The organism is Nostoc sp. (assembly GCF_036917975.1).
Taxonomy (GTDB): Bacteria; Cyanobacteriota; Cyanobacteriia; order Cyanobacteriales; family Nostocaceae; genus Nostoc.
This window is the reverse complement of record NZ_JBALEJ010000071.1, coordinates 1-57,671: the sequence shown is the minus strand read 5'-3', so window position 1 is coordinate 57,671 and position 57,671 is coordinate 1. Positions and strand designations below refer to the sequence as shown.

Sequence of the window (57,671 nt, the reverse complement as noted above, 5' to 3'; positions counted from 1 at the left end):
GGCTGCTGAAGTAATAACCTGTTGAGCTGAAGATTTGATGAATCGGTCATAGCTTTGTTGATACATTTTACGCGATCGCCCTGCATTCCGCTTTAGTCCTGCCCAAAGAATCCTGCCTGCAAAGCAACAGTCCAAGATCATTAACAGATGACGGCAGTCTAAGCCAGTGAGCGCATCATGTAACGACTGCATCGACACCCAGGTACTTTTATCATTTTGCTGACTGTCTTGTGACATCAGATAACCTGCGGGTTTACGATCTTCACTATCTTCTGTCTCTTCAGGGAAGCCGTGACCAGCAAAGTAGAACAAAACGCGATCGCTCTCTTCTACCTTGATTAGCTCATCACCAATCTGGATAATTCTATTATCAAGATTTTTTAAGAGATTACTAAGTTTTTCGCTAGTTGCATCTCCATCTTCTACCAAACGTAAGACCTTGTACTTGTATCTTTTTTCGAGAACATCAGCGAGTTCCTTCGCATCATTGACAGCACTTTTGAGTTTTGGAATATGGGTGTATTCGTTAATGCCAATGACAATCCCTAAACTTCGGTTAATCTTTGCCACAATAGACACCCTGTTTGGTAGATAAGGTTACGTAATTTTCATTTTTCCTGATGGTTGATGCCCTTCTTATCCGGTTTTAGGAATCAGAAGGGCAATTGTAACTATGGATGGAGAGCATCTGCTAATGCTTTTAAACCCGCTTCTATACTGAAATAGGTCAGATGATCGCAAGCAACATTTGGTAGAACTTTTGGCTGAGGTGAGCGATCGCCACTCACACTTTTAATGCTGGCTAGGTAAACTGCAATATCGTTAGGTTCTCCCCCAAACACCAAACCATCAACCACCTTATTAATAGCTGGAGTAAAGAGTTTTGCCATTAATCGCTTCAAGCGATCTGGAGACTTTAATGTTGGCAGCGACCTGTCTCCTGCAATAATGGTGTAAGGAATCTGGGGGTCTGGGTTATTAACGATCGCCTGGAAAAATTCTGAGTCAGGTTGCATTTGGTCGAGAGCATTATCATTCGCTTCCACAAACTTTAGTGACTTAGCCGCTAAATCAGCTACGACTTTGGCAGGCCAAACCATCTCAGGAATTTGATTAAGACCCCACCCTAAAAGGGCAAAAGCCATATCCTGAACAGCTGGCCAAGGAGAACCAGCATTGGGAGTTCCCAACATCACTAAATGTTGAACGATTTGATTTCCGCCTTCCCGTTCGATAAACCAGCGAGAAACTAATCCCCCCATTGAGTGGGCGACTATATGCAATTCTTTGCCGTGATTTGCTCCTAAACCTACAGCTTCCAACCGTTGTTTGAGCGATCGCGCATTGTCTTCAATGGTGGTGCTAAGATTTTCGTAATCGAAAGTTAAAACTAGGTCATAAAGTTCCTGTAGCGGATGTAGTTGACCATTCACCTCTAATTTTGCCTGTTGAACGCTACCAACTATACTTGCGGTATCGCCGATAATACCGTGAATATAGAGGACAATTTTCTGAGCGGAAGCAACTAGGTTTTTTACTTCTTTTGAATCTTTGTTGTAAATAACCTCTATCTTATTGTCTTGTTCCCTCACCTTAGCAGCAGCTAAAATAGGATACTCATAAGAATTTCCTAGCTTTGAGGTGCGGAGCTTTTTAAAGAAAATTTTGATCGAACCACCCAAGCTGCGGCTACTTGTAGTCGGTTGAGGTAGGCGTTCCAGCTTGATTTCTATTTGCTTTCCTTTCTTGACTCCAGCACCGAGAGGTAGGAAAAACTCTCCGTCATAGCTTACAGGTAAGAGATATTCCCCTGACTCTAAGGCTTGGTTAACCAGTAAAGTTAGAGGTGCATTTTTGGTGACTGAGTTAACATCATTGACAGCAAATAACTCCACAGCACTCAGTCCTGAATTGCTACCGCGACTGGTAGTAAATTGAAATGATTCAATAACACCTTGTTCGTCCCACAGAATGGGTGGTGCAATTAGATTGCCGATATCTCGTGTTGTTTGGGAAATAGTGGTCAAGGTTACTTGTGCCTGTAAACTAGGATGGGGTTGCACTTCAACCAAACCATTGAGTAGTTTTGCGCCTTTACCCGGTTGAAGCTGTTCGGCATCCCGTGGCTTGACAATAGTAACTGCCACTTCTTTGGCGATCCAATCGTCATATTTTCTCCCAGCGCGAACAGCATTACGGCTATAAACTCGATCCATTAAACGGTCGAGACTACTTTCGGATTCTGCTCCTCGCGTTCCTCTCATTGGAGGCTTTAGTCCTTCTTGCTCCAGTAAACTAGCATTAAAGTCTGTCTTACTGACAATCAGCTTAAAAATATCTTTGTATTCAGTAATGCCTTGTTCTAAAAATTCATCTGGGATGGAGAGGCTAATATCATCAAATCCGGCAACAATTCCTGCTCCCTCTGCTGTTTGCGCTGGAAGCACTACACTACTTCTCTCGTCAAAAAAAGGAACTGCTACAGAATAATCTTCTGCTAAATCGATAACATTAGCATACAATTTCTGGTTGCTGTGATTGAGCAGTTTGACTTGGATGATGGGCTTTTTCCACTCCCCATCTTCATACTTGTATTCTAGGCGCAGTTCTGAAGCTGTAGTTAGGGATTTGTCCGAGTCTCGATTAGGTTTAATCTCTCCATCTTTTCCTTCATAACCGATAATATTAATTTCCATCTCCACATCTTTGGACTTAATCTCGCTGCTTTGAGGACTCTTCAAGTTAAGAATATTGCGCCAACGGGCGATCGCTTCTAAAGCTTGAATTGCTTCTAAAGCAGCATCTTTGCTATAACCAGGTTGTTGGGGAATGGGAGCAACAACTGGACGTTCATCTTGAGTAATCCAGTATTGCCCCTTGCTGACTATCAGGTTAAAATCAGCATCTGTGAGGTTTTTAACTTGCTTCACGTATAGCGACTTTTGACCAGAATTAGCTTCTTCTAAAGCTTTTTTTGCCAAGATTATGCCTGTTTCTTCTGCCAAATTCTCTTGAATGTAAACCTTTAAAGGTTCTAGAGGCAAACTGCTGACGACTGCCCAATAACTTTTATTTTTGTCTAAACCCTCTTGATCCTGGGTAATTTCGACCTTGCTTTTTTGGGTTAATGCCTGAGTCACTCGTGCTTGTGAAGCATTTGAGACTTGCCTTAACTGTTCAGATGTGCTTCCCACTGGGAATATAGCTAATAATGTGGTTTCATCAGCAGAAACTGGCTTGGGAATGCCCTGTAATACCCCACCATCAATTTCCCAACCCTGCTCGTTAGGGCGTGTGCTGTAGCTTAAGGTGAAGTAAAAAGGACGTTCCGGAATCGCGTCTCCTAAAAACGATTGTTTTAAGTCTTCTGGGTTAGTTGCTTCAAGTTGAGGCACTTGATCTTGAAATTTTCCCTTAACTAAAGTTTCTATATTTCTAGCTAAATCCAGGTAAGATAAGCTGCCATTAGTTTGCTCTAAGCTTTTGAGGAAAAAGTAAGAAAAAGCCCCTCTGGTTTTACCATCATCTTCTTGATATTCCTTCGCATATTGCTCATCTCGACAAGCTGCCAACAGAATATGTCTTCCCTTAGGCAAATCTAACCCTGTCTTTTTCTTATTAACTTCTGATGAAGTTAGTAGAAGATTTTTAAAAGTTGCGTCCTCGGCAAAAATGAAGCTAGACAAAGGGCGATCTCTCGTATCTTCTGGGGCTAGACGTACTCCTTGAGGGATATTTCGAGTTCCCGAACCTGAGTGACAGGAATCGAGAATCACAATGACACGGGGATTTTTCTTTGCTACTTGAACCAGCAAATACCTGAGTTCTTTATCGGCTAAATCGTGATTCCCCTCAGTACGGCTATCGTAGCAAACTAAAGTTTCATCTAAACGGTCTGGTTCTAAATGCCAGAACTCTTCGGGAGCTTTTTCTTGACCCCCATGTCCTGAATAGTAGAATAGAGCGATATCGTTGCTACCAGCTTGACAAAGATAATTTTGAAAACCATCAATAATTGCCTGACGAGTAGCCTGTTCATTCGTGAGGATTCTGGGTTCTCTCAGTTTCCATTCTCCAGCAATCTGGTTTTTAAGATAGGTTTCTATTGCTGTAATGTCATTTACACAACCTTTGAGGGACTTAATTGGCTGGGGATAATTATCGATCCCCACAAGCAAAGCGTATAAATTGCGAATCCCAACTTCTGGAGAATTACTAACCATAATGTCACTCTTTCTAATAAAGTCCTATTTTTGAGCGGATTATGAAAACGCGAAATCACAGCATCTCAATCTGACTTTCACGGCAAGTCCTCAAGCCTCGAAAAAGCGTGACTTTTTCCACAGGGTAATTCTCAATAGCCTTAAGTTAATGAAAATAGCTAACGGAAAAATCAGGGCTTGAAAAACCCTCAAATGGTCAATCACAATTTGTAATTTCTAATTATTTTACAGCCATTTTTGTCATAATTTCTAGACACTATGCCTGCATCTACTGTTCTATTTTCAAGTTTTAATATGAATAATACTAACCCAGTCTCCTCCTTCAGAACCATTTCCGCTAAACCGTTCAGGAACACCAGGCCAGATATTATTGGCATCCAATGCCTGAATCTTGCTAACTGTTAATTTATTGTTATCTGTCTTCAGGATGTAAACTTTACCCCCATCGACTAAGCGCCATTTTAAATTTTCTTTTTCTGTAACCAAAATAAGATTTTGAGAAAGTAAAATTTCCTTTGATTGAAACTGCTGACGTAATCCATCAGCAATAATTCCTTTATTTAAATCTCCTGAAAAATTCAAATTTTCTCCTTCAAATAATGGTTTTTCATTCAGAATCCAGTCACCATGCAATAGTACAGTAAACTGATAGATATTACTTTGGTTAAAAACGGCTTTTTGTGACCAATCATCAGGTGTAATCAATCGAACAGCTTCAGTATAGGCATTATTTTGATTTGTGAAAGGTTCAACTTCTGTAATTAGATTGACATTACTATCTAACACATCAGTGCCAATTGCCCAACGGATAGGTTTTGTTTCAACTTTTGTAACTTGAACTGGTTCAACCTTCATAGGCAATATATAAAATACTTCACCTCTAAATACATTGTCTGTATGAGCTAAAACAGATACACTACTCTTATGTAAGCTATCAATCCGTACTGGCTTTTGAAACTGAATTACTAGACCTAGTTTCGTAAATAAATCTTTCAATTCCTGAGATTTTAAATTAAATAATTGATCCTCTGGTATATTGCTAGAATTTTCCTCTTCTTTTCCAAGGGTAGCTTCCAAAACTTGATCGTGATGCCAGCTAGCATTGATTATGCAGTTGAATTCTTTAATTGTTTGTGTAGGTGTTGCTTTAGTAACAATAGACGGTATAGGATTTTGCTGGGTATCAATTGGTGGGGTAAGATCATCTTTTTCACTTGCAGGTAATGTAGTACTTTCGGAACTGCCAATCTTTCTTCGGCAATCATGAACTATGACTTTATTAGAATTACCTAAAACTATCGCTAGAGGTGCATAATAATGAGATATACCATGTGGTAATTGAGGTTGGGGTTCTAATTTCCCTTCTTGGTTTTTTCGTTGGGGCCATTCCACGTTACCAGTAGCTGTCCGCACGGGGATTAGCCAATAATCACCTACTTGATAAAAGCTGTTCTGAGTATCTGCTTGAAATTGAATTTCAATTCCATCTTCAAGGTGAAACCATTTATCATTCATATCAGATAGACTTACCTTGACTTCTCCAGAGTCCCAACGGCGTAAGAGAGGATGCTTTTCTTTAAGCAATGTTTTGGTTTTAGCGTCACTTGATATAAATACTTGATTCTCAATGCGATCCACCTGCTGAACTCTTAGTAGCTGGCGATCGCTATTTTCAAGTACATAATCATCATCGATGATTTCTACCCAATCACCTGCTGATAAACTAGAATTTTTGTCTTTTCCTAAATGTTCTAGTTTCAACACAATAGCTGAAGAGTTGCTATCAATAGACATCACAATAGGAAAAACTATTGAGCTATTTTCGCGTGACCAGACAAATGATAGTTGATTTTTATTGGCAGTGGAAGCTCTAAAAATTTCCGCACGATAAAGATGGTTTTCTGTACCGCGAAATTTAGAATTAAACGGAATAACACATGGATCGTTCATTCCTGTAGAACTAGGCTTTGTAATTCTAGCAATAATTTCGCCTTTTCCAGGCTTCATTAATTCTCGACCTAGCAGACTGCAAAAATAGTTATGATTCTTGGTAACTTGCTTGGCAACTGTTTCAATATCTTTATACTCTGTTAATTGTTTGAGTTTCACTTGCCAAACTAACTTAGAGCGAGTTGCTGTATCCGCTCCCCCTAAAGCAACTTCACGAATATTAATTTTGAAGTCGTCACGATCTTCAATCGGGGTTATATGTCGTTCCCAAACATCAAGATAAGCAAGATATGTCCCATCCTTTAGTTGTAGTTGGTGGGCTTGATAAGGATCTATAAATTCCTCATTTTCACAAAGTATACCATCTACATAATAATTACCTTTGCTAATTAAATAGGTTTGGCATTTGAGCCGTTTTTTTAAGTTCTGTCTTTCTTCATGCTTCAGGTTATTAATATTATTAATCTGCTCTTCAGTGGCGATAAATTCAAAACCACAATTCTGCTCTGGGCCACCTTGTAGTCCAAATATATCTTTGGCCAAAGTTTGCAGGCGATCTAGTAAAATCGATGTCTGTTCGTTGAAGTCTGCATCTAATTGCACTCTACCTTGTTGCATCAATACTCGAAGGAAGTGCTTGCTTTTGTCGTAGGTATCACGAGTAAAATCGCCTCTAAATTCTCCTTGCATAAAATCCTCTTTAGCTAGCGTAAATAATGTCAATTTCAGTATTAGCAGGTGTATATTCATCTAAACGGATGCGTAGGTTAGCCTCTTTTTGAGGCTGATATAGATTGTGAAAAGCACCCATTTCTGATTCATCATCAGCGCCACGTTTGATTTCTTCAGCACAGGTTGACGCTAACTGACAATAAGTAGGTGTGCCATAGCGTGTACTGTTGAATTGAGGTTGTACGCGGTATCTAACGATAAGTTGTTCCGCCTCTATTTGTTCTGGCTGTAGTTCTGTTTCTTGCCTAACTATCTGCTCGACTAAATCCGGCTGGCAATTATACCGACGTGGTGTGCGTGAGTTAGGCATCACGTAGCAGAAACGGATACAACCTTGTTGGCGACGAGCAACGAATATTATGCCCTTAAAAATACTGTTTTCTGCTAAATCAATTGTATGTACTTGAATCTTTCCAAAAACTGTGCAACGTGCAATAGTTAACCGCGCATGGGCTATAGAGTAACCCACTGCACCGATCGCTTCACCTTCTATACTGGTAGCATCTATAATGCTATCGCTAATATGTATAGGCAAAGGATCAGCCTCTACCTCATCTTGGTTAACCTGAATCGAGCCAATGATACTGTGTTTAATCGTTACACACCCATTGATATTAAATAACTCCAAAGTTGGTTCGCTGGAACGTCGAGGTTCGCAGTCACAATGTAATGACCAGCCCGGTACTAATGTAGAATGACGGATAATAACCGCAGTTGGTTGTTGTACGCCAGAGGTAGGATAATCTGCAAATTGAGTAGGATTACTTTCTATATGCACTCCTCGACCAGTAATCAATAAACCATCGAGAACAAAGCAACTTCCTGACTCTACTGTGACATTTAAAGCATCACCCAAAGAAGTTCTCCAATCTAGAATGCGAATCACCGGACGCTTGCGGTTAGCTGCACGTAATTGCAGACTTTGATTTCGTTCCAGTTCAATATTAATTCGTTCTACATAAACACCACTATCAATAATTTCAATCACAGCATTATGGGGTTTGTCTCGCTGCCACTGTGAGATTGCTTCAGTAATAGTTTGATAATACCCTTGTGAAGTTTGACTGACGCTGTAATGAGCATAATGCTTTCTGATTTGAGATGGAAAAGCTTCTTCTAATAACAACCGATTACAGCAAATCAGTTCTTTACCGTAGAGATTTTGCTGAACCAAACGTTTAGTTTCTGCACTCAAGGTGATAGATGCAAAACGCTGTTCATCGTAGAGACTTTCACCCAAAAGTAGTTGATTTAGCTCTCTGAGCAAAGCTGCAATTAAAGCTGGTTCGGGAGTAGGACTGGTGTAGGCATCCAAAAGCCTTTGGGTATCACTGGAAAATTGCGATCGCAAAAACCGGGATAATGCAGAAACATTTTGCGGTTGCAAGATAAAATTTGCTGGTTCTAGTATATCATCAACATCAAGTAAAAAATGTGCCGCCGAATCTAACAAAGTTCGGTCATATTCGCCACCACCAATATCAGCACTAAAACCGTAATGATAAGAAACCCAAACACCGTTTTTTGGTAATTGGCGTATAGGAAAAATCATCCGTCCTAATTCTGGGTCAACTGCTATGTGGTCTTGCTCTGGTTGATAATTCCAATCGCCCAGATCGGCAATAATAATTTGCGCTGGAGAAATTGGTTGCGCTTTTGAGCCAACGCCTTTCCAGACTTGCAAACTTTTGGTAAATTCTTCTGGATTTGGGTTTGAGTCAAAATAATCGCTTTTGTGAGATTGCAAAACTTGTCGTTGAATGGGAAGAGGTAAGTTTAATTCACGCTCAAGTTGGGTTGCATCTGCTGTTAGTTGGGGGCGAGTGTAAAGCGGAGTGTCGTTACCTGTAATGCTAAAGGTGTAGCAGTTAGAGCTAACTTCTTCCAAACAAAAAGCTGGTGTCAGAGTCATGGAATAAGGTTTTAATCGCCAAACAAAAATACCAATATTCGGAGTGTTGTATTTTCCAGGTTGATATTGTGAAGCAATCTGGCGAATATCTACTGTATGAGCTAATTCATCGAATGGGTTATTTAACTTTGTAATTGTATCGACCTGATGCAGATTTACTGTTGTTGAGGTTGATGAATGCAGGTGATTGATATGTTGTGTTTTACTAACTAGCTGATGAAATTCTACAACTCGTGCCGGCCAGCCAGCCACTTTATCAACCAGCGATTCCAATAAAGCTAGCGTCCCTTTGCGCCGTCGGTAGCGAATAGTATTTGCTACTTCACGACGAGGATTTAGAATTTTATTGCTGATCGCATTTGTACCAGAACTCTGAACGCTTTGATAACCAATTAAATCACCAATGTATGGTACTACCCAATCCTGGCAAGTTTCAATAAACCAATTTTCATAGAGTTGAGTAATATCTGCTTCAACAATATCTACCTGTTCGGCAATGACACGTAATAAATCCCGTAGGGGATAGCCAAGTTCTGCATCACGGATGCGGTAAACAGCTGGCAAGAGTTCATAAAGACGGTCTGGGGAATTGCTCATGATTTCAACTCCTTCAGAATTAGTGTGTCTGGCACTTTCGGGCTAAGAATAGCTAATTGAGCCGGAAAAAGTTGGTTTGTTATTGAATCAAAAATAGCCAAGTTTACAGGAATCCATTGTTTTGCTTGTCCATTTCCACGAGTGATACTTACTTTTGCCAGTTCTTGAAGTTTTGCATTTAAAATTTCTGAATTTTGGGCTTCAGTTTCGGAAACGCTATCTAAAATATCTACATCCACGTAGTCTACCCCAGGTACTTGTTGAATCGTGCTGATAACTCCACTGAGGACAATATTTTCTCCTAGTTCCTGATTTTCAAAGCTAAATTTATCGAACAAAGCAGTGCGAATTTCCTGTGCTACAGATGACCATTGATAATTTGCTAAAATTCGCACATTGGCACTGATAATTAACAGCATTAGTTCCCGCATATCTATTTTTAGTGACTGATAGGGGTCGCCAAACTGGTATAATGCTTGCACAAAACTACGATATAAATCTGAATTTCTATCAATATAAATATCATCAGCCCCAGCGATGGTAATGTGCAGAATTTGCTCCGAACCATTTGAAAGACGTTGAGCATTTGATTTGCCAATTCCAGTAAAAGTACGGGCAAAATTGGCATAGTCCTGCACGGAAACTGCGCGGTTGAGAGATGTTATGCCAACGGGTGCATTGCGGCGAATTTCATAATCGCTTTCTGGGTCTGCGCCTCCTGTTGCTGCTATTGGGTTGAGTACGCCACTCAAACCTAGAGGTTGCATTGCCAGTTGCGTGATTTTTTCTGCTGCAACATTACCACTTTTGCCAATACCACTGCGGTAAACTGCTCTGACATTTTCAATTCCACTAGGCAACCTCGCTCCATGTTCGCCATTGCCAAAGATAATAGTTGTATTGCCATCACTATCAGTGTGGGTGATATAGGCGTGGTCTGTTGGACTTAAGTCAATTAAATTTTCTACTTTTTGCCAACGGACATCATTAACATATACTTCTAAGGTGCTAGCAACGCCACTAGGGATAGGTGCTGGTAGATAGGTAAGGGGCGGTAGTGATAGCTTAAATTGTTGATTTGCTTTAGTACCATCACCACTGCCCAGTATTTCAGTATGAGTCTCGCCATGAGTGGCTTTGACTACGTTGCCATAGATAGTAACAGTCTCTCGTTTGTAAGCATAAGCTAAAGGTCTAGCAAATCTGAGGAATGTATGCGGTTTGTCATTGAGCAAATTCTTACTAACATCCTGTCTCACGCCGGACAGCATGACAACTTCGCTAGCCCACACACCGTTGACATCGGATATATCACTGCGTTCGCCGGAGATAATCAACCAACGTCCAGATTGGAGATTTTCGTAGAGATTGTCTAGTTCAATTTCCATCTGGTTAGATATATAATTTTGATCGCTTGGTGCATCTTTCAGATTGACAGGTTTTTCCACCAAATTCAAATCTTCCCTCTTGAGATACACTGTGGTTTTACGCATGACATCTAAAGATATATCCTGTTCTTTTAACCAAGCTTTATCTAAAGTTAGTTGTGTAATTCTTCCTACTATCCTATAGGCAATTTTCGAGATATTTTCAACTTTTATGACTTGATAAACCCCAATTTCATTAACATCTACACGTTCAATTGCTAGCCAACTACCATGTGTAATTCCATCATATTGGGCATCTAATGCTAAGATATTTCGTAATTCAGATGGTAGTGTGCTAGAGGAACTTGATGTTAGCTCATTTACGTCTACAATTTGCCATTCTTCGTATTTCTCAATTCGCCCTTCCTGGTCAAAAATCGGTTTCAAAGGTACGTCGTGTCCGAAAGGTGCAGCTTTGATTCCTAGAACCTCAACTTGGCTTAACTGCTTAGAATCATTAGCTTTATTAGTGGTTAAGATTTGATATATTGCTGTGTTTGAAGCAGGATTTAAAGTATTATTAATTAATCGTGAATTAATATCAATATTTCCGGGAGCGAAGATTTGTTGTTTTGTCCGCTCCATTTCTAGAGCATTCGCAGGTTGTATTGATGGCGGTTTGATTAATTGTTTTATTCTTTGTTCTTTTGTACTTGCTGAAGAGTCATTTTCTGACGAAACCTCACCAGTTAATTGCTGTGTAAATTTTGGTAATGGTTGTAATATAACTTTTGTCCGGTTTTCCTCTGGTTGAGGCTCAAGAAATTGAACTCTGCGAATGACTGGCTTGGTTTTAGCATCACTAAATATTAGTAAAAGCAGATCGTTAGATTTGAGATTCGTGCTTACGCTATCCACATAAAGTTGGTTAATTTCTTCAGCATTTGTTGAGCTAACCTGTTGCGGTTGGCTCATCCGGGGTTTCATTTGATTTAACTGGGCATAAGCTTGTAGTGTTTCTGATGTTTCAAAAAATTCAGGGGATTCATTAGAATCAGGTATACTCTGGCTACTTAGACCATCTGGAATTTCTAGACTGTAACCATCTTCTATAGTAAAAGCTAAATAAACGCTGGCACTGACACCAGGACTATGTGCATAGTCTACTAATCGAGCTAATTCTACTAAGGAACGTCGCTCAATGGCAGTGCGTAAATAACCTTCATTGGCTATACGTTCCTGATAGAATGTCAGAACGTCTGCGACAGTAGCCCAAGCATCTAGTAGAGCTAGAGACGGGTCTTGAGGATCGCGGGTTTTTAGATGTTTGAGTGACGGAAAGTTGCTATCACCCAAACGCGCTTTCATTGTCTGGTAAAAGCTTGCATGGGTTCCAACTCGATAAGCTAGGGTATACAAACCAGGTTGATTAGCTACCGATCTGGGAGTGAGAATTTCTGCACCTTCACAGCAACCACAGATGGAGCGATCGCTTGGTTTATAGTTATGACAGTTACAGCTACAACTTAATTTCATCTGCCACCTCGCAAATCGAGTGTAAATTTACCGTTTTCGGGAAAGTTGGGGTTGTTGTCGAGTCGGGCAATTTCCGAAGAACCAATGGGTAAAAAACCTGCTACAATCTCGTGATTGTCACCTGCAAAAAGACGTTCTAATTTAGTTATAGAGACACTTTCAACGCCTGGAACACTATAAGCTTGAGCTACAATCTGACTTAATGCAATTCTTTGCCCAAAAGTCAAGTTATCGGGATGGAAAAAACCACGCTGACCATCAGGTAAAATCCGGTTACTGAAAATATCCAGTAAAGCAGCTTTGACATGACCGCGCAAATAGTCAAATTTGACATCAACTCTCATCGCTATATCTAAACAGACGTATGCTGCTCGTTGAACGATGACATCATGACCAATGCGACGATATTTTTCTAGGTCTGTGGTAATATTTTGCAGTAATTTGCGATTTACCGTTTCTTTGTTGAAGGGATCTACTGTCACCCAGACTTCATACCCACTGCCCGTCCAGCGTAAGGTGGCTGTTGCTTGTTGAACTTTTGTTGGGAAATGTTGCATTACTAATTGTGCGTAGTCATCAGCAGTAATGGCACGCTCTAATTTTTTGTGAGATAGGTGCGGTGCATATAATTTCACATGAGATAGAGGTTCGGGTGCTGTCCCACCTTGAGCGGGGAAGGGCTGGTGTGGCTGCAATGTCGAACCACTAATTGGTTCATTGTGAAAAACAATATAAGAAATCGCTTCAGCACTAATATTACCTGCAAGTCCATTACCTACCCGGTAAGTTGCTTGAAAGTGAGTATTGGCCGCTGGTTTGATTCCTAATTCACCGTCTCCAAAACGCAAGTGAGCTTGTCCATCGTTGTCCATTTCCACAACAAAATGTTGATCTTCGTTGTTGCTGTCTATGAGGTCGTATTGGGGAGTCCAAGTAGAGTGATTTCCAGTACTCCTAAGTTGGATTTGGGGTAATGCTTGCTGGGGGTCTTGAATTAAGAGACTTTTAGCATCTTGGGTGAGGTTTTTTCTAGACAGAGGTTGGCTGAAAGTTAAAGGCGTTTTTTGCAAGGTAGGACGGAAGCGATCGCCTACTACTAAAATTTCTATAATAGGTTCGCCTTTTTCTTCGCACTCCTGAATTATCTCTTTTCCTGGTACTGTTTCTAAATCTTCCCGTTCAATAGTGCGTCCATGATCGACTAGAATTACATTGCCTCTGGCAACACTAATATTAACTAGCTGACAGTCTGGTGGTACTATTGCCGAAATGCAAAGGGGAAAAGGCAATGCGTCTTCTTCTCTCCACTCGATTTCCACAATTGGCTGATTGTAAAGTTCGTCTACACTTGCTTTGATATTGGTCAAGCGTACAGCATGGCGATGTTTCATATCCGCATCTTCTGGGATGCCTGTTTTTGGACTTCTAATTTCTTCAAAAATGAGGATGTCACCAATTTTCAGGTGCAATTTTCGCTGATCTTCGGGTAATTGAGAATTAGAAGAATTTGCCTTCTCTGGCTGTATGGGATTTATATACTCATCGACTAATGTAGCGGTTGTAGAACCACGGGGGAGGCAGCAAGAGCGTTGGCAAAGCCCGTCGCAGTCATCGCCCCAAGTATAAAATAGGATTTTGTTGTGAGCATTGTAAAGATGAATCGGTAGTGACGTTAGCGGTTCAAAAACTTCATAACTGCTAGGAGGAACATCATCTAGGTGGCGATGATGTTCCAGGATAGTGCCAAGGTGAGGCGCGTTTTTATAACTAGTAATAAAGTAGAAATTTTTTGGTTCCAGGGAAATATCAATACTTGTCTTCAGCCATAACCAAGTACGTGCATTACAGCCTTCATGCATGGGATAATCGATCAAACGGGCATGACGGCGAACAGAAATCCGTTGACGGGCAGTTTCTAGATAAGCTTCGGTGGCTACAGCATCCTGATAGTAGCTGAGATAATCGCCAACATAAGCGAGGACTTCCACTAAAGTAATTCCTAAATCGGGAACATGACGTTCTTCCCAATCCGGCATCACTAGGGAGAGGCGATCTAAAATCAACTGACAAAAACTAGCATAATCTTTCGCCAAATAGTTGATAGCTGGTTCAACTAGTTGTGTTGGCGGACAAGTTTGCTGTTGCAAGCAATCCATGTCAGTGTTACAGATACCATCTCGGAATTTAAATTCTACTTGGGAGTAGCGCGGGTCAAAATTGGGATATGGTTTTGTGGGTTTGCCCTGTTCATCCAACGACACCAAGCGCAAAGTATACACAGAGAAATCGCCAGTTTGGTCAAGATTAACTGTTAAGTAACTCTCACAATTTTGAGGACTTTCTACCTGTAAATTAGTCACATGAAGATGGCGGATGCGCTGGCCGCCTTTAATCAGGAGATTCTCTTTTTTTAAGTCTTCTGGTACCGAACCTAAAAAATAGACATATAGCGATCGCAAATCATCGCTAACTTCTACATAATCTAGCCCGTTTTTTCTTTGCCTACGAATTTCTTGGCGGCGCTGTTCGTTTTGGTAAGTTAAGGTGTGGCTATTCATGGCACTGTCGTCCTAAAAGTAGCTGTTTGTGTCTCCCCAGAACTTTGCACCAAATACTCCACCACTATGTAAAGACTGGAATCAACGCTTGTTACTTCCAAAGTTTGCAGATCGATTAAATCGCCCAACCATTGCTCAATAGATGCTTGAATAGTAATTTCCATAGCTTTTGCTAGTTCCGGGCTATTGGGTGCAAAAATTAAAGACAATACACCACTGCCGAAATCTGGGCGGTTGACTCGTTCGCCGGGAGTAGTAAACAGTAGTTGTTCAATTAAATCGCGGATGTGTTGATTTTCATCGCTGGTGCTGGCGGTGTGATAGTTTATATCGAAATGGAAGGGAAAATAGATGTTGGTGACATTTCTTTGCCTGGGCAGATTTACGAGATATTCTGGCATTAAGTTACCTCCAAATCAAAGTTGTTAATCGATACCTTATTACCATTCAGATTCACAGTGGCATTGTTTCCGTTGTTGATTTCAATTCCCGAACTATTCATCACTATTGTCATAATTTGCTTGCCGATTTTGGCTTCAATAGTTATGCTTTGCTTACCTTGTTTATCATTGATTTCAATCTTGCCAATATCTGTTTTAAGTACCTTGATTTCTGGGTCATAAGGATTAGTGGGTACTATGTTTGGAACCTTTTCATCTGCCCAAAAGCAGCCACTCCAAATTGGGTAGTCAGGATCTCCGTTTTCAAACTCAATCCACACTAAAGCACCTTTGGGTGGAATGAGGAATAACCCAACTCCTTGTCCAGCATAGGGAACGCAGGGTAATGCCCAACCGCTAGGATTGTTGCCAAAAATTTCTTGCACTTTTGCTTGTACGCGACCAATCTTCCAGGGGTCGTTATTGTCAGATATTACGCCTCGGTATTTGCCGTAAAAAGAAGGTTTTTGTTGATTAATACTTCCACAATTATCAAGTTTTAATTGGTTCATATTTTTAACATCTGAATTGTTGCACCTTGTCCCTCACGTTTCAAGGTAAAACTTTGTTTATATTCGCCACGCTTAATGCGATGCGTTACTTGTTTGACGTAGTAATAACCGCCGTAAGTTTTTCCCACACCCCGCACTCCCACCAATTGACGCACTTCTAAGACATAACCATAGCGAACAGTATCTATTTCCCCACTAGCAGTTACGGCATTTTCCTGCGAACGGCTAGCCAATAATTCGGTTTCCTTTTGAGCCAGGATTTTTTCAAGTTTATTGGTGCAACGTAGCACTTCTGTTCGTAATGATTTAGCAGGCTTGTTAGCTAAAGCTTGACCAGGCGATTTAGGAACCTGAATCGAAATTGATGTTCCAGTTTTTTCATCGCTAATTGATGCTTGAGGTTTAATAGATTCTAGAGCATTAAAGTTGAAACTTATAGATGAATTTACATTGGTAAACGCCCCCATATTCATTGATAATGCTGGTTGACAAGGAGTAATTTTCTTTTTTTCCTCACCCCAATAAGCAATATTTTTTCCAGGAGTTTTATCGGGCTTGATTTCAAAAATAAAACTATTACGTAGAGCTAGTTTCTGAATAAACTGTAAGTCTGTACTTTGCTGAGTGGTAATTTGTTCTTCTTTTTTGGGTGAAAAATCTCTAGTAGTATCTTGTACATCTAATGTCAGCCCATATTTAACTTTATATTTTTGTAAAATTTGCTTAACAATTTGAGAATCAGATAAGTTTAGGTAGGTTTCATTTTTATCTTCCAGATCGAGCATAAGACTAATATCTTCACCAGTAACTATTAGCCTTGATTCCCCTGGTTGATTACTTGGGGCAATTTGATGATCGGTAATAATGCCGTCAATTAATATAGGGCTTTGAAGACTACGGCTTACACCGACTTTTACATTAACTATGATTTGAATAACAACTCGATTGGGAGGATTCAAAATATCTTTTTGAAGTAACCAATAATCTGAAAAGTTTTTTAGTTCTTTACTAAGACTAAAGGTCATTTGAAAGGCACTGCGATCGCGGTCTTGTTGAGTCACTTCTAAGTCTATTAGCGCGTCTATTACTTCATAAGGCGCAGGTATTGGTATGGTGCTACCAATCATGAGTTTTAGACGAATATCTGAGTCAGGCATAAGTTAACCTTTTTAGATCAGAGGAATACGTAGTCGCCGACCAATTTGGGCAGTCAATTCATCAGGGTGCATAGCGTTGTTAGCATCGCATAAATGCCAAAAAACTTCCGGGTCATGCAGATAACTTGCAGTGATATTATCTAGGCGATCGCCTTCGCTGACTTGATGTTCTTGAAGAATTTCAAACCTTTGTGATGAAGGTAAAAATCTGCGTCTGAGGTAACTGATAGTTTGATTTGATGTTGTTTGCCACTTGGCAATTTCTATATCGTAGTAACGACTGCTTTCAGTAAACATTTTACTCTTTTTTATTTTACAACTAAAAACCTATATTTACCGAGATATTTTTAAGAAACTTACAGATGAAATAATTCATGATTAAAGATAGCCAATTTTATAAGAAAGAAGCAACTGTCTTGATAACAATCGCAGCCGTGTTTACTTTAGCTAGAAGCTCTTTTTGCTTGTGATAGACTCTGAACAAGCTGCTGCCTTTATGGTCAAATCTCAAATCATTTGTGCTTAATACTTGCATACCTAAACTGACTTTGGCACGAATGGGATTTAGTTTAGAATCGAATGCTTCTTCGGTAATGCTGAACTCAGAGAGGCGTACTGGCATTACACGATTTAAGCTCCATATAAATACACTTAAATCCGCCTCATTTGGTAAGATTTCTAAAACACCTGTGCGGGCGAGTTGATTGTTTGTCTGAATTTGGCTGCTTTTAGGATAGATCAGGGTTTCTAGGGCTGCTAATTGAGGGTATATGCCAAACAACACTGTATCTGGATTTTTTGTAGGAAACTCCAGTTGATCTGTAGCATCAATTTCTGCGTCTAGTTGAATAGTCTCTAGCGGTGGTGCAACTAGACGCAAAGCTTCTAGGCGATCGCTTCCTTCAGAACCCGCACCTCTTACCTGTAAAGTGCGTCTGAGTGTTTCGGGATTGTATTGCAGTATAATCAATCCTTTGGGGAAAAAGGTAACAGCATCAAGGATGGCAATCGTTCCTTTTAATAAACGTGGCGCACCAGGAAAGTGGGACATAAAAATATTCCTAATTTATTTGTGTTTTCTGGTACTAATTTGGGGAATTGCATAGATTAATGTAAACAATAAGATTGGCGATCGCAATCTAAATAGGAGTACAATACACTGCATATCTACTAAGCTTTGTCAAGTTGCTTTGGCTCTAAAATTATTAGTCATAAAGGTTCCCGTGCCGGAATATTGGAGAGTGGTGTCTGGTTCTGGTGGTATTGTTGGTTGGGTAGCTGGAACCATTACCTGAAATTTTGCTTTGAATGTATTACCTTTGAGCAATACTACTTTTCCCTTAGATTTAACTTTTTTGGATTTTTGATTAGCTGCTAAGGATTGAATAGAAAGTATTCCCATACCTGGGATGACAAAGGGCGGACTTGTGTAAGGACAACCAGGAACAATGACTTTTTTCTCGTCGCCATCGATACAAATAGTCTTTTTGTTAACTGTAGCTCTCCCAGTACCAGTTAAGATACCAGGACGTACTACAACTATTGCTTTGCCAAAGATGAGGTTGAATATGGCTTGATCGCCTGTGATGAGAATAAAGTCTAACATGGGTTTTTGGTGATCAAATAAAAGTCTTTGTAGAATCTGTTACGTACTTTGTAGAACTACTGCGATCGCCCTATTCCCCTGGCGTGACTCTCAATCAATGCTATGATTAGCATAAATTTCTAACTTGAGGAATGCACGTAATCAGCAAAGTAAAATTGCGGGAATTCTGGGTTCAACACGCTGATTCTGAAGATGCTCTTAATGATTGGTACAAGTTTACCTCTAAAGCAAACTGGTCTAATTTAGTGGATGTTCAGAAAAGATATCCAAAGGCAGAAGCGGTTGGTAACTTTACAGTGTTTAACATCAAAGGCAATAACTATCGTTTGATTGTAGACATTAGATATTCCAGCCAGACAGTTTTTATTAAATACGTTCTTACCCATCCTGAATACGATAAAGAAAGGTGGAAAGATGACCCCTACTTCTAGTCAACAAACCTACACTGAGTTACTGATCCAGTATCAGCCTAAGCCAATTAAAACAGAACAGGAGTATAACAGAGCTTTAACATTAGTAGAGAGCATGATGTCTGGTGAGTTGACAGAGGCTGAAACTGCACTTTTTGAATTGTTGGTTCTTCTGATTGAGAATTACGAATCATGTCATTATCCTATGGGTGAATCAAAACCTGTGGCTACTTTGGAATCCCTGATGCATGAGTTTGATGTGGAGCCAACTTCTTTAGTCGGGGTTTTTGGCTCTGTTGATATTGTTAGGAAAGTAGTTAATGGTGAACGGAAAATTAGTCAATCTGAAGCTGAGTCTCTGGCCAGGTTTTTTAATGAGCATTATTCTGGACTTTCACTCACATCTGTTGACTTTTAAACTTTTAAGAATGTCGTTACTAGATGGGGCGATCGCTTTTAAGTCAGGTTGAATGAGTAAATAATGGCGCGATCGCACATTCATCAATATTTATGCGTGGGCGATCGCTTTCAGGTCAGGTTGAACCCGCAATTAATGGCGCGATCGCACGTTTATCAACTTTCATACATGAGCGATCGCATTACCTTTTTACAGTCTCCCTACAAGAGTTTGGAAGATGGGGCGATCGCACTCTTCAATTGCCGTAACTGTTAATTGTGATAGTGGCGGTTAAGCTATTACTTGCGTTCCTTACAAGAGCGATCGCCGTAATTTGCCAGCGTTGTTCATCATTCATCTTGAGGTAATGAATTAGTAGCGATCGTCCCTGGCCTACCCTTCCAATAACATACTTTACATAAAGGTGGTGCCGTACTTTGCGTTAACGCATCCTACAAGAGCAGCGATCGCACTTCGTTAACGCACCCTACAAGATCAGGGGATCGCACTAATATTTATATAATAGTACAGCATGACTCGGTTTCCGTTGAACTCGGCTTTTCCTCTACAACAAATGCGTTTCTAGTCGAGACGTATCCTAGAAATTCCTGTGAAGACATCTTTTGCGTTTTCCCGGTATTTGGATCGTAGACTCGGTATACTCCGGATTTAATTACTACAGCAGCTTCTGCATGAAGATCAGTCCCAAACCAGATGCGTGTATCTTTGGAATATTTATTTGATTTTATCTCTTTTTGTACCGTATTTTTTTCTTTGGCTGTGCCATTGATTTGCTCCTTAGCATAAGTTTGCTGGGCTTTTAATCCTCCAGAAGAACTCCATTTTATTAGAGCATTTACTGCTTTTTGCCGATCGTTAGTGCTAAGGTCGGTAAACCTTAGCCCACCAGATTCATGTCCGCTAGTTAGCCAGTGCGTGGCTAAATAAGAGCAGAATTGCTCTACTCTAAACCACTCATTGCCCGGATTTCCTGTTTTGACTTTGTATTTATAATTTCCATGAGCGTCTATTTGAAAGTATAAAGTTGGATTAGATCCAAGCTCCCCATCGTATTCTGGTGCGGCGTTCTCCGATGGTTGTCGTTGGATTGCTGGCGAACGCCGCACCGATTGACCATTCTGTTGCACCACATGAGTCAACTCATGGGCAATCAACTCCTGCCCCCCTCGACTCCCAGGATTATATTCCCCCTGCCGAAAGAACACATCCTGCCCCGTCGTAAACGCCCTCGCTTGTATCGATTGATTTAACTGGTCAGCCTGTGTATCTGTATGTACTTTCACCCCACTAAAATCCGCCCCCATCGCCTGCCCGATTGACTGTTGCAGACCTGCATCTAAAGGTTGTCCACCACCCCTTGCTCTGTTTATGCCTGATTCCACATCCGTTGAAGCTTCCCCGGCTCCTCTGGCATCCCGACCGTGTAGAATTGACTTAGCTTGTAGTTCCTGATCGCCCGGTATCGCTTCTAGCTGTACCTGGGTAAGTAAAGACGACCTCTGTAGGACAGAAATACTCGGTTTAGTCTGGATTTCCTCTTCCTCTGCATCCTGACGCTGTCGCGACTTTCCTTGAGTTGACTGTGCCACAGATGGTGTATTTATCTGTTGTACCACCTGGGATGCCACGCGATCTGCTTCCTGCTCATACTTGTCCCCTGGCTCCCCAATCGTCAACTTTGCCTGTATTGGCTGTGGTCTAGTCGTGCTGATAGGCACTCGGCTAAAGTCTTTGGAAAAAGCCGAATTACTTAATAATGGCTGTACTTCTAAATCATCTGTTGATTGCACCTCTGCATCCGAAACAGAACGAACAGCAGCACGTTGTAAAATTCCACTCGCCTCGGATGTCTCACTTTTTTGCTGCTGATTAGTTTGGGCAATTCTTTTACTAGTCATGATTTCATTCCTCAATATTCAACATACCCTTCATTGTGCTGCTCAGTCGCTTAAGAAATGTCTCGTCAAGTGTCATGCTATTGTCTCTTTAAACTTTTCAAACGATGCTTCATCAGGCCAAATCCATTTGGGACAATCAGTTCCGCCAGCGATTGTATCTACTGTACGGTGCGTATAAATATGAGACTTTTGAATTTTGTATTTATCCACCAAATATCCAATGAGATTCAACGAACACTGTTGTTGCTCTTGTGTCATACCTAAATTATTTTTGTCAGCAACGTGTTCGATTCCGATAGAACGATGATTCATAGCTCTGTCACCTGCGTGCCAAGCGGTATGATCTTCTAACACCATTTGGATGCATGTACCGTCACGAGCAACAATGTAGTGTGCAGAAACTTGCGCTTTAGGGTCTTGGAATGTGGCTATAGCAGCTTGCAATGAACAGTCGGTGTTGTGACACACAATAGAATCAATTGTCGATTCGCGGTAATCAGTCTGATTTTGAGGGCTTGCAGGAATCCATTTTACGTCTGGTCTACTCATGATTTTTTTCCTAATATTTTGATAACTATTTCTTGTGCAATTTGTTGCCCCATTTGGGTAGAGTTAATTCCAGGCTTTAGCTGAATTTCACCACCAGGTACTACCCCACCTGAGAGCAAGTTGTCTGGTAAACCTTTATTAGCCAGCAACTTCGCCAATTCACTCTCTACCTCTGCTTGCAATAACCGCGCTTGACTGGGAGAAATAGACATCCCCTCTAAAACCAGCTTTTCTATATCAATGTTGATATTCATCCCCTTACCCCCGTAGCTACTAGAATCCGAAAATCCGCCTCATTCACTGGTCGATCCAACTTGCGAAACTCAGTCCGCGCCGCCGTTAACACCAACTGCATCGTCACCGACGTACCAGCCCCAGCAGCCAGAAACGCCGCATTCAAAGCAATATTATGAATACTACCCCCAGCCAAATTCAAACGTGCCAAACGGTTAAAATCTAAATCCTGTGTTGGTGTCTCTGGTGGAAACACCTTTTGCCACATCACCTGACGTTCAGCCACACCCGGAAAGGGAAAATTCACAATAAACCGCAAGCGACGCATAAAAGCATGATCTAAAGAACTCTTGAGATTCGTTGCCAAAATTGCCAAACCGCGATAAGCTTCCAATCGCTGCAACAGGTAATTTACTTCAATATTGGCGTGGCGGTCATGGCTATCCTTCACTTCAGAACGTTTGCCAAACAAAGCATCCGCTTCATCAAAAAACAGAATCGCGCCCCCATCTTCCGCCGCATCAAATAAACGCCGCAAGTTTTTCTCGGTTTCTCCTATATATTTGTTGACCACAGATGAAAGATCAATCCGGTAAAGATTTAGCTGCAAATCATTAGCTATCACCTCCGCCGCCATCGTCTTCCCTGTGCCGCTTTCCCCCGCAAACAAGGTACTGATCCCCATACCCCGATTCATGCGGTTGTGAAAACCCCACTTTTGATAAACTAGACTGCGCTGCCGGATTTGGTCAGTAATTTGATGCAGCAAGTTTGTCTCTTCTGCTGGTAGGACAATATTATCCCAAGTTGCTTTCGGGTCGAGGCGTTGAGCTAAAGTATCTAACTGCGGACGAGTACTAGCAAGACAAGCTGACCACAACCTGTCACGCAAGATTTTTCTCCAAGCCGATTCGTTGAACCTCTCCCCCAACCCCTCTCCTACAAGGAGAGGGGAGTCCTCCTCCCCCCTTCCCTTGTAGGGAAGGGGGGCTGGGGGGGTTAGGTCTTCTTCCTGCGACGGCATTTCCCCCACCACTTGCTGGGCAATCTGCTCAATCTTGACTAAATTGAGGTTAAACTGAGTCGCTAGAAGCTGCGGACTAGTATCTGCTACTCCTCCTAATGCCTCAGTCCAAGTTGCTTTTTGTTCCCTGAGTGTTGGCTTTTCAACATCTACGACAATTGTCGGCAGACCCAATTGCCTAACTTCACGAGTGCTAAGGAAAAGTAGACCACCACTGCGGGTAAGAAACCGATGCAAGGGAAGTGCTTGTCCTTCTGTAGTCGGTTTACCGTCAACCTCTTGGGCATCTAAATACAGCGCCAGCGGCAATAGCAAGCTTTCTCGATGCCACAAACGAGCAATTGTCTCTAATTCTCCCGCCTGAGTGGGCAATAATTCCACTGACAAACGATAGACATATTTATCTAGTTGGGCTGCTACATGTTGGGCTATTAGTTGCTTGCTGAGGGAATCTGCCCCCACCAGCTGAATAATAGGTAAACGTTGTTCTCTATGCGTTTGGTGCAGTTGCTGAATAATTGTTTCGACAACAGCGTTTTGAGATGGGGGTAATTTTACATTCCATTCTGCTGTTTCCATCGGCATCAGTAATGATACCAAGCGATCGTCTAAAGAATTTAATCCTTTAACATAATTTAATATACGTTCATCTACCCGTAAACCACTCGTAGTCAGTGGTTGAACTCCTGACTGATGAATTTCAATTAATCGCCAGTAACGCAAAGGGCGTTCCCAACAAAGGGCATCCCAAGTAGGTTCATCGAATAATGATAAAGCTAAGGCAAAGGTAGGATAAGGCTGGTGAGAATTATCTGAAGCTTTGGCGCAAAGACGCGCTATACCTGGATCTAATTCCATTGCAATGCATAACAGCAAGACCTGTTGTTCAAAGTCAGATAAATCTAACTTTTGGCCTAAGAGAAGCAGCGCTGGGGGTGGATTCATCCCTTCCACTATTGCCATTTCTGTGACTTTAGGCTTTTCAATATCAGGTAACTGTGCAAACTCAGACAAACGCCAGCGTAGCCAAGCCAGTTCATTTGCTAGGTATTCTTCATTGTTTGCTCTCCAAGAATCGAGGTTGTTCATAAAATCACCACCTTCTGATTCTGGTCGAAAACAGGCGGTGTCACTGTGCGATCCACCAGCAAACTATCTACTCCATCAATCCGCACTCGTACAAAATACTCACCCGGTGTAACACCTGCAATCCGAAACTCCAGCCTATCTGTTTGAGTTGGATGTGGTTGAGCCAGCACTTCGCGATCGCCTAATAATAACGCCACTCTCTGTCTTGGTCGCACTTGAGGGCTTAAAATCAGAGTGAGGGTTACTTCGCCATTAGCGTCTGCTGTTGCTTGTCGTGGTATAATATCTAAGATTTTTGGTGCTAAGGCAAAAGATAATTCATTGGTAGTCCGACTTGGTTCGTTAGTCCGCGTTACTTTGACTACCACGGTATAAAAACCCGCCGCCCAGTTTACAGGCTCATCAGGTAATTGAACTGTAATATCCGTTGCCGTCCTCTCTGCTAAAGGTGATAATTCCAGAGAAATTTCTAAACGAATATTTGTCAAAGATATAACTAGATTTTCAGCATCTAAGTGAAAACCATTAAGAATCAGAATATCGCCCAATCTGGCGCTAGCTTGCTGGTTAGGTAATTGCAGAGAAACTAATGTGGGTAAGGGTGACGATAGGTTTGATTGCAGAATTGAGCCGCGATCGCTAGACTGACGCTTGATAATTGGTAGCGGAGTTTTTGCAGGTAAGCTACTCTCAATCAGCACTACTGACACTTCATAAGCAGCAGAAACTCGATAGGGTACTTGAAAAGTTGACCAGAGATTAAACACCTCTTCCACAGATAGCGGTTGATAATCAATTCGCAACTGTTCTTCTTGTAAGTCAAGGTCGTACTCTTGAGGATCGGTAGTAGGCAAAGCTGCCCTAATATCCGCAGAAGTAATCATAGGATGGTCATTAAAAACACTCATCGCCACACCCAACAACCGATGACTAGTAGGTTCTGGAAAGTCATCATTTTGGGCGTAAGCAGTCAGTAGGTAGTAGAGGTTCAACGGCAAAAGCTGGTGTCCTGTTTCACCAGGCTTCACTTGAGAAGGAATATCCATATTCCGCCAAGCTGGGTTTATTTGAGTATCGTAGAGAAATAAATTAACTTGATCGCCACTACTAACAGTATTATCTCGTACTTTATCCAATGGTCGTGTCGTCACAGTGATTCCCCCCGAACTCTCAACATCAAACCTTTGCTGGAGCAAGTGACGCAATGTAATTGTGACAGCCGCAATAGCTAAAGCGTTGCTCATCACTTACCTCCTTCTGGCACGTCGCTGCAAGTATTCATTCAAACTCATCACAGATGATGTTGTCCGGGGCTTTGGTCGAGGCGGAGGTGGTGCTGGGGCTGCGCTGCGAATTTCTAGCCGACCAATTGTGACTTGAATCTTAGGTGGTGTATCCAAACCCACTGGCGATGTCTGCGACGGGCTTCGCCAACGGTTCTGGACTTTTTTGCTACTAGCTGCAATGACTGACAAATTTTTTACAGTGAGGTCATTGATAGGCCCAGATAGCGGTCTGAAATCAGATTCCTCTAATTGCGTAAAGTACAAAGACTTCACTTCATCTTTGCCTCTCTCCGCAGACATAGAGAGGTTAAGGGATGGGTTCTGAGGTAATATTAAGTTTTCAACTGGGCTGGTGAATATACCTTCATTGGGATTAATTTTCTGGCGTTGCATATTTGCGGGATGATAGGCGTAATTAACGTTCATCTCTGCCTCACCTTGTCTCAATTCATCCCACTGTTCGACAACACCAATTTTCTGGATACCAATATGTTGGCGCTTTTTAAATCTATCCGCAGACATAGAGAGGTTAGGGGATGGGTTCTGGGGTAATATTAAGTTTTCAACTGGGCTAATGAATATACCTTCATTGGGATTAATTTTCTGGCGTTGCATATTTGCGGGATGATGGGCGTGATTAACGTTCATCTCTCCCCCAGCTTGCCCCAATTCATCCCACTGTTCGATAACGCCAATTTTCTGGATATTAATATGTTTGCGATCGCTCTTATTATAGTTTTGTAAGCCGACTTCCTGAGCAGAAGCTTTTTCTCTACGGAAATCAGACAAGTGAAAGTCAGAAAAGTTGACTTGTGATTGTATGTCAATTTCTGGGGTTGAAGGATGTAAAGCAGGAATTGGTATTATATCTGAATTAATAGCAGTTAACTGAGTTATCGGTTGTGAAGCGACAAATGATGATAGATTATTTACGAATGGTGCAGTAGAACTGTTTGTCTCAAGCGAAGATAGTTTAGCAGAAGCATCTGCGATAAATGGCTGTATTGATGAAACATTTTTGTGGACAAACCTCTGCTGATTTTCTGGCACATTAGACGTAAGTTTTTCCTGGGGTTCGGCAATTGTTTCTGTAGCAATTGTAGGTGTTAAACTCTGTTTGTGTGAATTCGCTAAGGTACTATCAATAGTAGATGCGTTAGCGGAGCTTACCGTACCCCTACGGGGAAGCAAATTATGCGTAGCGTCTCGTAGAGAAGGTATCGCTCCATGTTGTACTTGAAGTTGAATTACAGGATTTAAGGCGGAAATGCTAGTGTCCATAGTTGGCACAGGTGTTAAAAGTAGTACCCCCTCGCTTGTAGGTGCGTAGGCATTGGCGTAGCCTCTCAAAGAGTTGCCCGTCGTAGACATCGCTGTTGGTTCTTCTATAATCTGACTTGATAATATTTCTGAAGTTGATATATTTCTTGTTTGTAGCGATCGCTTTTGTGGTAATTCAGCTATAGGTTGTTCCTGTAGTTGAATTACAGTAGAAGCAGGAGTGCTAGTTTCCACTGCTAGCACAGGTGTTAAAGGCAAAACTTGAGAAATAGCAGGTGCGTAGACGTTGGTGTAGCCTTTCCAAGAGTTTCCCATCGTAGACATGGCTGTTGATTGTGATTGAAGTTGAGGAGGAAAGTCCTCAGAACTTTCGACTTGTGGTAACTGAGAATGGATAAAGACTGGATTAATTTCTGTAGGTTGCTTATGTAAGTTTTCAGTTGCAGATTTTCCCTGTTTTTGAACACTAGGAATTGATATAATAGTGCTGGTTTCTGCTTGGTTTTGTAGGAGATATTGCTTCAAATACAATACATTTTGTAAAAGATTAGGAGAAACTTCTTGATTAATTTCAATTGATTGGTTTTTTAATAATTCAGTTGTAAGTTCTCCTAATTTTTTACCAACTAAGTTTGAGACAGGAGTATTGTTTTCCTTTGCGATCGCAGTCCTTGAAATTGCGGGATTTAGATTTTGTAAAGAAAATATTTTTTCTTGAGGAGTAAAGGAAAACATTACTGTCTTTGTTGGGTTTTCGGAGAAATATGTTTGCAAATCTGACTTTAAAGGTGATTGCAAAGATAAACCCAGACGATTGATTGTAATTAGTTGCTGGGGGAAAGATTTAAGTGGAATCTGCCTCTTTTCAAAGATGGGGTTAGAGAGAGAAGTATTTGATTCTGTGTTGTGTACAGAAACGAGATGATTCGATAGGGAAGTCTTTGTTTGTGGCACAAGTGCAGACTTCAATAGCTCTGTGTTAAGATTAGGTACTATTTGATTTGTAGTCGATGAAAATCTTTCTAATTCTACAAAACGTTGAGTTATCAATCGTTCCCAGTTTACTATATTTGAAGTTTGGACAGAAGAAACAACAGGATTAATTTTAGTTAGTTGTTTCTGTGATAACTGACCAGGAACCAAATTTAGTGTGGTAGTGCTTGTTTTTTGCTCTGAGTTTGAAGGTTGGACAGAAGAAACAACAGGATTAATTTTACTTACTTGTTTCTGTGATAATTGAGCAGGAGCAAAAGTTGGTGGAGTACTACTTTTTTTTTGCTCTGGGTTTGAAGTCAATTGCTGATTATCAGTACTGATTTGAGTCAGAACTGAATCTGAAAAATTCCAATTGGAGGATAATTCTAAGTCAGGCTTTTGTGTCAAATTAGGAATTGACTTTAGTATTGGTTGGGAAAATGGAACAGGTGTTGAAGTTAAATTACTTAAGAGGGGGTTAGTTATCTCTTCAGATATTTGCCCTATTGTTGTAGGCGTTAGCGAAGCTCGCCGCAGGCATCGCTTCTCCAACAACTGCACAATGTCAAAATTGGGAAATTTTTCCGCTTCTGATGTTGTTTCTAACTCAGTTGATTCTGTGGTAATCGATGGCTCCCAGTCAAGGGTAGACTCTGGTAACGGTTCAAATACTGATAAGACAAGAGGTTGAACTGTATCGATTAAGTTAAAGCTTTTAGCTACTAAATGAAAGAGATAATTGCTCATCAGTCCGTCACCATCTCTAAGTACAATTGTCGCCGCCTGGGACTCATCGCCAAAATATCAGCTTCACGCCAACTGTAAGCAGCAGCCAAAGTATGTACCTCTCGCAACACTCGAAATCCCCAAGCGTTAATCTCAGCCCAGAAAAACGACACAATGTCAAATAATAATTGCCATTGGTGGTTGCAAGCGGAACAGGAAATATCAATTGGCACATTTGCTTGAGGATCTGCTTCAGCCATTTGGGTAATAATTGTATCTCTGGTATGAGATGGTAATTGCTGAAACAGCAGATATTCACCGTTACACACTGCTTGCAAAATACAGCGTTCTAATAAAATCTCTTGAGCAATCTCTGGCTGTTTGTGTTCAGCGATCGCTATCATATCTAAACTGTTTGGTAGACGAAAACTCACCTGATAATCAGCAAGCTCAAGACAATATTTCTCAACTGGTTCAAGTGACAGTGGTGCTACACGAATATCTGCAATATCAAAATTGAGTTCCAAGACTTCACCACAGTTTGGACAGGTGACTTGACTAACCAGTTGTGAACCAAATGTCCACTCCCGCAATGTCAGCAGCATAGCATCACGCTGACCGAGACTGAGTTGAGTAAGCATATCTATGGAGGTTTCAGGACAAGCACTAGCTAGTAGCTTGATTGCTTTAGACCAAGATGGCTGATTAAGTCCCCACTCCCAGATATTTAACAGTTCTGAGGCTGATAGCGATCGCATATAGGAATCGTATAGTTAATTTCCTGCTGGTTAAACAATTAAATCTTGATTAACTAAGCCGAGTTAATCATGAAGCACGTTCCCAACCTTCGTTTTCTATCTTTATGTACTCGATAGCGACAGCATTAGCACTAGCATCCAAGTCTGGTAAAGCTTGATATTCCGAAACCCAGCAACCAAAAACGTTATATGAACCCTTTGGCTGACCAGCTTCATCACGAACCTCAATAGTGATATCTTTACGGAAATCTGCCAGAGACACTTCTGGACTACCACCAAGCGCCCAGACTTTATTTGCCCATTGTTCAAAATCAGTATCTTTGCTAACACCTCGTTCTAAAGTGATGGGATCGTACTTGCTTTGTCCTGGAGACTTATAGACAGTGCTAGGGTCGCCACCTGTACGGTGTTCTATGACCTCAGTGGTTCGCTTCAGACCACTGACTTTACTTACCCCAGCCACGTCCTTACCAGCGAATTTCACAACAAACTTAAAGTTTTTGTAAAGGTCTAAACGTTTACCTGAAATAGAAGGCATATATTTCTCCTTAAACTGCTATTTGTCCGGCTATTTGCTGAATTTTAAGAACGACAAATTCAGCAGGTTTGAGAGGAGCAAAACCAACAATGATATTGACAATTCCTAAGTTAATATCATTTTGGATTGTTGTTTCTTTATCACACTTCACAAAGTAAGCATCTTCCGGCTTACGACCTTGAAAGGCTCCTTGAAGGAAGAGAGTGTGCATAAAAGCTCCAAGATTCAAGCGAATTTGCGCCCACAACGGCTCGTCATTTGGCTCAAAGACAACCCATTGCGTACCGCGATAAAGACTTTCTTCCAAGAAAAGCGCGAAACGGCGAACCGGAATATACTTCCATTCATCCGTAAGACGGTCATCTCCATTCCGCGTCCGCGATCCCCAAATCACACGACCATAAGCTGGTAGAATTCGCAAACAATTAATTCCCAAAGGATTCAATTCCCCATTGTCTGAATCTGTTAGAGGTACACTCAATTGTGGTACACCTGTCAATGTTGCTTCTGTACCTGCTGGAGCCTTCCACACACCGCGTTGAACATCAGTTCGAGCAAATACACCCGCGATCGCACCACAAGGAACAAATTCTTCTATTTGATTTTCCCGTAAAGGATTTGGCTGCTTGATTCTAGGAAAGAAAACAGCAGCATAACTAGTTGGTTCACCAAGGTGGTTCTGAATACCAGCTTTGGCCTTATCCTTATCAGTCCAATCACTAGGCGGATCGATGATGAAAAACGCGCGACGCTCTTTACAAAATTCTGCTGCTGAATCGACTAAAGAGTCATAGTCTATATTGCCATCGTTTTTATAAGGCGGAATACAAAGCATATTAAACAGGTCGGCTTTATTTAAAGCATAAAGACCTTGTTTATTTGCTTCTTTATTTACCCCTGTGAAGTCATTCACATCTAGATCGTCACCATCCGAACCGTTTTCCGCTTTGGTATTTGTCCCTTTGGTATTTGGATTTTTATTATCATCCCACAATCTTTTATCAGGTGTTGGATCGGCATGAGCAGATGGTCTTTCTATTGGCAGAGATTCTTCTCTAAATCGAACCAAATAAGACTCATTCAATAAGACTTTATCTACTCGCCTTGGATGATTTGGTAGCACCGATACGTTGCGAAATAGTTCCAGTTGACTTGTATTTTGATCCAGAACTGTAATGTTGAATAGTTTTTGTGACTCTGCGTCACCTATTACATTAATATCTATCCGCACTTTTAAAGCATTTCCCCAGCTGCCTTCATTTGCTGCTTCTAAGTTGAGTCCAGGAACATTTAGTTGTGCCTTCTTAGCAGTGGCTTCAGTTTGTCTTGGAGCTTCACCGAATGGTGGAGCTTGCCCTTCCGGTAGAGCTTGCCCTTCTGCTTGTTTGAGCTTAGAGTGAATGAGTCGGACAATAATTGCTTGGCTACCACCGTTGAGGTAAAAGTCCCGTACAGCATAGCCAAGGGAACTTTCCAACCACAGCCCCCCAAAAGTGCGTTCAAAGTCGCTGTAGCTGTTGATAGTAATCGGCTCGTTTATAGGTCCTCGCAAGGCACGACCAATAAAAGCAGTAATAGAGGTAGATACGCCTGTAATCGTGCGTACTCCACTCTTGATTTCTTCTACGTAAACGCCTGGATAAGTTGGTTGTATGGGCATTGTTCGTTCTCTGAGTAAGTAAAAGTTGATAAAACTTTTTAACAATAGGTATTCTACAAAACTAAATTGACTTTTTAAGTGTATTCGGTAGGATATTGCTTGCGTAATAAGTAGTAATTTTGGTTGTGTTGTTAAGAACCAAGAAACTTAATTACTTGCAGTAATAATAGCTGCCATCAACTGCTCAATGTTCCAGTGATCGCTATACCGAATTCCATTAATAAACAGTGCTGGGGCAGCCGTCACTCCACTGCATAATCCACTTTCAATATCTTCATTGACTGCATCCATGTAGACTTTTTTAAAAATATCTTGCAGAAATTGGGAAATATCAAGTCCTAGATTATTGGCATACTCTACCAGATAGCCGTTTCCCAACTCCTGTTGATGGCTGAACAGCATCTCATGCATTTGCCAAAATTGCCCCTGTGCTCCTGCTGCGAGTGCTGCTGCTGCTGCTTTTTGCGCTTGAGGATGGATTTGAGGTTGAGGAAACTGTCGAAACACAAAGCAGAGATCGTTTCCCTCAGGGAAGGTTGCATCAGGTTGTCTTTGAATGGTCTTAATTAAGGTATAAAGTTCTCCACAGTTAGGACATTGATAATCCCCATACTCAACCAGCACAACTCTAGCATGAAGTCCTCCTTGTCGATAGTCTCGCTCAGAGGGAGGGACAACCAATCGGTTGCGATCACCAGTTCCTTCAGCAGAAATATTGTGACTCATTCTAAACCTTGACAAAAAAAGCATTCACTGTACAGGTAGTACTGTGAAATCTCTTTTTGTCAATCCTTACTAATCCTTTATATGACTTAATATACGGAGTCAGCTTAAATCTGTCATCAATTCAGAGTCTATATTTTAAGTGGCAAAAAGATCGCCGATTAGCAATCTGAAGTACTAAGATTAAACTGTACTTAAGTTCCGATTTATTCAAACTTAAGTTTGAATCATGAGATTAAAGGCTAGCAATTCCTCGCTTTAAACCAATAATGGTTGCCTGGGTGCGATCTTTAGCCCCCAACTTGCTCAAAATGCGGTTGATATTTGATTTGACAGTGCTTTCGCTAATGTTCAAAGCATTACCAATCTCCAGGTTGCTCATGCCCCGTACCACCAACTGAAGCACCTCTAACTCACGATGACTCAATTCTGGATGATTCATGCGCTCTACTAATTTGGCAGCAACATGCGGTGGAATATAGTGCTGCCCCTCGTAAACAGTACGAATAGCAGTTCGCAGTTCGCTGGGTCTACAGTCTTTGAGCAAGTAGCCCTTTGCCCCTGCCCGTAGCCCTTGATAAATATCCTCATCTCCGTCATAAGTCGTCAACACCATGATGCGAGCCGCTTCAAATTCCGCGCAAATCGTACCAATCGCTTCAACGCCTCCCATCTGGGGCATTCGTAAGTCCATTAGGGTCACATCGGGTTGCGCTTGGCGGAATAATGCGATCGCCTCAATCCCGTCCTTGGCTTGACCCACGACAGCCATATCAGATTCTTGAGTGATGATGGCTGCTAATCCTTGCTGGACGATGGCATTATCATCAACAATTAAAACGCGAATGACTGGAATCATGCAGCCAACTCCCGATTCACAATGACAACAATTTCTGTGCCCTGACCAGGCTGACTTTTGATGATGAGTTCACCGCCAATATACTCAGATCGTTCGCTCATTCCCAATAAACCAAATCCTTGATTCATCGTTATTTGGTTTGTGTCAAATCCCTGCCCGTTGTCTCTAACTCGTAAACAGCACTGCATCTCCTGGTAAACTAATTCAACTTGAATTTCAGTAGCACGGGCATATCTGACGGCGTTGGTGATCGCTTCTTGCCCAATGCGTAATAGGTTATTCTCAATATCAGAGGATAAAGCATAGGCAGCACCGATAATTTCACAGGTGAGATTCGTATTTGTGGAAGGTTTCATCTGGGCAGCGAGATATTTGAGAACATTAGGTAAATCTCTCTCCTCAAGGAGTTTGGGACGCAGCGCCGTCACTGATCGCCGCGCTTCAGTTAGTCCAGTGCGGGCTAATTCATCCACAGTTTCCATATGTGCTAGAGCCGTCTCTGGTTTCTTTGTAATTAACTCGATCGCTGTTCCGTTATGCAGCACAATACCTGTAAAGGCTTGTGCTAACGTATCGTGTATTTCCCGTGCCATGCGGTTACGTTCTTCCAGAATTGAAGCTTGCTCGGCACGTTTGCGATCGCTAATGTCAATGACCAGACCATAGTATCCTTTCACTTGGGCATTGGGACTAAAATCGGGTATGAAGGTTGTACTAATATACTTTTTGCCAAATGGATAAAGAATCTCTGCTTCATAGGTTGTAATTTGACCTGCTTGCACTTGATTGATGTACGGTTCAGTAATTTGATAAGCCGTCTCACCTAAGAGTTCACGAACAGACTTACCTAGAATTTCATCTCGACTACAGAGAAACCAGACCTCATAAGTCTGGTTGATAAACCGATAGTGCCCATTTGCATCTACATAGCTGATCAAAGCAGGTAGAGCATCGGTGATCAACCGTAATTCCTGTTCTCGCTCGCCCAGTGCTGCTTCGCTTTCCTGTAAAGCCGCTGTTCGTTGGGCTACCTGTTGCTCTAATGTGCGGTTATAGTCGGCTAGCAGTCGCTCGGCTTGTCTGCGCTCCGTGATGTCTTGAACGGCTGTAATCGCATAAGCCACGTTGCCCTGCTCATCAAATACTGGAGTTCCCCATCCCTCAACTGGAATTATTGCGTTATTTCGGCGAATTTCTGCATCGTCGAGCCTAGTGCATTCGCCGTTCAACGCCCGCATTACTGGCAGTTTCTCAGTTGGATACTTTTGATCCGTTCCTGCTAAATAAATTTGATAAACCTCTGAGATTTGATCCAGTGTTATGGAAGGATCTATCTCTTTGCCCAATAGCTGAATTGCCTTTTGATTGAAGTAGTAAGGACTACCTACCGCATCCATGATTCCAATTCCTACCGGAACCGCTTCTAGAAACTGAGCCATCTTACTTTCGCTCGAACGGAGCTTTGCATAGAGTTTGGCATTTTCGATGGCAATGGCTGCGTGAGTGGATAGCAGATGCAAAACTTGCGATCGCTCCGGTGTAAATGCTCCAGTTGCTAATTGATTTTCCAGGTACAACACGCCAACAAGTTTATTTTGATTCAACAGTGGCAAACAAAGAAGTGATTTCGTTTGGTTCTGCTGAATATATGGCTCATTAATGAAATTTCCTTCACGAGTTGCATCATTTAAGATGACAGATTCATGAGTACGAATAACATAATTAATAATTGATTCAGGTAGATGATTTGCAGTTGGGATAGATTGCAGCACTTGTGTAGCATAGACATTCTCACCCTCATTAAGTTCACTAGAGGCTTCAATCACCCATTTTCCTAAGTTTTCTAAAATCAGAGAACCTGTTTGTGCGCCAGCATTTTCGATTAAAATCTTCATCAAGGAACTGAGTAGCTTATCCAGTTCAATTTCACTCGAAATCGCAAGGGAAGCTTTCATCACCGCAGCTAAGTCGAAAGCAATGGGTGAGTGATTAGAGGGGGTGACAGAAGTTTTGTGGATTGGCGTGTGAGCCATGCCCGACGGCTGAGGAAAGAACTGTGGGTAGCGAGTTTCTAAATCTTTCACCTTCGCCGTTGCTCCCCAGCGATCGTAGCAGTAGTGTGCCTCTTTCATGTAAGTCTGAGCAAACTTTTCCCTACCACGAGATAGGTAGAACTTGGCAGCCAATTCATAGGCTAAGGCTTCCTCTTGAAGATACTCGTTGTCTCTAGCACCTTGAATCGCTTGTTCGTAGAACTCTTCTGCCTCAAGTAACTGACCCAAAACTCGTGCAGTCTCTGCTTGCAGTAAATAATATTTATGCAAATAATTCATTGGTGCATAATCTGCCCATCGTTTCATTTTCTTACGGCTAACCGCAATTTTTTCTAGAATTTCCCCCTGCGCTTGAGCAGTGCTATCGAGATATATTACAAGTCTCGCTAGAGAATCATAGAGATAGTACAAAGGCTCAAGGGGTGTGCCTGTTAGTCGGATCAAATAACTTCCTGCTAAATCTCCATTTTCAACGGCTTGAGCATATTCAGAAAATAGGTAGCATAGGAAAAGTTTGTTGAAATATATAGCAAAGATGGTGCTTCCATTATTTGCTGCTTCGTACAGTTGCAGTTCATTCTTCTCGTTGTAAGATTCGCCAATGAGATAAGTTGGATTAACCGAGCATCCCATCAAATTTATGATAGCTTGTCGAAATATTCGATTCCAGGTGTGTGCCGTTTCCTGTTTGATTTGATAGATTGCTTCACCATAGATCACCATATCGCGTTCCACCTCTACGAGTTCTTTCCCATTGGCATAGGATTGAAAGCAGTAAGTATAAGCGCAATAGGCGGCAAACTCTAAATCTCCAGTTTCTAGCCCACTTTGATAACCTTCTAGTAATGGCTTCAATAAAACTTTTGCATGTTCTTTCCAGTGGATGATGAAGTTATTGACGATGTTCAAAATCCTAGCTTTGAGTGAATGAGAGTTCGGCTGTGACAACATCTTTAAAGCAAGCTGTCCAAACTGGTAGCCAGACTCTATGTTTCCTACCAGCCCACAAAGAATTAACCCAAAGTTGGCATAGGCAAAGGGAGACATAGACGCATTGCCATACTCAATTGACAAGTTGACCTGTTTAGCCACAAGTAGAGGCATCAAATTAGGAGCAGCAATATAGGCAGTAATCGCTATTTTTGATAGGATTCGCATTGCTGCTAACTTATTTGGCTCGACCATTTCCGACAAATGGATCAAGTCCGCAATCTGTTTCTCACTAAAGAGCGATATGATTGCATCCAGTTCAAGCTGAATATCTAACTGATTAGGCGTTTCGGGAAAACTGATCCCAAGTTGCTGCAACACTTGCAATCCAGTATTAATTGCTTTTAATAGCTGGTTCTGCGCGATGTCGGTTTGAATTTTGACTTCGTAGACTTTCACGATGTCGAGAACCGTTTGGGCTTTTTGTAGAACGATGGCAACCCACCATTCTACCTGCTCAAAATCACCACACAAATACTCGACTTCTGATGTTTCTGAATATAACTCTAATGTCAGGTCATAGTTTGTTTGCCAACTAGACGCTGCCAGCCATGCTCTACTTGTGGCTAAATATTTGTTAGCCATACTATAGGCGGTCGCTGCTTTTGCTTTCTGAGCTGCCAGTAGATTCAGTCTAGCAATTTTATCTCGTTCTTGTTGATCTGCGATCAGCCCAATTCCATGATTGAGATGATCCACAATTTCAAACAATCGCTCTGATCGTTGCTCTGGTGAGGTCTCCTCCAATAGATTGCGACCAATTTGGAGATGAACAACTTGTTTGTGTGACTCATCAATTAAGGCGTATGCTGCTTGCTGCACGCGATCGTGTAAGAACTTATACTCTTGAATTAACAAATTTTCATCTAATTCAGATAGTGGTTGAATTAATCCAAGTTGTATGGCTACTAGTAAATCTTGAAAAACCGTTTCAGGTGGGTTCTCACAAATAATCGATAGATTATCTAAATTAAATTCAGCACCGACGCAAGCAGCTAACCGGAGAATATGCTGTGTGTTCTCTGGTAGTTTCTTCAACTTAATCAACATCAACTCGACAACATTATCAGTGATATCTTGAGCTTGAATCTGAGCTATGTTCCACTGCCAGCTTAAGTGTTCAAAATCAAAGTTCAACAGATTTTCGCTATGTAGCATTCTCAAAAATTCACTGACAAAGAAAGGATTGCCCTCAGTCTTACACAACACTAACTCAGCTAAGGGACGAACGGTGTCTACATTTTGATGTAGCGTCTCGGCAATCAATTGACTCAACGGACCCAGAGTTAATGGTGTCAGGATAATCTCCTGAAGCACTGCCCCTTGTTTTCGCAGTCTCTCTAATGTTAATACCAGTGGATGCGTTGGATTTACTTCATTGTCTCGATAAGCTCCAATTAAAAATAGTGATTGAGTTTGCTCATCCAGCAACATTAACTCAATTAACTTGAGTGTTGCTGAGTCCGTCCACTGTAAGTCGTCGAGAAAGATCGCGAGCGGATGATCTTTTGAGCAGAATACCCGAATGAACGTCTGGAATACTCGATTAAAGCGATTTTGAGCTTCATCGGCTCCAACTTCCGTTACAGGCGGCTGTTTGCCGATAATTAATTCCACTTCCGGAATCACATCAATGATAATTTGCCCGTTGCTGCCCAATGCCGTTAGCAGGCGAGATCGCCACTCTTGCACTTGAAAATCTGGTTCACCAAGCAGTTGCTCCACCAATTTTTGCAGGGCATCTGCGATCGCGCTGTAAGGAATATTGCGCTGAAATTGATCAAATTTACCAGAGATAAAATAACCGCGCTTTGCAGTGATTGGTTTATAGATTTCCTGCACTAACGCAGATTTCCCAATTCCAGCATAGCCAGATACCAACATCATTTCGACTTTGAATGTTGGGTTCCCCGTTTGTTCCCTTTCTGAAGTCGTTTCTGAATTGTTCTTTAAAGCAGCGACGCGAACGAAAGCCGCCAGTAACAGTGCAACTTCGTTGTCCCGTCCATAGAGTTTTTGCGGAATTTGAAACTGATCCCAAACGTCTTGAAGCGCCAGTTGAATACAATTAATTTGACCGATTTCTTTTAGTTGATCGGCACAGATTTCTAAATCCGCTTTAATTCCCCAAGCACTTTGATAGCGATCCTCCGCATTTTTCGCCATCAGTTTCAGAATGATATCTGAAACGGGTTTGGGAATCGTTGCATTCAGTTGATGAGGCGAAACAGGCGGTTTGGCAATATGATAATGGATTAGCTCAAGTATGTCTGTGGTGGAAAACGGCAGATGTCCGGTTAGCAGTTCGTAAAACGTCACACCAAGGGAGTAAAAATCGGTGCGGTAATCAAGTAAACGGTTCATCCGCCCAGTTTGCTCTGGAGATAGGTAAGCGAGTGTCCCTTCTAAAACATGAGGGTTCTTGAAAGTCGGATTCGTGCGGTTAAATTGGGTGGCAATTCCAAAGTCAATAATTTTGACAACGCCAGTATCCAGATTGAGGACTATGTTTCCAGGGTTGATATCTTTATGAATGACATTGGCTGCATGGATTCTGCCTAGAATGTTGCAAATAGCGATCGCAAGACCTAGAAAAGTGGATAAAGGCATGGGACAGAAGATATCTGGGCGCTTGTGCATCCATTTCTCTAGGGACTCTCCGCTAAAATCTTCTAAGAGAATCACCAGAGTGCGTTGATAGTCCTGCTGGCTGTATGCCTTGACAACTCCTTCTAAATTTAGGGAGCGGGTAATTTTATATTCCTGTCTGTAGCGAGTCAGTTCTTGGGAAAAGGGATAATCAAGCTTTAGCATTTTGACGATGATGGCTACTCCATCGTCTCTGATGCCTCGATACACTAGAGAATTAGAACTTTCGTATATCTTGTCCTGGATGGCAATACCAGGTAGAGCAATCATAAAGTTTCTCCCAAGAGTATGATCTGGCATACCTCAAACTATACAGCAATTATCAGTATCCGCTCAGAAAAGCGGGGTAGGAATAAAAAAGTGGGCAAGTGCGTCGTAAAATATGAGGCATGACGCAAAAGCCATCACAAGATAAAGCAATAGAAGCATTACTGCAATCAATCGACCCAAAAAAGATTGCAGACGAGGGTGTGCGTCAAACGGTAGAACTGTTACTAAACCTGATAGAACAGCTAAATACGAAAATCAAAGATTTAGTTGCAGAAAACCAAAAATTGCGTTCAGAAAACAACCGTCTCAAGGGGGAACAGGGAAAACCAGACATCAAAGCGAATAAAAGTAAAGGATTCAAAACAAACCACTCGTCAGAAAAAGAGCGAAACACCCCTACTGAACACAAAAAAAGAAGCAAAAACGAAGCAATCAAGATCGATAGGGAAGAGATTGTAGTTTACCCACAAGAGAAATTACCAGCTGATGCACAGTTCAAATACCAAAGCCGCGATCGCACTCATCCTCAGCAATCAGTAGAATTACTCACATCTTCATCCCAAGAGTGAATATTTTTCCTCTATGAAGCTCAAAAGTTCTTCCTCAAACGCAGTCAAATAAGGGCGTTTCAGTTCTCCCAAACACTTCAAAACCGCCTCTGCTGGCGCTTCTAGCTTGCCACTGTCCCGTAACCTACTGATGCGATCGCTAATCAACTGCATCTGCTGACATTCCGACTCCAGGTAGTTCAGTGGCTTCAGGTGGTCGATTCTGACGGTGTACTCGCCATCCCACGCTGTCACTGTACAACTGAACTCCCCGACATGGCTAACGATACACCAGCAGCCTCCTTTACCCCTGAGTTCGGGATTGTCTTTTGCAAGGATTTGGCAAACTTCGCCAACACGGTAAGGATTTGGGGCTTTAGTGCGTTCCATTATCCGCTCTATCACGTCTTTGACAACACGACCTGATGGTACTTTTCCACCTGCGACTTCAACCGCAGTTTGCCACACCTCCCACTGTTCCTGCGGTTCTAACTTAGTCATGGGGCGAACTTGTCCTTCGCTAGTCGGCAGGATTTGGGAACTATTTGTTGTCAAATCATCAATCCCAAAATTTTGACAACCAATGGTTATATCCACCTAAATAAATACATAAAACAACAACAACAACGTTCTCTTAACAAAGGTTTTTACAACGTTGTGTAAAGAGTTTGCACAGGTATCCAACAATGTGTACAATGTTTCTCCTCCCACTACAAATTAGGGCAGTATCTATTGATACACATAAAGAAGGGAATAACGACAGAAGGAAAAGAAGTCTGGGTGGTGCTTAACGAGGATTACTCTCCCATAATTCCAATCCATGATTATCTACGTTACTTAGAAAATAAAAATTACTCGCCAAACACCATAAAAGCTTATGCTAGAAACCTCAAGCTTTATTGGGAGTTTCTTGAATCAAGAGAAATTGATTGGACTCAGATAACAGTTCTAAAATTATCTGAATTTATTCACTGGTTAAAAACTTCTAATAACAAAGTGATTAATTTGCAATATCTAACTGGTAGCAGAACGGAGAAGACTATTAATCATATTCTGAAGACTGTTAGGTTATTGTATGAGTTTCAAAGTCGATTGGGGGTAGTTGCTCCTCTTGATGTGTACCAGACGAAAAGAATAAATAAATCGAAGCTGAAGTATAAATCGCTCTTACATCATACCCAGACGGGAATGATTAAGATGAATATTCTCAAATTAAAAGAGCCGAGGACTTTTCCAGGATGTTTGAGTAAAGATGAAGTTTTTCAACTGATTGATGGCTGCAAGAACATCAGGGATAAGTTTCTAATCTGTCTACTTCATGAAAGTGGCATGAGGATCGGGGAGGTATTAGGATTAAGACACGAAGATATTCGCTCTAAAGGAGTTAATGAGATTCATGTGGTTAAGAGAGAGAATAATGCCAATCGTGCTAGAGCAAAGACAGGAGATAGAATAATTGATGTCTCTAAAGAGTTAATGCGGATGTATTCAACTTATTTAGTAAATGAGTATCCGAAAGCTGATAGTGACTATGTATTCGTTAATTGTTGGAAAGAACCATTAGGAGAAGCAATGTCAAAGTCCAATGTGGATAACTTATTTACTCGTCTAGCAAATAAAACAGGAGTTAAAGCCCATCCTCATCTTTTGAGACATACTCATGCTACAGAGCTAATCAGAGCGAATTGGGATATGGCTCATGTTCAGAAACGGTTAGGACATTCTGATGTTCAAACAACAATTAATACTTATGTTCATCTGACTGATGATGACTTAGCTCAAAAATATAAAGAATACTTAGATAATCGAAAATAGTGCTAAAATCTGATAAAGTAAATCATGTATCCCTAGCAGCTAAAGCTACTAACTCCAGCAAAACTAAGTTTTTTAGTTCTGATATGTGGACTGCGGAAGAATTGGGATTAAAAATATGTCCTGGCAACTCAGAAAATAAGTTATACTTTCATCAAATTGAGCAGATTTGGCTAAAAGATTTAAGTAAAAATAAAAAAGAAATTCAAGTTTATCACAGCAAAGTGGTCAATATTTGCGGACAAGTTATAGAATCAAGCTTTCCAGAGTTAGACAATAATACAGAACTGCAATGGATGAAAAAACAAATTTTAGGTGAAGTTTTAGCTCATGGATATTGTATTTTACCTGCACATCTAGATTGTTCTAAAGGTAATGCTTGCCTTCAATGTGGTGATTTTCGCACTACTAGAGAATTTCTAGACAAACATAAAGAACATAGAGAACGTACTCATGAAGCTTTAGAAGTAGCAACAATAAACAACTGGAAGCGCCAAGTTCAAGTTCACGAAGAAGTTATGAGTAACTTAAACAAGATTATTAATGAACTGGAAAAATGTTAATAAATCAGGGTAAGAATAGACGGATTACTGCTCTAAATAATGCTGCTCTCGAAAAAAAGCGTTTAGCAACAGAAGCAACAGATAAAGCCATTAGAAATTTAACTAGCTTAAATCAATCCATAACTGTAGCTAATGTAGCTAGATTAGCTGGAGTTTCTACTAGTTATATATATAAATATCCAGAGTTAAAAGAGCGAATTAATTTCCTAAAAAATCAACAAAAACTAGTACTAACTCCACTAAAATCAGCATCAAACAATTCCCAGACGACAATTATTTACACCCTGAGAGAAGAAATTAAACGGCTAAGTACTATGTTGGGAGAATCTAAACAAGCTAATCAGTTACTGATCGGTAAAATTTATCAGCAACAAGAGACTCAAAATCTTATTGGATATTTAAAGAGTGAAAATAAAAAACAAACAGAAAAAATACAAGAACTTCAAAAGGAAATAGATAGCATCAAACAAGAATTGCAATTTCCTCAAACAAGCTTTGTTTCTAATAGTGCTAATTTTATCCCTTTGGATGATAAAATAATCAGTGATGATCTGATTGACAGAGCTATTAATTCTGAGGTAAAATCTCAATTAGAACAAGTAGGAATTAGACTCAATCCTACACTAACTAAATTAATAGAATCTTCATCACAGCAACAAGTAAAAAACGCTATATCAATAGTTAAAGAGGCTTTATTTACGGGAACAAAAGTCCGGTCAAAAGTTGGATTATTCCGAAAAGCATTAGAGTCTGGTTGGATGCCATCGCAGTTAGATGAAGAAAGAGAGGTTAACCAGCTAGAAGCCACTTTCTCTGAGTGGTACAAACTAGCAAAGGCATCTGGTCTTGTTATCGCTAGCCAGAAAACAGAAGAAGGCATTATCGTTTATGAGCCGAATGGCCAAGCCATATCCTTTGAAAATATGCTTGAGCGTGGATGGACTTTAGATTATTTACAACTCCAGAATCAGTGATGACTAGGAAAACGTTGTGTAAACTACACACAACGTCAAAGACTTGCCTGATAAACGTTGTGGACGTTGTGGTGTATATAACAATTTGTTTACAAAATGTAGAAATATCCCAAGATAGCTTACAAAACAAGCGTATAATCTAGTTACGTAGCGTGGCGAGCAATGCGATTGCTACAAAAACGCAAACCATTGGGATCTTGCGGATGAGTGAGAAAATAGTCTTGGAGCCATTGACATCCTCGTGCTAGTAAATCATCTAATTGCAAACTCCATAAAATTACCTTACCATCCTTACTAGCAGAGGCAAGAATTTTTCCGTCAGGACTGAAACTGACGCTGGTTACAGAATCACTATGTCCACTCAGGGTAGTGATGGGAACTCCATCTTTTTTCCAAAGTTTAATAGTTTTGTCTGTACTTCCTGAAGCTATAATTTCTCCATCGGGACTGAAACTGACGCTATTTACAGAATCACTATGTCCAGTCAGGGTAGTAATTAAAGTCCCATCTAAGTGCCAAAGTTTGATAGTTTGATCTGTACTTCCTGAAGCTATAATTTTGTCGTCAGGACTAAAACTGATACTATTAATACCTTTTTTATGTCCAGTCAGGGTAGTAATTAAAGTCCCATCTAAGTGCCAAAGTTTGATAGTTTTATCCTCGCCATCTCCACCAGAAGCAATAATTCTACCATCGTGGCTAAAACTGACATTTGTTACCCAATTTTTATGTTCACCAAAGGTTTTAATTAAGGTTCCATCTGATTTCAAAATTTTAATAGTTCCTTTGTCAGTACCAAAAGCAATGATATCTCCATTAGGACTATAACTAACACTTGCTACACCTTTGTACTCAGTCACAGGATGAATTAGACTACCATCCATCTGCCAAATTTTAGCAATTAATTTATCAGTATCAACAGCAATAGTTTTACTATTGGGGTTAAAACTGATACTATTTACTAAGCCTTGATTTCCTCTGAGATTAGCAATTAAATTTCCATTTTGCTGCCATAGTTTCACAGTACCATCGTCACTGCCAGAAGCAATTATTTTGCCATCAGGGCTAAAATTGAGGCTGGTTATCCCGCGTTTATGCCCAGTTAATGTAGTCATTATATCTGCGTTCAGCTTCCAGAGTTTCACAATTCCATCAGCACTACCAGAAGCAATAATTTTGTCATCTTGACTCCAACTCAGGCTAGCGACTGAATCACCATGTCCAACTAAGCTATTAATTAGAGTACCATCTAATTGCCAGATTTTTACAGTTTGGTCACTACTACCAGAAGCGATTATTTTACCATCATGGCTGAAGCTAACAGTATTTACTCTACCTGTATGCCCCTCAAAAGTTCTAATTAAAGTACCATCAGCTTTCCACAGCTTAATAGTTTTGTCATCACTACCAGAAGCAATATTTTCTCCATCAGGACTAAAACTAATGCTTGTTACCCAACCTTCATGTCCAACAATAGTTGTGATAAAAGTACCATCAATTTTCCATAATTCAATATTTCCTTCTTCATTACCAACGGCAATAATTTTGCCATTAGGGCTAATAGTAGCGCTGGTGATTTCATTACTTTTGAGTGGGATAGTTTTAATCAGAGTACCATCTAGTTGCCAAAGTTTTACAGTTCCATCTTTACTGACAGAGACTAGAGTTTTATCAGAAATAAAACTAGTACTGACTAACCAGTTTTGATGTCCAAAGATGGTTTTAATCAAAGTACCATTTTGCTGCCAAAGTTTAATAGTCCCGTCTTGACTAGCCGAAGCGATAATTTTGCCATCGGGACTAAAACTAATACTTTTTAGCTGATTTTTATCTCCATAAATGGTAGCGATCGCAGTTCCATTCTGATGCCATAATTTAATAGTCCCATCATCACTACCAGAAGCAATAATTTTACCATCAGGACTGAAAATTAGATGATTGAATGTTATTTGTTCAGTATCAAATTGATTATCTTCATGAAGATTGACGAAAATATTTAGTAAAGCAGACAAAGGAGTCATTGTTTGATATTCTCCCAAAGAAGACTGATTTTTTACCAGATGTTTTAAATCTTGTCCAGCCTTCATAGCTAAAAGTAAAGCTTCAAGTTGTTTAGATTGAAATTGTTGTATGGCGTTATAGCCATCCTGTGTAAGTCTTTTAGCTTCATTGGCGGTGTGTAGTTGATTTTGTCCTACAATCACACTTATTAATATGAGGATACTTGCGATACCTCCCCCAATCCAAACTATATATTTTGCTTTTTTATTCGCATCAGCTAATTTTCGTTTAGCGATTTTATTAGCTTGAGTTAATTTTTGACTAGCTTCAGCTAATTTCTGATTTACCTCAATTTGTAATTCTGTAGCGATTTTTTGACTTTCTTGTAAAAATTCATAATCTAAATTACTTAAACTTTTCCCAACCGCCCAGGCTAGCGCCTCATCTAAGTACTTTCCTCGCAACAGCCAAGATTGCTCTTTTTGAGAATTAAACCAGTTATTAATTGCTTGACTGTAAGGACGAAGTTTATCTAATTCCTCCCTGAGCCATTGTTGATTAAAAACTGATTGATAGATAGAATTATATACTTTTAAGTAACCATCTTGTTTAACTACTAAACCTGATAATCTTAATTCGGTTTGCTCTTGACTGCCATCTATCAAAACTCCCTTGTTTGAGTGTAAAATTTGGTGATATAATCCTAGTAACCTGCCAGCTTTTTGTTCATTTCGTAAAAGCCGATCGCGGATTGTTCGTAAATGCTCTGGTTCATCTTGTGATTCCCAATTTTGGATGATATAATTATCAACTAATTCATTAACACTCCCATAGGTATTTTCTGTTTCTTGTACAATTAAACTGCATAACTTCTGAGTCAGAAATGGTTGTCCAGCAGTCCAATCTAACACATCTTGTAACACTGCTTCTGGATGTTCTACCTTGTCCGCCAACCCTGTAATTAAGGCATTCTTTGCTTCTGCAAAGCTAAACCCAGTTAGTTCGATTGAACTACCAATATTAAACGGCGTGCGTTCTCTTTCTTGAATTAAATCTCCTGGTCTCGCTACCCCAAGCAAACAAAAAGTTAGACGTTCGTATTTTGGAGATTCAGATCGGAGATTATAACAAGCGCGAATTAAAGCAAAAAAATCATCTTTAAATGCACTTTTAATCAGGCTATCAATTTCATCGATAAAAATGATAATATTAGAGGTGAATTTATTCAGCAGTAATGACTCTAAAAGTAAGTTTAATCTCTGTACTTCCGTCCATGACTCGTGCTGTAACCACCAGCTATTAAAATCTATATCATCTATTTCAAAACTAGATAATAGCTGATTGGAAAATCCTTTATACCATTTTTCCGGGCTGGTGTGACTACCAAGAATAGTTAAATCAATAGAAGCACATTTGATTCCTACTGCTCTAAGTTTTTTGATTGTTTGAACTCGCAAACTAGATTTACCCATCTGACGCGAGTTAAATACAAAACAATACTCCCCAGCTTTCAGCAGTTCAAAGATTTGAGCATCTGCTTTGCGGACTACATAGGTGCGATGATTAGCATTTAAACTACCACCGACTTTATAATAGTTACTAAATCCCATTTTTCCTCTGCGCCTTTGTCGTATTGGCAGTTCGTTTAGATTTAATTACAAGCGATCCCCAAAATATTCATGATACAATCTACAGCGTGGCATCACAAAATTATTGCTAAATTTAATCACTCCCATGCTATCTAATTGATAAAATTGCTGATTCTTACGCTCTATTTTAATTCCTTGAGTATTACTCACTATCTCTTTAAATACCCTTCCTAACTCTTGATTTTTTTGAAAAGTCTCCAAATGTCGGCGTAAGTGTTCACTATAAATTCCTGTATCTGTAGTAGCCTCATCAAGCAATTTTCCAATAGTTGCATCCTGACATACTAAATAATAAAGTGCTAAACGCACCAAATAAGGATGCCCCCCCACTAAAGACATAATCGGAAGAATATTTTTACTATCTAATCCATGTCGGATAGCTAAACTCTTCACCTGTTCTTCAGTAAATTCTTCCAATTTAATTGGTAATCCTAGATTAAAAGGAGATTGATTAATATCTAATCGTCCATAATCTTCCGTAGAATGTGCTACTAATAGCCGCAATTTTTCCCACGTATTTGACTCATTAGCGTTTTCATTCCAATTACGTAACATCGGAAAAAAGTTTTCATAAATCTCTGGGTATTCAAATAATTTATCTACTTCATCTAAAGCTAAAACTAAAACACCATCCAATTGTTTAAGCAAACTTTGGAATGTCAGAGTGCAGTTCACCATACTCGGAATGTCTGTATCCCAGAGTGTTAGCGGAGGTGCTGAAGGTAATTGATTAATGACATACGCATAAAAACTGCGGAGAAAATTATGAGCGTTAGAAAATTTATTTTTTTCAATTAAACTAAAATTCAAATAAACCGTATTATAATTAATTTTATTAGCTTCAGCCATAATTCTTTTCAGCAACGAAGTTTTACCCATCTGCTTAGGTGCTTTAATCCGAATTAGTGCGCCTGGTTCTTTAATAGCAGTATAACAACAAGATTCAATAGGAGAACGTTCTTGATAGAAAGCAGAATTTAGTGGTTCCATCCCTTCTGGAAAGCGGATATTCTGGATGATATGCCCACATTTTTCCAAAGCTTTAACACTAACTAACTCTGGCTTATATTTGGCAAATATCTCAATCAGATTACAACGATAATCTCGTTCTGTTTCAGGAGGAAAGCCAAATTTAGTAGATATATTTATGAGATGATGACAAGCTGTAGAACGATCTATAGCGCCAAGTTCTCTGGCTATGTGTTCATCCGTTTGTCCAGCTAAAAATAAAGGCAATACTTTCTTTTGTTTCCGCGTTAATTCATTCTGATATATATTTTCAAACTTTTCTTGATTGAGCAGCATTTTTCTCGTTATCATTCGTCTATTTTAACTACAGTAGTAAATCATAATTAGTGTGAAATGGCAGTTACTTAAGCTAGATTTATAACCCCATCTTCTTGAATAAATCGGGGTTATAGGTAGCAATTTTTGCTTAAACAAGTACCATTATCTTCTATATCTTGCTATGAATTATACCATTATTTCGCATTTGCCCCAAATCAAAGAATAGATAAATTCTCTAAATATAGTTTTCACTAATAAGTGATGCATCAAATTAATTAGAAATTTTTTGGTTACTTGACTTTGTGGCACTTCCCAAGATTAGATTGTTTTAGTGGCAATTGTATTTCTGACTTTTCACGGTATCTGAAAAACCTCCCTCTAAATCTCTCTCCTTTTAGGAGAGAGACTTGAAATTTTTACCCTTCCCGATGCGAGAAGCGGTTTAGGATGTTAGTTTTTTCGTGGGCTTTTCCATAAAACGTGAAAAGTCAGAGTTATATTTCTCCAACTAAAAAAATGGGGATAACAATAAAAGAAGTAGTTATCATGCAAAAATTCCATATTTAGTTTAGCAAGTCTCAGATACATACTGAAAATGGTGAAGAAAACTTCACATTAATAGCTGTGCAACTGAAATAGATGAATTTTTTATCAAAGATGCAGTTGTGTGTAAATTTGGTTTTAAGATGAATCTTAAGAATCAAGTTTGATTTTTATCTGTACTAATTGTACTGGTTGTGAGAAAATATTTAATTCGCAATTATTCCAAAAGCCTTGTTTTTCAGGATTTCCGGAGAAAAATTATGCAACTAAAACCAATCATTTCTTTATTGACTGGCTGTGCTTTGACTGTTGGTTGTATCACTTCTATACCTAGTCAAGCGAAAGCGGATGATGAAGTTCGTTTTATCTGTGCTTCGGGTTACGACCAAGCAGATAATCTGCGCTTCCCCACTACTTACGCTTGGACAGAACGGGGCAAAATTGCCATTATACGTTGGAAATATGCATGGTTTAAGAGTAAGACTGTTACCCCAGAAGAACGGTGTGAACAAGTATCTTCTCGATTCCAGACCGCTTACAACAATCAAAGTCTGGCTTATATCGCCAATGGTACAGTCAATAATCAGCCAGTAATTTGCACAGCCAAAAAAGTAGACGCTGCTTGTGATACCACACTGCTAACTCTACGACCTCAAGATGATCCTCTACAGATTCTTGATAACCTCAAATACATTCTTAGAGGACGTGCTACTAAACCACTAAACCAGAGCACTAAACAAGAACCAGTCTACTACAAAATTGACATCAATAAGTTTCTGCAAACAACCCCCGTTGAGAAGGAATAAGAGCAATTTTGGCTAAATAAAACTCTGCGTACTGTCTGCGCTGACCTTTGCATTCCTCTACGTTTTAAAATCAACCCTCAATTCCCCACGATTTTCTACAAAATACTGAAATTTCGCCTTGCTGATTGAAGGTATGAAAAACTCACGTAGAGAGGTAAAGAAAAATTTATATTCCTTTTCAGGAATGCGGGAATTTTATCTAAATACAAAAATGAACCAATTCAATTCGTTGATTATCGCCATCTTAAGCACTTGCTTCCTACTGCCAATCACCAATGCTGCGACATCCCAGCAAGTAGCTAATCTACCTACTTCTGTATTAGCAAATAACTCTCTATCCTCAGAAGAAATTCGTCAATTAGCCCAAGATGTTACCGTCAAAGTATTGAGTAATAGTAAGGGTGGAAGTGGAGTATTAATTAGTAAACAAGGGCAAACTTACACCGTCCTTACCAACGCCCATGTTATCAGCAATAAGGGAAGTTCTAGAATTCAAACACCTGATGAAAAAATATATACAGCTACAGTTATTAGTAAAGGTGATTCTTTAAAAGGTAATGATTTAGCCGTCTTGCAGTTTCAATCCCAAGAAAACTATCAAATCGTACCTTTAGCTAGTACCTCAAATGTATCAGAAAATCAAGAAGTATTTGCTGCTGGGTTTCCTGATGATAGCAAAAAATTAGTTATCAGTAATGGCAAAATCTCCCTGTTATCTACTCAACCATTAGTTGGGGGTTATCAAATTGGTTATAGCAACGAAGTTAGACAAGGAATGAGTGGAGGCGCTTTATTAAATCAATCTGGTGAATTAATCGGGATAAATGGATTAACAAACAATGCCATTTTAACTGATGCTTATGCCTATCAAGATGGTACAAAACCCAGTGCAGAAAAACTTCAGCAATTGCGACAACTAAGTTTTGCAGTCCCCATTCAAACTTTAGCAAAAGTTGCACCTAACTTAGCAATTATTCCTCCACAGTGGCGCAATCAGGAACAAGCGAGAAAACCAGCAGGTAATACATTCGTTGATAAAGTTGATAACATTGCCCAACAGATTACCGTGCAGATTGACTCCAAAAATAACGGGAATGGTTCAGGAGTAATTATTGCAAAACAAGGACAAACTTACTATGTAGCTACTGCACGTCATGTAGTCAAGAATCCCGACAATTACGAAATTATTACCCCTGATGGTAAGCGTTACGCAGTGCAGCAAGAGAATATAATTAAACCAGAGCGAATAGATGCAGCTTTGGTTAAATTTACTAGTAATCAAACTTACTCTGTCGCCATAATTTCTAAATATAATCTTTCCCTCGAAGAGGCAAGTTATAATATAGAAACACCTTGGGTATTTATATCTGGATTTCCAGGAGAGGATAAAGGTAAGCGAAAACTATCTCCTGGATACCTTGGACTCGGAGACCAATTAGTTGTTAATGCAGAAAGTAATCCTTTGTCTCAGGCATTCGTAGAGGGAGGATATAGACTAGCATATTCCAATTTATCACTACCTGGAATGAGTGGTGGCCCAGTGCTAGATGTTAGTGGACAAGTGATTGGGATTAATGCAGGTATTGAAAATAGAAAAATCAGCGAAACTGAAGTAGGTGCTGGATATGGAGTACCCAGTAGTAGCATTTTAAGTTTAGCTACACAAGTAGGACTGAAGAAGGAATCATTAAAAGTTGTTAGCACTAAGCCACCAAGCACCAAGGATTCAGAAATTGCTTTGTTGGCGAATCATCCATTATTTGCGAGCAAAAAACTATCAGCAGATGCTAGTGAAAATGATTTGTTTCAATATTCTAATCAAATGTGGCGGATTAGAAGATTTTCAGAATCAATATCTGTTTTAGAAGAGATTGTTAAACGTAAACCTGATTTTTATCAAGCCTATTTTGCTCTTGCTAGAACACTAATTCAAACTGAAAGTAAAGATTCTGAAAAAGCTTTAGCTGCTCTTGATAAAGCAACTATGCTCAAACCTGATTATTATGAAGCTTGGAAGGAAAAAAGTAATCTATTATCAGACTTAAAAAGATATGACTTGGCTTTAAAAGCCATTGAAAAAGCTATTCAATATAATGACGACGATGTGAGCCTTTATTCAATTCGTAGTAGGATATTACTCGCATTACAACGCTGTCCAGAGGCGCTGACAACAATTAATAAGGCGATTCAGATTCTGCCGTTTTATTTTTACTACTTTCAACGGGGTCTTATTTATAAGAAGTTGCAAAATTATCCGGGTGAGCTAGCTGATATGAATAAAGTGATTAAACTCCAGCCTGACTTTCGTTTGGCTTACGTGGATCGGGGTTTTGTTTACACTGTGAAAGAAAAATGGGATTTAGCGCTAGCTGATTATACCAAAGTCATTGCTATTAATCCTCAGGATGCCAATGCTTACCTGGGTCTGGGTTTTCTTCACAGTAAGCAGAACAAATGGGATTTAGCTCTTGGTGATTACACCAAAGTCATTGAGATTAATCCTCAGGATGCCCGATCTTACACAAGTCGGGGGAATATTTACACTGTGCAGAAAAAATGGGATTTAGCTCTTGCTAATTACACCAAAGTCATTGAGATTAATCCTCAGGATGCCCAGGCTTACACAAGTCGGGGGAATATTTACACTGTGCAGAAAAAATGGGATTTAGCTCTTGCTGATTCCAATCAAGCTATTAAACTTCAGCCTGATAATGCACAAGCTTATGCTGTGCGGGGCGATGTTTACGTTCAGTTAAAAGACTATCAAGCAGCATTAGCAGATTTTAATCAAGCTATTAAACTTCAGCCTGATAATGCCAAGTCCTACTTTGGGCGGGGTGATGTTTACAAAATTCAGTTGAAGAATTATCAAGTAGCACTAGCAGATTATAGTCAAGGTATTAAGTTTCAGCCTGACAATGCACAAGCTTATGTTGCGCGGGGCGGTGTTTACGTTCAGTTAAAAGACTATCAAGCAGCATTAGCAGATTTTAATCAAGCTATTAAACTTCAGCCTGATAATGCCAAGGCCTATTTTTTAGGAGGCTTTATCTACCAAAAGCAAGGAAGTGATCGCGCCGCACTATCAGATTACAATCAAGCACTTGCTAAAGACGAAAAATTTATACCAGCTATCATCCATATTGGCTATATCAAATATGAAAATGGAGATGTAGATGGGGCAATTGGGCAGTGGGAAAAAGCTGTTCAGATTAATAGCAGTTTAGCAGAACCACAAATGGCATTTGCCGTTGCTTTATATGCCAAAGGTGAGCAAAAAAAGGCTCTCAAAATGGCACAAGCAGCCTTGGATTTAGATAAAAGTTGGGCTGATGTCGAAGTTCTTAAACAAAATGTTTGGGGGACGCGCTTAATAGCAGAAGCAGAACAACTACTCTCCAATTCTAATATCCAAGCATTGCGAAAAAAACAGTAGTTTGTGTTTCTGAACTTGTTACGATTCAGCAATTAATTTTATGTCTCACGCAGAGGTGCAGAGAAGAGTAGGAAAAAACAATTTTTGAAACCGTCTCCTGAGCAGAAAGCACGCGATTTTTTTGTTACTAAGGTTATTTCACTTATTAAAGATGGTTGAAAAATGAACAGAAAATTTTTAAAAATAGGAACTTCAGCAATTTTGACAACTGTTATTGGGGGAGTTTGTATTAGTAGTTTATTTGGTTGCCAACTACCTGCTATTGCCAAAAGCCCTCAAGAATGTGAACCTACTTTATTAGGTAAAAAGGCTGAAAAAATCAAATCAACTATTTTTGTAGCCGAAAATTCTGAAGAACAAAACCGGATTCAGCTATATGCAAAAGCTAGTCCGGCTGTAGTTGCGATCGTTACTACAGATGGACATGGTAGTGGTTTTATTGTCAGTCCAGATGGTCTAATTTTAACTAATGCTCACGTTGTCGAAGATAGTTCTAAAACTGTTGCAGTAATACTGGCTGATGGTACGCAAGTTTTAGCTGATGTAGTTGGTTTTGGATCTGGAGGTTTAGATTTAGCCGCACTCAAGATTCGCAATCAAAAAAATCTCCCTTACCTGCGTTTAGCTACACCCGGTTCAGCACAAGTAGGTCAATCTGTCTATGCTATTGGTACTCCCCTAAGTCTGGAATTGCAAAATACTTTAACCTATGGTGTGATCAGTCGCATTGATAAAAAATTAGGCTTAATCCAACATGATGCAGCCGTTAATCCTGGCAATTCTGGAGGGCCATTGCTCAACTCTAATGGGCAAGTAATTGGTGTTAATAGTGCAATTTTCAATGACACCGAAATAAAAAGATTTATTGGTATTAGTTTTGCAATTCCTACAGAATTAATTCAGCCTTTTTTAGTAGCTGTAGAACAAGGTAATGCTCAGTTAGCAAGTGGGCGTAAACAACCTACTAATAATGAAGACACGGATTTACCCTTGAATGGTCAAATTTTACAAGCAAGCCTGAAAAATGGCGATCGCACTTTACCAAATAATAGCTATTTTCACACTTATGTCTTTGAAGGTAAAGCAGGTCAACAGATAACTATTGAGATGGATAGTGACCAAATAGACTCTCACTTATACTTGCTGCTTCCTGCTAAAGAACAACTAATAGCAGAAAATGACGACATTTCCCCAAAGGACTTTAATTCTCGATTAACTGTTACCTTACCAGAAAATGGTGTCTATTATCTGTTGGCTAACACTTTTGAAGCGGGAGAATCTGGTAGTTACAGCTTACGAGCAGCGATATCTCAGAGGTAATTGACTTTTGGGTTGGTATGATATTAGCCATTGGTGCTACCTCCGGTGATGGCTGCTAATTGTTGTTGCAGAATTGCTATTTGACTTTGATAAAGCTCAATCTCTGCGGTGATTTCTGAGAATAGTTCTTCTGGTGAAAGCGGTTGAATTTGAGACTCCTGAAAGTGGAACAATTCATCAGAGTTTTTATTAGGCATCAGCGCATAGCGCCAAGCACCACGGAATTGCTCTTTGCCGTTGACCATGACGAGCCACGGTTGGGTGACGAATTCATCGTGATCGTATGCAATGTAGGCTATCAGTTCTTTGCCACAGTAGACCTCGTGGTGATAGAAGTTGATTTCTACTGTTGTCAGTGGTTCGGGAGCAATCACTTGGGCTTGGTGTGCGATGTGGTGGTTGAGTTCGGCTTGGGCTGTAGTTTTGTTACTCCTGAGTTGATATTTCTTGCTGCGATAAATTTGCTAACTCCGACGCTAAAGTTTCTTCCAATAAGTCTACAATTGCATGTGCATCAGTAGGAGACTTCATTATTTCGGCCTCCGGATCAAAGCGATTTTTGACATTGGGAATATCTAGGCGTAATTCCTCAACCAACGCGATGAGTTTAGCGATTTTCTGCTCAGAAAGTAGGTTGAGTTGAAGGCTAAGTTGCGCCCGTTGCTCTGCTAACTTTTCTTGTCGCTCTTGTTTAATCAATACCCCTGTTGTCACCAACAATGAACCCGCAGTCAGTGAAAATTGTAACCAAGGAAATGGAACTTCCTCAATTTTTGGTACGCCTAAACGTCGTGGTAAGAAATTGGGTGTTATCCAGAGAATAATCCCAAGCAGAATACTATACAGGAATACAGGACGACCAAAAAAGACGGTTATCGTTTCTACAAAGCGCTGGTGTTGTGAGACATTTTTTTCCGAACGTCTATGCAATGCGATGATAGTCTCGATATTTTGACTAATAGATTCTGGTAATGGGGCAGTGGGCAGAATTTTTTGATGAGGTATTTGATCCGATACTTGCGGTAAATCACTTGGATTTAATTGATTGTTGTTTTGCATTGGTAGTCTAGCGTTATGAATGATTATTTCAACTGAATAACTTAAATTTTGACTGCAAAGCGATACTTGAAGGCAGAAGAAATGCATGAAACTACCTACAGATAGATTCTGGAAGATTGCTATTGCTACTTTGGTGATCGCTCCCCCTCACAACTGCCAAACCCTGTTGAAATCCCTGTATTCAATACATCAACTACCATGTCTGGCAAAGGATTTGGACAATGCCAACCTACAAAAATCGATGGGCAAAATTATTCTAGTTCCTGGGCTGTTGTCTGCAAACTAAGATAGGGTTAAATGCCATCTCTAGAAAACTCAAGTTATGAAGTACAAAATTTTAGCTACACTTGTAGTACTAGCGACTACTAGCTTTGTTACTCCTGCTAAATCTCAAGAACCTGTAACTGAAGCTCCAGCAACATCAAATCAAGTTGTGAATGCTTGCGTTCAAAATCTTGCCCAAACTTTACCAAATCCTTTTACTGATGTTCCATCAGACCATTGGGCTTTCAAAGCAGTTATGACCATGCACTATTGTGGTGCATTTCGCCAAGCTACACCACCAACAATATTTAAAAAACTCCAACCCACTCAACGCCAACAGCAGCCACAGCAAGAATAACGGTTTGAAAAATAATTACCCAGCACAATAAATATTAGCAGAATTGGTGGATACAGCCTTCAGGGTGAGTGGGACTTATGATGTACAGAGCGATCAAGTTAGTATCGCGTAAAATACAGGAAATTAAATATTAAAGGATGAGGAGCAAGAATTTATGACAACGGGCAATCAACTAAAACCTCGACAACTGAGCATGGGATTGACTTTATTGACAGTGCTGATGCTAAGTAGTTGTGGTCAAAAACCGGAAGAATCTACTACCGCTACGCCTCAAACACCAACTGCGATTGCTCCAGCTAGTCCTGCATCTAGTCCTGCGTCTAGTCCTGTATCTAGTCCTGCGTCTAGTCCTGTATCTAGTCCTATACCTGGTGGAAATACAACTTCTTCTAGCTCTAAGAAGCCAGTATCGGCGAATAAAGCAGCAGTTTTAGCCGCAGCACAAAATCTTGGAGTGAAACCACAAAACGAAACAACTTGCCCAAGTGATGCACAGGTAAAAGGCAAAATTACGAATAAGAGAGGCAACATTTATCACCTTCCCAAAACCTTAGATTACGAAAAAGTCAAACCGGATATTTGTTTTAAAGACCCAGCAACAGCACAACTTGCCGGTTTCCGTGCGCCTAAGTGATCTAAACAGGGCAAAGGGAGTTGATTTTTCAAATACTTCCTCGACTGTAGGATGTAGAATTTGAACTTTTGAAAAAATTCCTAATTCATGATTAATAATTCCTATTTATGTGACATTGAGGGTTTTAAAACCCACCAGAAATAGGATTCCTAATAGATGCTGGGGAATCAATTTTTAATTAGGAATTAGGAATGATAAATTAATAATTATATTGAATTCAAAATCTGTGAAAAGGGGATAAAAATTTCTATAATTTTCTGAATGTACATTGCTACAATCTATATGAATTCTCAATTGTTAACTATTGACTTTAGCTTAATTCCGATTAGGCTTGTACACGAAGACTTTCTCAAACTAATCGGTCAGAAGTTAGTAAAAATTTCTAACGTAGATTTGATAAGAGGCCGGCGTTATCCAATAATTGATATCAAAACGGGAAGGCGGGTGTATTACTACTTACACTCTCAAGTCGGAGACTATAGTTACTGGGTCAGGCGGCTGATGTGAGAAAAAGGTAGTAGTCAAGGGATAATTGATAAATTCCTCTTCATCCGAATTAATTTCAGGAATTAGTCGCTATCTAGTGGTATCTAGCGGTTCCTCTGAGTACTAAAGTCTGATATGACTGTAATTGTCCGAACAGGGAAGTACGGATAAATCCTGATGTCTTTTGAGTAGTCAAAATGGCTTCGGTAAGGAGGGAAGTTTCTTTTTTGCCGATAGCTATACTGCGAACGGGTAACAACGAGACTTTTTAAAAAATGGCTATAAGCTTGGCACAAACAAGCTTTTGGCGATTATTCAAAAGTCAAGTTCTCAGCCGTTTTTAGTATAGATTGATAATTGGTAAGAGAAAGCTCAGTTTGACTATATTTCCTCCAATGTCAGGGTTTGGTGGTTTGCTAATAATTACCGTCAGTAGTGTACCAATATCAGTATCTAATGTCTGAATTTGGTCGCCACTAAAATGCTGCTTGATGTTTTGTGTTCTGTAATCAAGCTGTGAAACTCCATTGAGAATTGAATACTTTATGTGAGTGTCTTTGCCCTCAAGCTCAAACTCATTTGGTCGTTGCACAACAATTGCTTGTGCTGGTTTTGTGGATTTAGGCATCAAAAAAGAAACTAACACTCTCCTTAAAAACTCTAGGTTTCAAAATGGACGAGGTTTAGAAATTATGAATCATTAATTGCGAATTGCGAATTGCGTTAGCGGAGCGGGGCGTTACCCCATTGCGAATTGATTGGTCAGTTGTTACCGAAGCTGTAGCCAATGGCGAGAAGGTAACGCTCATTGGTTTTGGGTCATTCGAGCGGCGCGTAGCTTGCCGCCGTAGGCATCGCTCAGAGCGCTCAGGGCGTAATCCCAAAACCCAGGAGGTAATGACAATTCCAGCAACCATTGTGCCTGCGTTTTCTGCTGGTAAGCAGTTTAA

The 57,671-nt window shown here is 40.2% G+C and carries 44 protein-coding genes (1 of these 44 running past the window's edge); 14 read left to right on the top strand and 30 right to left on the bottom strand.

Going from position 1 to position 57,671, the window contains the following annotated elements; all coding sequences use genetic code 11:
* The 12 genes from V7K76_RS25735 to V7K76_RS25680 form a co-directional block, all read right to left on the bottom strand.
* Positions 1–570: the 5' end (the start) of an nSTAND1 domain-containing NTPase gene (locus tag V7K76_RS25735; RefSeq protein WP_335030193.1), read on the bottom strand. Its footprint begins 5,061 nt before the window's first position; the window shows 570 of its 5,631 coding nt (coding positions 1–570); its start codon is at positions 568–570; its stop codon lies beyond the left edge, outside the window.
* Between the two features lie 101 nt (positions 571–671).
* The gene (locus V7K76_RS25730) at positions 672–4,223 is read right to left on the bottom strand and encodes a caspase family protein (protein WP_334953894.1); all 3,552 of its coding nucleotides are present in this window, start codon (positions 4,221–4,223) and stop codon (positions 672–674) included.
* A gap of 282 nt (positions 4,224–4,505) precedes the next feature.
* Positions 4,506–6,863: a DUF6519 domain-containing protein gene (locus V7K76_RS25725; RefSeq protein ID WP_335030192.1), complete on the bottom strand. Its 2,358-nt coding sequence runs from the start codon at positions 6,861–6,863 to the stop codon at positions 4,506–4,508.
* A gap of 10 nt (positions 6,864–6,873) precedes the next feature.
* The gene (locus V7K76_RS25720; RefSeq protein WP_334953892.1) at positions 6,874–9,414 is read right to left on the bottom strand and encodes a hypothetical protein; all 2,541 of its coding nucleotides are present in this window, start codon (positions 9,412–9,414) and stop codon (positions 6,874–6,876) included.
* A complete protein-coding gene (locus V7K76_RS25715) occupies positions 9,411–12,317 on the bottom strand; it encodes a putative baseplate assembly protein (RefSeq protein WP_335030191.1) in 2,907 nt (968 codons plus the stop codon). The genes V7K76_RS25720 and V7K76_RS25715 overlap by 4 nt, the downstream gene beginning before the upstream one ends.
* Entirely contained in the window at positions 12,314–14,875 is a 2,562-nt protein-coding gene (locus V7K76_RS25710; RefSeq protein ID WP_334953890.1) for a putative baseplate assembly protein, read from the bottom strand. Before V7K76_RS25710 ends, V7K76_RS25715 begins: the two co-directional genes overlap by 4 nt.
* Positions 14,872–15,276, bottom strand: a complete 405-nt coding sequence (locus V7K76_RS25705; protein WP_334953889.1) for a GPW/gp25 family protein — start codon at positions 15,274–15,276, stop codon at positions 14,872–14,874. The genes V7K76_RS25710 and V7K76_RS25705 overlap by 4 nt, the downstream gene beginning before the upstream one ends.
* Positions 15,276–15,827: a phage baseplate assembly protein V gene (locus V7K76_RS25700; RefSeq protein WP_334953888.1), complete on the bottom strand. Its 552-nt coding sequence runs from the start codon at positions 15,825–15,827 to the stop codon at positions 15,276–15,278. Before V7K76_RS25700 ends, V7K76_RS25705 begins: the two co-directional genes overlap by 1 nt.
* A complete protein-coding gene (locus V7K76_RS25695) occupies positions 15,824–16,984 on the bottom strand; it encodes a hypothetical protein (RefSeq protein WP_334953887.1) in 1,161 nt (386 codons plus the stop codon). The genes V7K76_RS25700 and V7K76_RS25695 overlap by 4 nt, the downstream gene beginning before the upstream one ends.
* 12 nt (positions 16,985–16,996) lie before the next feature.
* Positions 16,997–17,281: a LysM domain-containing protein gene (locus V7K76_RS25690; protein WP_334953886.1), complete on the bottom strand. Its 285-nt coding sequence runs from the start codon at positions 17,279–17,281 to the stop codon at positions 16,997–16,999.
* 97 nt (positions 17,282–17,378) lie between these two features.
* Positions 17,379–18,035, bottom strand: coding sequence for a hypothetical protein (locus V7K76_RS25685; protein ID WP_334953885.1), 657 nt, complete (start codon positions 18,033–18,035; stop codon positions 17,379–17,381).
* A 129-nt stretch (positions 18,036–18,164) separates the two neighbouring features.
* Positions 18,165–18,590 (bottom strand): hypothetical protein, encoded by a 426-nt coding sequence (locus V7K76_RS25680; RefSeq protein ID WP_334953884.1) that lies wholly within the window; start codon positions 18,588–18,590, stop codon positions 18,165–18,167.
* Positions 18,591–18,721: 131 nt separating this feature from the next.
* Here V7K76_RS25680 and V7K76_RS25675 point away from each other — a divergent pair, with 131 nt between their 5' ends.
* From V7K76_RS25675 to V7K76_RS25665, 3 genes are all read left to right on the top strand, one after another.
* Entirely contained in the window at positions 18,722–19,021 is a 300-nt protein-coding gene (locus tag V7K76_RS25675; protein ID WP_229491080.1) for a type II toxin-antitoxin system HigB family toxin, read from the top strand.
* Positions 19,005–19,418 (top strand): helix-turn-helix domain-containing protein, encoded by a 414-nt coding sequence (locus V7K76_RS25670; protein ID WP_334953883.1) that lies wholly within the window; start codon positions 19,005–19,007, stop codon positions 19,416–19,418. The genes V7K76_RS25675 and V7K76_RS25670 overlap by 17 nt, the downstream gene beginning before the upstream one ends.
* Before the next feature lie 63 nt (positions 19,419–19,481).
* Complete coding sequence (locus V7K76_RS25665; RefSeq protein ID WP_334953882.1) at positions 19,482–19,673, top strand: hypothetical protein; 192 nt, start codon at positions 19,482–19,484, stop codon at positions 19,671–19,673.
* Between the two features lie 239 nt (positions 19,674–19,912).
* Here the strand turns inward: V7K76_RS25665 and V7K76_RS25660 are convergent, their stop codons facing one another.
* From V7K76_RS25660 to V7K76_RS25605, 12 genes are all read right to left on the bottom strand, one after another.
* Complete coding sequence (locus V7K76_RS25660) at positions 19,913–21,316, bottom strand: eCIS core domain-containing protein (RefSeq protein ID WP_335030190.1); 1,404 nt, start codon at positions 21,314–21,316, stop codon at positions 19,913–19,915.
* Positions 21,317–21,388: 72 nt separating this feature from the next.
* A complete protein-coding gene (locus V7K76_RS25655) occupies positions 21,389–21,865 on the bottom strand; it encodes an N-acetylmuramoyl-L-alanine amidase (protein WP_335030189.1) in 477 nt (158 codons plus the stop codon).
* Positions 21,862–22,119, bottom strand: coding sequence for a hypothetical protein (locus tag V7K76_RS25650; protein ID WP_335030188.1), 258 nt, complete (start codon positions 22,117–22,119; stop codon positions 21,862–21,864). Before V7K76_RS25650 ends, V7K76_RS25655 begins: the two co-directional genes overlap by 4 nt.
* Positions 22,116–24,212: an ATP-binding protein gene (locus V7K76_RS25645; RefSeq protein WP_335030187.1), complete on the bottom strand. Its 2,097-nt coding sequence runs from the start codon at positions 24,210–24,212 to the stop codon at positions 22,116–22,118. The genes V7K76_RS25650 and V7K76_RS25645 overlap by 4 nt, the downstream gene beginning before the upstream one ends.
* Positions 24,209–25,456 (bottom strand): DUF4255 domain-containing protein, encoded by a 1,248-nt coding sequence (locus V7K76_RS25640; protein ID WP_334953878.1) that lies wholly within the window; start codon positions 25,454–25,456, stop codon positions 24,209–24,211. Before V7K76_RS25640 ends, V7K76_RS25645 begins: the two co-directional genes overlap by 4 nt.
* 3 nt (positions 25,457–25,459) lie before the next feature.
* Complete coding sequence (locus tag V7K76_RS25635) at positions 25,460–28,501, bottom strand: hypothetical protein (RefSeq protein ID WP_334953877.1); 3,042 nt, start codon at positions 28,499–28,501, stop codon at positions 25,460–25,462.
* Positions 28,501–29,238 carry a T4 family baseplate hub assembly chaperone gene (locus V7K76_RS25630; RefSeq protein ID WP_334953876.1) on the bottom strand — a complete coding sequence of 246 codons (738 nt, stop codon included), beginning with the start codon at positions 29,236–29,238 and terminating at the stop codon, positions 28,501–28,503. Before V7K76_RS25630 ends, V7K76_RS25635 begins: the two co-directional genes overlap by 1 nt.
* 67 nt (positions 29,239–29,305) lie before the next feature.
* Positions 29,306–29,776: a phage tail protein gene (locus V7K76_RS25625; protein ID WP_292876722.1), complete on the bottom strand. Its 471-nt coding sequence runs from the start codon at positions 29,774–29,776 to the stop codon at positions 29,306–29,308.
* Between the two features lie 10 nt (positions 29,777–29,786).
* On the bottom strand, positions 29,787–31,436 hold the full coding sequence (locus V7K76_RS25620) for a phage tail sheath family protein (protein WP_334953875.1): 1,650 nt from the start codon (positions 31,434–31,436) through the stop codon (positions 29,787–29,789).
* A gap of 147 nt (positions 31,437–31,583) precedes the next feature.
* Positions 31,584–32,162: a DsbA family protein gene (locus V7K76_RS25615; RefSeq protein WP_334953874.1), complete on the bottom strand. Its 579-nt coding sequence runs from the start codon at positions 32,160–32,162 to the stop codon at positions 31,584–31,586.
* A gap of 232 nt (positions 32,163–32,394) precedes the next feature.
* On the bottom strand, positions 32,395–33,018 hold the full coding sequence (locus V7K76_RS25610; RefSeq protein WP_334953873.1) for a response regulator transcription factor: 624 nt from the start codon (positions 33,016–33,018) through the stop codon (positions 32,395–32,397).
* Positions 33,015–38,981 (bottom strand): AAA family ATPase, encoded by a 5,967-nt coding sequence (locus V7K76_RS25605; RefSeq protein WP_334953872.1) that lies wholly within the window; start codon positions 38,979–38,981, stop codon positions 33,015–33,017. Before V7K76_RS25605 ends, V7K76_RS25610 begins: the two co-directional genes overlap by 4 nt.
* 119 nt (positions 38,982–39,100) lie before the next feature.
* Here V7K76_RS25605 and V7K76_RS25600 point away from each other — a divergent pair, with 119 nt between their 5' ends.
* Positions 39,101–39,550 carry a hypothetical protein gene (locus V7K76_RS25600; RefSeq protein ID WP_334953871.1) on the top strand — a complete coding sequence of 150 codons (450 nt, stop codon included), beginning with the start codon at positions 39,101–39,103 and terminating at the stop codon, positions 39,548–39,550.
* Here the strand turns inward: V7K76_RS25600 and V7K76_RS25595 are convergent.
* Complete coding sequence (locus tag V7K76_RS25595) at positions 39,536–40,126, bottom strand: hypothetical protein (RefSeq protein ID WP_334953870.1); 591 nt, start codon at positions 40,124–40,126, stop codon at positions 39,536–39,538. The genes V7K76_RS25600 and V7K76_RS25595 overlap by 15 nt on opposite strands.
* Before the next feature lie 183 nt (positions 40,127–40,309).
* Between V7K76_RS25595 and V7K76_RS25590 the strand changes: the two genes are divergently transcribed.
* Genes V7K76_RS25590 through V7K76_RS25580 form a run of 3 tightly spaced genes read left to right on the top strand, consistent with a single transcriptional unit; the run spans position 40,310 to position 42,878 of the window.
* Positions 40,310–41,344 (top strand): tyrosine-type recombinase/integrase, encoded by a 1,035-nt coding sequence (locus V7K76_RS25590; protein ID WP_335030185.1) that lies wholly within the window; start codon positions 40,310–40,312, stop codon positions 41,342–41,344.
* Positions 41,344–41,904 (top strand): hypothetical protein, encoded by a 561-nt coding sequence (locus V7K76_RS25585; RefSeq protein ID WP_334953868.1) that lies wholly within the window; start codon positions 41,344–41,346, stop codon positions 41,902–41,904. The genes V7K76_RS25590 and V7K76_RS25585 overlap by 1 nt, the downstream gene beginning before the upstream one ends.
* Positions 41,898–42,878, top strand: a complete 981-nt coding sequence (locus V7K76_RS25580) for a DUF6262 family protein (RefSeq protein ID WP_334953867.1) — start codon at positions 41,898–41,900, stop codon at positions 42,876–42,878. Before V7K76_RS25585 ends, V7K76_RS25580 begins: the two co-directional genes overlap by 7 nt.
* A gap of 143 nt (positions 42,879–43,021) precedes the next feature.
* On the opposite strand, the gene V7K76_RS25575 is transcribed toward V7K76_RS25580, so the two are convergent.
* Both V7K76_RS25575 and V7K76_RS25570 read right to left on the bottom strand, forming a co-directional pair.
* Positions 43,022–46,489 carry an AAA-like domain-containing protein gene (locus V7K76_RS25575; protein WP_334953866.1) on the bottom strand — a complete coding sequence of 1,156 codons (3,468 nt, stop codon included), beginning with the start codon at positions 46,487–46,489 and terminating at the stop codon, positions 43,022–43,024.
* A gap of 45 nt (positions 46,490–46,534) precedes the next feature.
* Positions 46,535–47,848 (bottom strand): AAA-like domain-containing protein, encoded by a 1,314-nt coding sequence (locus V7K76_RS25570; RefSeq protein WP_334953865.1) that lies wholly within the window; start codon positions 47,846–47,848, stop codon positions 46,535–46,537.
* 770 nt (positions 47,849–48,618) lie between these two features.
* Here V7K76_RS25570 and V7K76_RS25565 point away from each other — a divergent pair.
* The 3 genes from V7K76_RS25565 (at position 48,619) to V7K76_RS25555 (ending at position 53,920) form a co-directional block, all read left to right on the top strand.
* On the top strand, positions 48,619–49,164 hold the full coding sequence (locus tag V7K76_RS25565) for a COP23 domain-containing protein (RefSeq protein WP_334953864.1): 546 nt from the start codon (positions 48,619–48,621) through the stop codon (positions 49,162–49,164).
* A 211-nt stretch (positions 49,165–49,375) separates the two neighbouring features.
* Entirely contained in the window at positions 49,376–52,600 is a 3,225-nt protein-coding gene (locus tag V7K76_RS25560) for a tetratricopeptide repeat protein (RefSeq protein WP_334953863.1), read from the top strand.
* A 162-nt stretch (positions 52,601–52,762) separates the two neighbouring features.
* Positions 52,763–53,920: a trypsin-like peptidase domain-containing protein gene (locus V7K76_RS25555; protein WP_334953862.1), complete on the top strand. Its 1,158-nt coding sequence runs from the start codon at positions 52,763–52,765 to the stop codon at positions 53,918–53,920.
* 23 nt (positions 53,921–53,943) lie between these two features.
* Here V7K76_RS25555 and V7K76_RS25550 read toward each other — a convergent pair whose 3' ends face one another.
* Complete coding sequence (locus V7K76_RS25550) at positions 53,944–54,294, bottom strand: hypothetical protein (RefSeq protein ID WP_334953861.1); 351 nt, start codon at positions 54,292–54,294, stop codon at positions 53,944–53,946.
* Positions 54,295–54,346: 52 nt separating this feature from the next.
* A complete protein-coding gene (locus V7K76_RS25545) occupies positions 54,347–54,979 on the bottom strand; it encodes a DUF1003 domain-containing protein (RefSeq protein ID WP_334953860.1) in 633 nt (210 codons plus the stop codon).
* A gap of 85 nt (positions 54,980–55,064) precedes the next feature.
* Between V7K76_RS25545 and V7K76_RS25540 the strand changes: the two genes are divergently transcribed.
* The 3 genes from V7K76_RS25540 (at position 55,065) to V7K76_RS25530 (ending at position 56,235) form a co-directional block, all read left to right on the top strand.
* A complete protein-coding gene (locus tag V7K76_RS25540; RefSeq protein WP_334953859.1) occupies positions 55,065–55,265 on the top strand; it encodes a hypothetical protein in 201 nt (66 codons plus the stop codon).
* A 36-nt stretch (positions 55,266–55,301) separates the two neighbouring features.
* A complete protein-coding gene (locus V7K76_RS25535; protein WP_334953858.1) occupies positions 55,302–55,601 on the top strand; it encodes an S-layer protein in 300 nt (99 codons plus the stop codon).
* 154 nt (positions 55,602–55,755) lie between these two features.
* Positions 55,756–56,235, top strand: coding sequence for a sunset domain-containing protein (locus tag V7K76_RS25530; protein WP_335030184.1), 480 nt, complete (start codon positions 55,756–55,758; stop codon positions 56,233–56,235).
* A gap of 826 nt (positions 56,236–57,061) precedes the next feature.
* On the opposite strand, the gene V7K76_RS25525 is transcribed toward V7K76_RS25530, so the two are convergent.
* Complete coding sequence (locus V7K76_RS25525) at positions 57,062–57,349, bottom strand: hypothetical protein (protein ID WP_334953856.1); 288 nt, start codon at positions 57,347–57,349, stop codon at positions 57,062–57,064.
* 89 nt (positions 57,350–57,438) lie between these two features.
* On the opposite strand from V7K76_RS25525, the gene V7K76_RS25520 reads away from it, so the two are divergent.
* Positions 57,439–57,671: HU family DNA-binding protein (locus V7K76_RS25520; protein WP_442936266.1), on the top strand; the 233-nt coding region annotated here is incomplete at its 3' end.

What these genes read in the sequence shown, in the direction of transcription:
- V7K76_RS25730 (WP_334953894.1), bottom strand. Translation starts at nt 4,223, where the DNA reads ATGGTTAGTAATTCTCCAGAAGTTGGGATTCGCAATTTATACGCTTTG.
- V7K76_RS25725 (WP_335030192.1), bottom strand. Translation starts at nt 6,863, where the DNA reads ATGCAAGGAGAATTTAGAGGCGATTTTACTCGTGATACCTACGACAAA.
- V7K76_RS25720 (WP_334953892.1), bottom strand. Translation starts at nt 9,414, where the DNA reads ATGAGCAATTCCCCAGACCGTCTTTATGAACTCTTGCCAGCTGTTTAC.
- V7K76_RS25715 (WP_335030191.1), bottom strand. Translation starts at nt 12,317, where the DNA reads ATGAAATTAAGTTGTAGCTGTAACTGTCATAACTATAAACCAAGCGAT.
- V7K76_RS25710 (WP_334953890.1), bottom strand. Translation starts at nt 14,875, where the DNA reads ATGAATAGCCACACCTTAACTTACCAAAACGAACAGCGCCGCCAAGAA.
- V7K76_RS25705 (WP_334953889.1), bottom strand. Translation starts at nt 15,276, where the DNA reads ATGCCAGAATATCTCGTAAATCTGCCCAGGCAAAGAAATGTCACCAAC.
- V7K76_RS25700 (WP_334953888.1), bottom strand. Translation starts at nt 15,827, where the DNA reads ATGAACCAATTAAAACTTGATAATTGTGGAAGTATTAATCAACAAAAA.
- V7K76_RS25695 (WP_334953887.1), bottom strand. Translation starts at nt 16,984, where the DNA reads ATGCCTGACTCAGATATTCGTCTAAAACTCATGATTGGTAGCACCATA.
- V7K76_RS25690 (WP_334953886.1), bottom strand. Translation starts at nt 17,281, where the DNA reads ATGTTTACTGAAAGCAGTCGTTACTACGATATAGAAATTGCCAAGTGG.
- V7K76_RS25685 (WP_334953885.1), bottom strand. Translation starts at nt 18,035, where the DNA reads ATGTCCCACTTTCCTGGTGCGCCACGTTTATTAAAAGGAACGATTGCC.
- V7K76_RS25680 (WP_334953884.1), bottom strand. Translation starts at nt 18,590, where the DNA reads ATGTTAGACTTTATTCTCATCACAGGCGATCAAGCCATATTCAACCTC.
- V7K76_RS25675 (WP_229491080.1), top strand. Translation starts at nt 18,722, where the DNA reads ATGCACGTAATCAGCAAAGTAAAATTGCGGGAATTCTGGGTTCAACAC.
- V7K76_RS25670 (WP_334953883.1), top strand. Translation starts at nt 19,005, where the DNA reads ATGACCCCTACTTCTAGTCAACAAACCTACACTGAGTTACTGATCCAG.
- V7K76_RS25665 (WP_334953882.1), top strand. Translation starts at nt 19,482, where the DNA reads ATGGCGCGATCGCACATTCATCAATATTTATGCGTGGGCGATCGCTTT.
- V7K76_RS25660 (WP_335030190.1), bottom strand. Translation starts at nt 21,316, where the DNA reads ATGACTAGTAAAAGAATTGCCCAAACTAATCAGCAGCAAAAAAGTGAG.
- V7K76_RS25655 (WP_335030189.1), bottom strand. Translation starts at nt 21,865, where the DNA reads ATGAGTAGACCAGACGTAAAATGGATTCCTGCAAGCCCTCAAAATCAG.
- V7K76_RS25650 (WP_335030188.1), bottom strand. Translation starts at nt 22,119, where the DNA reads ATGAATATCAACATTGATATAGAAAAGCTGGTTTTAGAGGGGATGTCT.
- V7K76_RS25645 (WP_335030187.1), bottom strand. Translation starts at nt 24,212, where the DNA reads ATGAACAACCTCGATTCTTGGAGAGCAAACAATGAAGAATACCTAGCA.
- V7K76_RS25640 (WP_334953878.1), bottom strand. Translation starts at nt 25,456, where the DNA reads ATGAGCAACGCTTTAGCTATTGCGGCTGTCACAATTACATTGCGTCAC.
- V7K76_RS25635 (WP_334953877.1), bottom strand. Translation starts at nt 28,501, where the DNA reads ATGAGCAATTATCTCTTTCATTTAGTAGCTAAAAGCTTTAACTTAATC.
- V7K76_RS25630 (WP_334953876.1), bottom strand. Translation starts at nt 29,238, where the DNA reads ATGCGATCGCTATCAGCCTCAGAACTGTTAAATATCTGGGAGTGGGGA.
- V7K76_RS25625 (WP_292876722.1), bottom strand. Translation starts at nt 29,776, where the DNA reads ATGCCTTCTATTTCAGGTAAACGTTTAGACCTTTACAAAAACTTTAAG.
- V7K76_RS25620 (WP_334953875.1), bottom strand. Translation starts at nt 31,436, where the DNA reads ATGCCCATACAACCAACTTATCCAGGCGTTTACGTAGAAGAAATCAAG.
- V7K76_RS25615 (WP_334953874.1), bottom strand. Translation starts at nt 32,162, where the DNA reads ATGAGTCACAATATTTCTGCTGAAGGAACTGGTGATCGCAACCGATTG.
- V7K76_RS25610 (WP_334953873.1), bottom strand. Translation starts at nt 33,018, where the DNA reads ATGATTCCAGTCATTCGCGTTTTAATTGTTGATGATAATGCCATCGTC.
- V7K76_RS25605 (WP_334953872.1), bottom strand. Translation starts at nt 38,981, where the DNA reads ATGATTGCTCTACCTGGTATTGCCATCCAGGACAAGATATACGAAAGT.
- V7K76_RS25600 (WP_334953871.1), top strand. Translation starts at nt 39,101, where the DNA reads ATGACGCAAAAGCCATCACAAGATAAAGCAATAGAAGCATTACTGCAA.
- V7K76_RS25580 (WP_334953867.1), top strand. Translation starts at nt 41,898, where the DNA reads ATGTTAATAAATCAGGGTAAGAATAGACGGATTACTGCTCTAAATAAT.
- V7K76_RS25575 (WP_334953866.1), bottom strand. Translation starts at nt 46,489, where the DNA reads ATGGGATTTAGTAACTATTATAAAGTCGGTGGTAGTTTAAATGCTAAT.
- V7K76_RS25570 (WP_334953865.1), bottom strand. Translation starts at nt 47,848, where the DNA reads ATGATAACGAGAAAAATGCTGCTCAATCAAGAAAAGTTTGAAAATATA.
- V7K76_RS25565 (WP_334953864.1), top strand. Translation starts at nt 48,619, where the DNA reads ATGCAACTAAAACCAATCATTTCTTTATTGACTGGCTGTGCTTTGACT.
- V7K76_RS25560 (WP_334953863.1), top strand. Translation starts at nt 49,376, where the DNA reads ATGAACCAATTCAATTCGTTGATTATCGCCATCTTAAGCACTTGCTTC.
- V7K76_RS25555 (WP_334953862.1), top strand. Translation starts at nt 52,763, where the DNA reads ATGAACAGAAAATTTTTAAAAATAGGAACTTCAGCAATTTTGACAACT.
- V7K76_RS25545 (WP_334953860.1), bottom strand. Translation starts at nt 54,979, where the DNA reads ATGCAAAACAACAATCAATTAAATCCAAGTGATTTACCGCAAGTATCG.
- V7K76_RS25540 (WP_334953859.1), top strand. Translation starts at nt 55,065, where the DNA reads ATGAAACTACCTACAGATAGATTCTGGAAGATTGCTATTGCTACTTTG.
- V7K76_RS25535 (WP_334953858.1), top strand. Translation starts at nt 55,302, where the DNA reads ATGAAGTACAAAATTTTAGCTACACTTGTAGTACTAGCGACTACTAGC.
- V7K76_RS25530 (WP_335030184.1), top strand. Translation starts at nt 55,756, where the DNA reads ATGACAACGGGCAATCAACTAAAACCTCGACAACTGAGCATGGGATTG.
- V7K76_RS25525 (WP_334953856.1), bottom strand. Translation starts at nt 57,349, where the DNA reads ATGCCTAAATCCACAAAACCAGCACAAGCAATTGTTGTGCAACGACCA.